56 protein-coding genes (1 of these 56 running past the window's edge) are annotated in these 56,277 nt (G+C 64.9%); 24 read left to right on the top strand and 32 right to left on the bottom strand.

Going from position 1 to position 56,277, the window contains the following annotated elements; translation table 11 throughout:
- A protein-coding gene (locus JYK05_RS13535; protein ID WP_241269811.1) for an MFS transporter crosses the window boundary here: on the top strand, window positions 1–137 show its end. 1,087 nt of this gene lie to the left of the window's left edge; only the last 137 of its 1,224 coding nucleotides appear in the window; its start codon lies off the left edge, out of view; its stop codon occupies window positions 135–137.
- 59 nt (window positions 138–196) lie between these two features.
- Here the strand turns inward: JYK05_RS13535 and JYK05_RS13530 are convergent, their stop codons facing one another.
- Complete coding sequence (locus JYK05_RS13530) at window positions 197–1,342, bottom strand: branched-chain amino acid ABC transporter substrate-binding protein (RefSeq protein ID WP_159837420.1); 1,146 nt, start codon at window positions 1,340–1,342, stop codon at window positions 197–199.
- 534 nt (window positions 1,343–1,876) lie between these two features.
- Between JYK05_RS13530 and JYK05_RS13525 the strand changes: the two genes are divergently transcribed.
- Window positions 1,877–2,581: a dienelactone hydrolase family protein gene (locus JYK05_RS13525; RefSeq protein WP_206467299.1), complete on the top strand. Its 705-nt coding sequence runs from the start codon at window positions 1,877–1,879 to the stop codon at window positions 2,579–2,581.
- 33 nt (window positions 2,582–2,614) lie between these two features.
- On the opposite strand, the gene JYK05_RS13520 is transcribed toward JYK05_RS13525, so the two are convergent.
- Window positions 2,615–2,797, bottom strand: a complete 183-nt coding sequence (locus tag JYK05_RS13520) for a hypothetical protein (protein ID WP_175938812.1) — start codon at window positions 2,795–2,797, stop codon at window positions 2,615–2,617.
- Window positions 2,798–3,005: 208 nt separating this feature from the next.
- On the bottom strand, window positions 3,006–4,271 hold the full coding sequence (locus JYK05_RS13515) for an MFS transporter (RefSeq protein WP_175938810.1): 1,266 nt from the start codon (window positions 4,269–4,271) through the stop codon (window positions 3,006–3,008).
- Between the two features lie 324 nt (window positions 4,272–4,595).
- Between JYK05_RS13515 and JYK05_RS13510 the strand changes: the two genes are divergently transcribed.
- The 3 genes from JYK05_RS13510 (at window position 4,596) to JYK05_RS13500 (ending at window position 6,801) form a co-directional block, all read left to right on the top strand.
- Entirely contained in the window at window positions 4,596–4,808 is a 213-nt protein-coding gene (locus JYK05_RS13510) for a hypothetical protein (RefSeq protein WP_175938808.1), read from the top strand.
- A 77-nt stretch (window positions 4,809–4,885) separates the two neighbouring features.
- Window positions 4,886–5,920 carry a serine/threonine protein kinase gene (locus JYK05_RS13505; RefSeq protein WP_206467298.1) on the top strand — a complete coding sequence of 345 codons (1,035 nt, stop codon included), beginning with the start codon at window positions 4,886–4,888 and terminating at the stop codon, window positions 5,918–5,920.
- Between the two features lie 158 nt (window positions 5,921–6,078).
- Entirely contained in the window at window positions 6,079–6,801 is a 723-nt protein-coding gene (locus JYK05_RS13500) for a PepSY-associated TM helix domain-containing protein (protein ID WP_206467297.1), read from the top strand.
- 31 nt (window positions 6,802–6,832) lie between these two features.
- On the opposite strand, the gene JYK05_RS13495 is transcribed toward JYK05_RS13500, so the two are convergent.
- From JYK05_RS13495 to mgrA, 12 genes are all read right to left on the bottom strand, one after another.
- A complete protein-coding gene (locus JYK05_RS13495; protein ID WP_206467296.1) occupies window positions 6,833–7,852 on the bottom strand; it encodes an XdhC family protein in 1,020 nt (339 codons plus the stop codon).
- On the bottom strand, window positions 7,825–8,376 hold the full coding sequence (locus JYK05_RS13490) for a CoxG family protein (RefSeq protein ID WP_175938799.1): 552 nt from the start codon (window positions 8,374–8,376) through the stop codon (window positions 7,825–7,827). The genes JYK05_RS13495 and JYK05_RS13490 overlap by 28 nt, the downstream gene beginning before the upstream one ends.
- Entirely contained in the window at window positions 8,367–9,590 is a 1,224-nt protein-coding gene (locus JYK05_RS13485; protein ID WP_206467295.1) for a VWA domain-containing protein, read from the bottom strand. Before JYK05_RS13485 ends, JYK05_RS13490 begins: the two co-directional genes overlap by 10 nt.
- Complete coding sequence (locus JYK05_RS13480; protein ID WP_206468297.1) at window positions 9,566–10,462, bottom strand: MoxR family ATPase; 897 nt, start codon at window positions 10,460–10,462, stop codon at window positions 9,566–9,568. Before JYK05_RS13480 ends, JYK05_RS13485 begins: the two co-directional genes overlap by 25 nt.
- Window positions 10,462–11,268 (bottom strand): xanthine dehydrogenase family protein subunit M, encoded by an 807-nt coding sequence (locus JYK05_RS13475; RefSeq protein ID WP_206467294.1) that lies wholly within the window; start codon window positions 11,266–11,268, stop codon window positions 10,462–10,464. Before JYK05_RS13475 ends, JYK05_RS13480 begins: the two co-directional genes overlap by 1 nt.
- Window positions 11,269–11,279: 11 nt before the next feature.
- Window positions 11,280–13,688, bottom strand: a complete 2,409-nt coding sequence (locus JYK05_RS13470) for a xanthine dehydrogenase family protein molybdopterin-binding subunit (protein ID WP_206467293.1) — start codon at window positions 13,686–13,688, stop codon at window positions 11,280–11,282.
- Window positions 13,689–13,740: 52 nt separating this feature from the next.
- On the bottom strand, window positions 13,741–14,217 hold the full coding sequence (locus tag JYK05_RS13465; protein ID WP_175938789.1) for a (2Fe-2S)-binding protein: 477 nt from the start codon (window positions 14,215–14,217) through the stop codon (window positions 13,741–13,743).
- Window positions 14,218–14,501: 284 nt separating this feature from the next.
- Window positions 14,502–15,944 carry an amino acid permease gene (locus tag JYK05_RS13460; RefSeq protein ID WP_305869038.1) on the bottom strand — a complete coding sequence of 481 codons (1,443 nt, stop codon included), beginning with the start codon at window positions 15,942–15,944 and terminating at the stop codon, window positions 14,502–14,504.
- Between the two features lie 137 nt (window positions 15,945–16,081).
- On the bottom strand, window positions 16,082–16,738 hold the full coding sequence (gene rqpR, locus JYK05_RS13455; RefSeq protein WP_175938785.1) for a response regulator transcription factor RqpR: 657 nt from the start codon (window positions 16,736–16,738) through the stop codon (window positions 16,082–16,084).
- A gap of 8 nt (window positions 16,739–16,746) precedes the next feature.
- Window positions 16,747–17,592: a sensor histidine kinase gene (locus JYK05_RS13450; protein ID WP_206467292.1), complete on the bottom strand. Its 846-nt coding sequence runs from the start codon at window positions 17,590–17,592 to the stop codon at window positions 16,747–16,749.
- A gap of 319 nt (window positions 17,593–17,911) precedes the next feature.
- The gene (locus JYK05_RS13445; RefSeq protein WP_175938781.1) at window positions 17,912–18,682 is read right to left on the bottom strand and encodes a ferredoxin--NADP reductase; all 771 of its coding nucleotides are present in this window, start codon (window positions 18,680–18,682) and stop codon (window positions 17,912–17,914) included.
- A 375-nt stretch (window positions 18,683–19,057) separates the two neighbouring features.
- Entirely contained in the window at window positions 19,058–20,104 is a 1,047-nt protein-coding gene (gene mgrA, locus JYK05_RS13440; protein WP_206467291.1) for an L-glyceraldehyde 3-phosphate reductase, read from the bottom strand.
- A gap of 211 nt (window positions 20,105–20,315) precedes the next feature.
- Between mgrA and JYK05_RS13435 the strand changes: the two genes are divergently transcribed.
- On the top strand, window positions 20,316–21,110 hold the full coding sequence (locus JYK05_RS13435; protein WP_206467290.1) for a mechanosensitive ion channel family protein: 795 nt from the start codon (window positions 20,316–20,318) through the stop codon (window positions 21,108–21,110).
- Between the two features lie 76 nt (window positions 21,111–21,186).
- Window positions 21,187–21,390 carry a DUF3185 family protein gene (locus JYK05_RS13430; protein WP_175938776.1) on the top strand — a complete coding sequence of 68 codons (204 nt, stop codon included), beginning with the start codon at window positions 21,187–21,189 and terminating at the stop codon, window positions 21,388–21,390.
- A gap of 11 nt (window positions 21,391–21,401) precedes the next feature.
- Here the strand turns inward: JYK05_RS13430 and JYK05_RS13425 are convergent, their stop codons facing one another.
- On the bottom strand, window positions 21,402–22,178 hold the full coding sequence (locus JYK05_RS13425) for a phytanoyl-CoA dioxygenase family protein (protein WP_206467289.1): 777 nt from the start codon (window positions 22,176–22,178) through the stop codon (window positions 21,402–21,404).
- A gap of 316 nt (window positions 22,179–22,494) precedes the next feature.
- On the opposite strand from JYK05_RS13425, the gene JYK05_RS13420 reads away from it, so the two are divergent.
- Window positions 22,495–22,842, top strand: coding sequence for a hypothetical protein (locus tag JYK05_RS13420; protein ID WP_206467288.1), 348 nt, complete (start codon window positions 22,495–22,497; stop codon window positions 22,840–22,842).
- A gap of 74 nt (window positions 22,843–22,916) precedes the next feature.
- On the opposite strand, the gene metK is transcribed toward JYK05_RS13420, so the two are convergent.
- Window positions 22,917–24,104, bottom strand: a complete 1,188-nt coding sequence (gene metK, locus JYK05_RS13415; RefSeq protein WP_206467287.1) for a methionine adenosyltransferase — start codon at window positions 24,102–24,104, stop codon at window positions 22,917–22,919.
- A gap of 293 nt (window positions 24,105–24,397) precedes the next feature.
- Between metK and JYK05_RS13410 the strand changes: the two genes are divergently transcribed.
- The 12 genes from JYK05_RS13410 (at window position 24,398) to JYK05_RS13355 (ending at window position 37,373) form a co-directional block, all read left to right on the top strand.
- Complete coding sequence (locus JYK05_RS13410) at window positions 24,398–25,282, top strand: lipid A biosynthesis lauroyl acyltransferase (RefSeq protein ID WP_175938767.1); 885 nt, start codon at window positions 24,398–24,400, stop codon at window positions 25,280–25,282.
- A gap of 58 nt (window positions 25,283–25,340) precedes the next feature.
- Complete coding sequence (gene dapF, locus JYK05_RS13405; protein WP_206467286.1) at window positions 25,341–26,213, top strand: diaminopimelate epimerase; 873 nt, start codon at window positions 25,341–25,343, stop codon at window positions 26,211–26,213.
- 34 nt (window positions 26,214–26,247) lie between these two features.
- The gene (locus JYK05_RS13400; RefSeq protein ID WP_175938763.1) at window positions 26,248–26,967 is read left to right on the top strand and encodes a DUF484 family protein; all 720 of its coding nucleotides are present in this window, start codon (window positions 26,248–26,250) and stop codon (window positions 26,965–26,967) included.
- A 10-nt stretch (window positions 26,968–26,977) separates the two neighbouring features.
- Window positions 26,978–27,901, top strand: a complete 924-nt coding sequence (xerC, locus tag JYK05_RS13395) for a tyrosine recombinase XerC (RefSeq protein WP_206467285.1) — start codon at window positions 26,978–26,980, stop codon at window positions 27,899–27,901.
- Window positions 27,902–27,937: 36 nt separating this feature from the next.
- Entirely contained in the window at window positions 27,938–29,137 is a 1,200-nt protein-coding gene (locus tag JYK05_RS13390; RefSeq protein ID WP_206467284.1) for a class I SAM-dependent rRNA methyltransferase, read from the top strand.
- A 132-nt stretch (window positions 29,138–29,269) separates the two neighbouring features.
- Window positions 29,270–30,340, top strand: coding sequence for a GTP-binding protein (locus tag JYK05_RS13385; RefSeq protein WP_206467283.1), 1,071 nt, complete (start codon window positions 29,270–29,272; stop codon window positions 30,338–30,340).
- A gap of 517 nt (window positions 30,341–30,857) precedes the next feature.
- Window positions 30,858–31,274, top strand: coding sequence for an RNA polymerase-binding protein DksA (dksA, locus tag JYK05_RS13380; protein WP_061122132.1), 417 nt, complete (start codon window positions 30,858–30,860; stop codon window positions 31,272–31,274).
- A 345-nt stretch (window positions 31,275–31,619) separates the two neighbouring features.
- On the top strand, window positions 31,620–32,156 hold the full coding sequence (gene hslV, locus JYK05_RS13375) for an ATP-dependent protease subunit HslV (protein WP_175938755.1): 537 nt from the start codon (window positions 31,620–31,622) through the stop codon (window positions 32,154–32,156).
- Window positions 32,157–32,168: 12 nt separating this feature from the next.
- On the top strand, window positions 32,169–33,506 hold the full coding sequence (hslU, locus tag JYK05_RS13370; RefSeq protein WP_175938753.1) for an ATP-dependent protease ATPase subunit HslU: 1,338 nt from the start codon (window positions 32,169–32,171) through the stop codon (window positions 33,504–33,506).
- A 326-nt stretch (window positions 33,507–33,832) separates the two neighbouring features.
- A complete protein-coding gene (ada, locus tag JYK05_RS13365; protein WP_206467282.1) occupies window positions 33,833–34,915 on the top strand; it encodes a bifunctional DNA-binding transcriptional regulator/O6-methylguanine-DNA methyltransferase Ada in 1,083 nt (360 codons plus the stop codon).
- A 196-nt stretch (window positions 34,916–35,111) separates the two neighbouring features.
- Window positions 35,112–36,731 carry a glutamate--cysteine ligase gene (gene gshA / locus JYK05_RS13360; protein WP_206467281.1) on the top strand — a complete coding sequence of 540 codons (1,620 nt, stop codon included), beginning with the start codon at window positions 35,112–35,114 and terminating at the stop codon, window positions 36,729–36,731.
- A 141-nt stretch (window positions 36,732–36,872) separates the two neighbouring features.
- Window positions 36,873–37,373 carry a hypothetical protein gene (locus tag JYK05_RS13355; protein WP_206467280.1) on the top strand — a complete coding sequence of 167 codons (501 nt, stop codon included), beginning with the start codon at window positions 36,873–36,875 and terminating at the stop codon, window positions 37,371–37,373.
- A gap of 10 nt (window positions 37,374–37,383) precedes the next feature.
- Here the strand turns inward: JYK05_RS13355 and JYK05_RS13350 are convergent, their stop codons facing one another.
- Window positions 37,384–38,943 (bottom strand): DHA2 family efflux MFS transporter permease subunit, encoded by a 1,560-nt coding sequence (locus JYK05_RS13350; RefSeq protein ID WP_305869029.1) that lies wholly within the window; start codon window positions 38,941–38,943, stop codon window positions 37,384–37,386.
- A gap of 99 nt (window positions 38,944–39,042) precedes the next feature.
- Entirely contained in the window at window positions 39,043–39,540 is a 498-nt protein-coding gene (locus JYK05_RS13345; protein ID WP_206467279.1) for a MarR family winged helix-turn-helix transcriptional regulator, read from the bottom strand.
- A gap of 183 nt (window positions 39,541–39,723) precedes the next feature.
- Between JYK05_RS13345 and JYK05_RS13340 the strand changes: the two genes are divergently transcribed.
- Window positions 39,724–40,011 (top strand): hypothetical protein, encoded by a 288-nt coding sequence (locus JYK05_RS13340; protein ID WP_175938742.1) that lies wholly within the window; start codon window positions 39,724–39,726, stop codon window positions 40,009–40,011.
- Between the two features lie 196 nt (window positions 40,012–40,207).
- Window positions 40,208–41,776 carry an efflux transporter outer membrane subunit gene (locus JYK05_RS13335; RefSeq protein ID WP_206467278.1) on the top strand — a complete coding sequence of 523 codons (1,569 nt, stop codon included), beginning with the start codon at window positions 40,208–40,210 and terminating at the stop codon, window positions 41,774–41,776.
- A gap of 9 nt (window positions 41,777–41,785) precedes the next feature.
- Here the strand turns inward: JYK05_RS13335 and JYK05_RS13330 are convergent, their stop codons facing one another.
- The 12 genes from JYK05_RS13330 to gspD form a co-directional block, all read right to left on the bottom strand.
- Window positions 41,786–42,568 carry a type II secretion system protein N gene (locus JYK05_RS13330; protein WP_206467277.1) on the bottom strand — a complete coding sequence of 261 codons (783 nt, stop codon included), beginning with the start codon at window positions 42,566–42,568 and terminating at the stop codon, window positions 41,786–41,788.
- Window positions 42,565–43,068: a type II secretion system protein GspM gene (gene gspM, locus JYK05_RS13325; protein WP_175938736.1), complete on the bottom strand. Its 504-nt coding sequence runs from the start codon at window positions 43,066–43,068 to the stop codon at window positions 42,565–42,567. The genes JYK05_RS13330 and gspM overlap by 4 nt, the downstream gene beginning before the upstream one ends.
- A complete protein-coding gene (gspL, locus tag JYK05_RS13320; protein WP_206467276.1) occupies window positions 43,065–44,420 on the bottom strand; it encodes a type II secretion system protein GspL in 1,356 nt (451 codons plus the stop codon). Before gspL ends, gspM begins: the two co-directional genes overlap by 4 nt.
- 31 nt (window positions 44,421–44,451) lie before the next feature.
- Window positions 44,452–45,564 (bottom strand): type II secretion system minor pseudopilin GspK, encoded by a 1,113-nt coding sequence (gene gspK, locus JYK05_RS13315; protein WP_175938732.1) that lies wholly within the window; start codon window positions 45,562–45,564, stop codon window positions 44,452–44,454.
- Window positions 45,561–46,244: a type II secretion system protein J gene (locus tag JYK05_RS13310; protein ID WP_206467275.1), complete on the bottom strand. Its 684-nt coding sequence runs from the start codon at window positions 46,242–46,244 to the stop codon at window positions 45,561–45,563. The genes gspK and JYK05_RS13310 overlap by 4 nt, the downstream gene beginning before the upstream one ends.
- The gene (gene gspI / locus JYK05_RS13305; RefSeq protein WP_206467274.1) at window positions 46,222–46,608 is read right to left on the bottom strand and encodes a type II secretion system minor pseudopilin GspI; all 387 of its coding nucleotides are present in this window, start codon (window positions 46,606–46,608) and stop codon (window positions 46,222–46,224) included. The genes JYK05_RS13310 and gspI overlap by 23 nt, the downstream gene beginning before the upstream one ends.
- On the bottom strand, window positions 46,608–47,090 hold the full coding sequence (locus JYK05_RS13300) for a GspH/FimT family pseudopilin (RefSeq protein ID WP_256443317.1): 483 nt from the start codon (window positions 47,088–47,090) through the stop codon (window positions 46,608–46,610). The genes gspI and JYK05_RS13300 overlap by 1 nt, the downstream gene beginning before the upstream one ends.
- Window positions 47,091–47,102: 12 nt before the next feature.
- Window positions 47,103–47,567: a type II secretion system major pseudopilin GspG gene (gene gspG / locus JYK05_RS13295; RefSeq protein ID WP_250473385.1), complete on the bottom strand. Its 465-nt coding sequence runs from the start codon at window positions 47,565–47,567 to the stop codon at window positions 47,103–47,105.
- A 119-nt stretch (window positions 47,568–47,686) separates the two neighbouring features.
- On the bottom strand, window positions 47,687–48,100 hold the full coding sequence (locus JYK05_RS13290; protein WP_206467272.1) for a general secretion pathway protein GspC: 414 nt from the start codon (window positions 48,098–48,100) through the stop codon (window positions 47,687–47,689).
- Entirely contained in the window at window positions 48,100–49,317 is a 1,218-nt protein-coding gene (gene gspF / locus JYK05_RS13285; RefSeq protein ID WP_175938722.1) for a type II secretion system inner membrane protein GspF, read from the bottom strand. The genes JYK05_RS13290 and gspF overlap by 1 nt, the downstream gene beginning before the upstream one ends.
- 4 nt (window positions 49,318–49,321) lie before the next feature.
- Window positions 49,322–50,812, bottom strand: coding sequence for a type II secretion system ATPase GspE (gene gspE, locus JYK05_RS13280; RefSeq protein ID WP_175940558.1), 1,491 nt, complete (start codon window positions 50,810–50,812; stop codon window positions 49,322–49,324).
- A gap of 5 nt (window positions 50,813–50,817) precedes the next feature.
- On the bottom strand, window positions 50,818–53,253 hold the full coding sequence (gene gspD / locus JYK05_RS13275) for a type II secretion system secretin GspD (protein WP_241269810.1): 2,436 nt from the start codon (window positions 53,251–53,253) through the stop codon (window positions 50,818–50,820).
- Window positions 53,254–53,849: 596 nt separating this feature from the next.
- Between gspD and JYK05_RS13270 the strand changes: the two genes are divergently transcribed.
- The gene (locus tag JYK05_RS13270; protein ID WP_175938720.1) at window positions 53,850–54,296 is read left to right on the top strand and encodes a lytic transglycosylase domain-containing protein; all 447 of its coding nucleotides are present in this window, start codon (window positions 53,850–53,852) and stop codon (window positions 54,294–54,296) included.
- Between the two features lie 107 nt (window positions 54,297–54,403).
- The gene (locus JYK05_RS13265; protein ID WP_206467271.1) at window positions 54,404–55,621 is read left to right on the top strand and encodes a GTP-binding protein; all 1,218 of its coding nucleotides are present in this window, start codon (window positions 54,404–54,406) and stop codon (window positions 55,619–55,621) included.
- A 211-nt stretch (window positions 55,622–55,832) separates the two neighbouring features.
- Here JYK05_RS13265 and JYK05_RS13260 read toward each other — a convergent pair whose 3' ends face one another.
- A complete protein-coding gene (locus JYK05_RS13260) occupies window positions 55,833–56,111 on the bottom strand; it encodes an HU family DNA-binding protein (protein WP_008352404.1) in 279 nt (92 codons plus the stop codon).
- Between the last annotated feature and the right edge of the window lie 166 nt (window positions 56,112–56,277).

Here is a 56,277-nt window from a genome sequence, read left to right as displayed (position 1 = left end):
GTTTGCTGCTCGGGCCGGTGCTGATTGGCGGCGTCGCGCAGGTGAGCACGTTGCCCATCGGCTTGTGCGTCGTCGCGGCGTGCTGCGCGGCGATCGCGCTGATCGGTCCGCGCATCCTCAGGCGCCTGGAGATATAAAAAAACGCGCGGACTTTCGAAGGTCCGCGCGTTCTTCCCGGGCTCACGCCCAACCGCAATTACATCTTGACGACGTCGAGCAGCGTCTTCTTGCCTGCCTTGTAGTCGTACAGCGAGATCACGCCGTGCTTCAGATCGCCCTTCGAATCGAAGGTCGTCTGGCCGATCACGCCCTTGTAGTCCGTGTTCGGCATCGCGGCGAGGATCTTGGCCGGATCGACCGAGTTCGCGCGCTTCATCGCGTCGACGATGATGTACACGGCGTCATACGTGAACGGCGCGTAGATCTGGATCGGCTGGCCGAAACGCTTCTGATACTTCGCAGCGAATGCCTGACCGCCTTCCATCTTCTCCAGCGCCATGCCTGCTTCCGAGCACACGACGTTATCGGTCGCGTCGCCGGCCAGGTCAGCCAGCTTTTCCGTGCAGACGCCGTCGCCCGCGAGCACCTTCGCGCGCAGGCCGAGCTGCTTCGCCTGCTTGGCGAACGGGCCGCCGGTCGCGTCCATGCCGCCGTACATCACGGCGTCGGGGTTCTCGCCCTTGATCTTCGTCAGAATCGCGCGGAAGTCGACGGCCTTGTCGTTGGTCGCGTCGTGCGAAACGACCTTCAGACCCAGCGACTTCGCGGTCTTCTCAAACTCGTTCGCGAGGCCCTGGCCGTACGCGGTCGAATCGTCGACCACGGCGACGCTCTTCACCTTCAGGTTCTTCGCTGCGTAGTTCGCGAGCGCCGGGCCTTGCTGCGCATCGGTCGCGACGACGCGGTACGTCGTCTTGAAGCCTTGCTGCGTGTAGGTCGGGTTCGTTGCGGACGGCGAGATCTGGACGATGCCCGCGTCGCTATAAATCTTCGATGCCGGGATGGACGTACCGGAGTTCAGGTGGCCGACCACTGCGACGACCTTGTCGTCGACGAGCTTCTGCGCGACTTGCGTGGCGGTACGCGGGTCGGCTGCGTCGTCTTGCGGGTCCAGTTGCAGGGTGATCTTCTGGCCGCCGATGGTGAGACCCTTCGCGTTGATCTCTTCGACTGCGAGCCGCGCGCCGTTTTCGTTGTCCTTGCCCAGGTGAGCGATACCGCCGGTCAGCGGAGCGACGTGACCGATCTTGACGACCTGGTCGGCTGCTGCGGACGTTGCCAACGTAGCGAACAGCACGGCTGCGGCGCTGATCGGCAACACTTTGTGAAGCTTGGTGTTCATGTAAGTCTCCAGTTTCGGTCCCAAAAACAACGTAATCGCCCTGTGCCCCGTCTTTCATCACGATCGCTCAGTCCCGTGGACGACCACGCCGGATGCATCATATTGCACTTGGCAAGTCCTTCCGGCCGGCTGTTTGTGGCAGCCGCCATCCGCACCGCGCGAGAAGTGTAGGGTTGTCAAATTAATTTAGGGAAGTTTTTTAAGATACTGGTGTGACTACCGATTAACGGCCAGTTGAGAACGCCGCCCGTTTGTGGTGGCGATTGCGCCGCGAGGCCCAACCGATGCGGGTTTCGGCCCGGCCTTTACGTCCTCTGCCACTCTGCCGATAATCGCGCGCCGCGCGTCGCCATTAGCCGGTTTCAAAAGCCGTTTAACGCTTGGCTTTAGGCATGCGCCTCTAAAAATCGCCTGCCCGGTCAATCCGCGTGCCTGCTTCCCGCCAACGACTGACCGCGCTTAGGCGGCTGAAAGGGAAAGCTGGCAAACTCACTCGCCTGCGTTCTTATAGTCAACCAAGCAAGGAGCATCGACGTGACCGTAACCGTGACTTCCCGATGGATCGACATTCCCGCCGACGGCGGCAGCTTCCAGGGCTACCTCGCGCTGCCCAAGACGGGGACGGGGCCTGCCGTGATCATCCTGCAGGAGATCTTCGGCGTGAACGCGCATATCCGCAGTGTCGCCGATCAATACGCCGCCGATGGCTATGTCGCGCTCGCGCCCGACGTTTTCTGGCGCACGCAGCCGCGCGTCGAGCTCGGGTACGAAGGCGCGGATCGCGAGAAGGCGATGGAACTGCTGCAAAAGACCGACGTGGATTCGGCCGTCGCGGATGTCGGCGCCGCTGCCAAGGCGTTGCGCGCGCTGCCGGAAGTGAGCGGCAAGGTCGCCGCGATCGGCTATTGCTTCGGCGGCCGGCTCGCGTATCTCGCGGCGGCGCAAGGCTCGGTGGATGCGGCCGTCGCGTACTACGGCGGCGGCATCCAGAATCAGTTGGATAAGGCTGATCAGGTGAAAGCGCCGATCCAGTTCCACTACGGCGAACTCGACGCGCACATTCCCGCCGACGCCGTCGATGCGGTGCGCCAGCGCTTCGCCGGCCGCGCGGACTCGGAACTGTACGTCTACCCGGCCGCCGATCACGGCTTCAACTGCGGCGATCGCGCGTCGTATAACGCGAAGGCGTCGGCGCTCGCGCACGGCCGCACGCTGACGTTCCTCGGCCAGCACCTGTAAGTAGCGAACGCGCGCGGCGCACGCCGCGCGCCGTCATATCAGCGCGGGCAAGCCCTCGACCAGCAGGAACGCGACGAGCACGCCGACGAGCGCCCCGCACGCTCGCAGCACATTGTTCTTGAAGTGCGATGCGCACGGAATGGCGCCTAAGAACAGCGCGCCGGCAAGCGCCATCGGGATGACCAGAATGAAATCGCCGATCGTGAAATACGTCATGGTGCGTCTCCCATCGTCCTGCTTTTCTTGCTCGAATCGTGCCGGCGCAAATGTGCGCATCGACGATTCGAGTATAGGCGGCGGGAGAAAGCGCGTTGCGCCGTCGTCGCGAAACAGGGTTCGCTGAAAACGCCGGAGCCTTGTGACAGAAGGCTCCGCAGCCCGCGTTATTAAGTGGACGCGGTAAAACCCTTAGTTTCGTCCGATTTCATTCTGCTTTCGACGGCGCGCGGATCAGCGCCCGTTCGCGGCCGTTCAGATACGCCGCAGCCGCGACGCCGATCACGAGCAGTCCCGCGATCAACCCGACCACGCCCGGCCAGCCGAAGCCGGTCCAGAAGTGCCCGCCATACGATCCGATCAGGCTCGATCCCAGGTAATACGCCAGCAAATACAGTGCGGCGGCCTGACCTTTCGCCTGCGTCGCGAGCCGGCCGACCCAGCCGCTCGCCACCGAATGTCCCGCGAAGAAGCCGAACGTGAGGCAAGCAATTCCGCCGATGATCACCGGCAGCGACATCGAAAGCGTCAGCGCGATGCCGGTCATCATCAGCACGATCGCGGCGATCAGCACGCGACCGCGGCCGAAGACATCGGCCATCTTGCCCGACCACGGCGACGCGACCACGCCCGTGAGATATACGGTGAAGATGGCGCCGATCTGCGTCTGATTGAGCCCGAACGGCGCGCCCAGCAGCCGATAGCCGACGTAGTTGTAGACCGTGACGAAGCTGCCCATCAGCACGAAGCCGGTCAGAAAGAGAAACGGCAGCCCGCCGTGCTGCAAATGCCCGACCAGCGAACTGCGGTGATGCGAGAACCCGACGCCGCGCCGCGGCTTGAAGCGTCGCGACGGCGGCAGCAGCGACCGGAACGCCAGCGTCGCGAGCAGTCCGAGCACGCCGATGCCGCCGATCGCCACGCGCCAGCCGAAGAAGTCCGCGAGCACGCCGCTGATCACGCGCCCGGCCATGCCGCCGATCGCCGTGCCGCCGACGTAGAGGCCCATCGCGAGGCCGAGTCCTTCGGGATGCACTTCTTCCGCGAGATAGGCCATCGCGACGGCCGGCACGCCGCCGAGCGCGAAGCCTTCGAGCGCGCGCACGAAAAGTAGCGCGTGCCAGTTCGGCAGCAGCGCCGCGATGACCGTCAGCACCGACGACGCGAGCAGCGACAGCGTCATCAACCGATGACGGCTCCAGCTTTCCGAGACGAATCCCGCGATGAAAATAGCGACGGCCAACGCCGCCGTGCTCACCGACACCGCGAGCGCACTGACCGCCGGGCTGACGCCGAAGCCCTTCGTGAATTCGGGAAGCAGCGGCTGCACGCAGTACAGCAGCGAAAAGGTCGCGTAGCCCGCGAAGAGCAACGCGAGCGAAGCGCGCCAGTAGGCCCGCGAGCCGCGCTCGAGGTAAAGATCCGCAGGCGCGGGCGGCACATCCTTGCGCTGCGGCGCGGGTGATGCGTTCACGAATGAAGTCTCCGCTTAAAACCGAAACCCTCAACGATACGCCGTCCGTCAGGGTTTTGCCGGATGCAGCGGCGCATTCCATGTGCCGCAGACAGCAAACAAGCGTCGAACGTCTGCGCTGGGCAACATATCGCGGCATTGGGCATCGCGTTTGCGCGTTGCCATAGGCTAAAGTAAGCGCACAATCGTTCATGAAAGCCGCGCAGGTCGCGCTTCCCGCAACAAAGACGCGGCGATTGTCTGGTGCACGCGCCGTCGCAAGCGCGTGCTGTTGGAACATATGACCGGCGTCTCATCGAGCCGGCATGGAAACGGGGTTTCATCATGCAAATCGGTTCGATTGTCCGCTCCGTGCATATTGCCGTGCCTCACGGCGCTCGCGGCATCGTCATGCGCATTCTCGGCGACATGGCCATGGTCGCGTGGTACGCGGGCGAGCCCGGCGTCACGAAGCTCCTGAACACGGAGCCGTTCTTTCTCGAAGACCTGATCGATACGGGCGATATCGTGCGCCCGTCGAACTCGGTCGTTCATTGAGCGGCGTTGTGCCGGCGACCCGAGCGCCGAGTTGAAGCGACTCTGATGCCTGCCGCCGGAAGGCGCACAATGCCGGAATGAACTCAAATCCTTCCGACTCCGCCGGCGTCCCCGCTTCCGACGCCGCGCCGCCCTTCGCCGGCCTCACGCCCGAGCGCGTGCTCGACGCCGTGGACAGCGTGCTCATGACCGCCGACGCGCGCACGGACGGCCGGCTGCTCGCGCTCAACAGCTACGAAAACCGCGTGTATCAAGTGGGCGTCGAAGACCGGCCACCTGTCATCGCGAAGTTTTATCGGCCGGAGCGCTGGTCGAATGAAGCGATTCTCGAAGAACACGCGTTCGTCGCGAGCCTCGCCGCGCGCGAGATTCCGGCGGTTCCGGCACGCGTCCTTCAAGGCGCGACGCTCCACGAATTCGAAGGCTTTCGCTTCGCCGTCTTCGACCGGCGCGGCGGCCGCGCGCCCGACCTCGACAACCGCGAAACGCTCGAATGGCTCGGACGCTTTATCGGGCGCATTCACGCCGTCGGCGGCATCGAGCCGTATCGCGAGCGGCCGACGCTCGATATTCAAACCTTCGGCTTTGAGCCGCGCGAGTTCCTGCTGACGCATGGCTTCGTGCCCGACGACGTGCGCGAAGCCTACGAGCGCGCAGTATCGATGGCGCTGGACGGCGTCGCGCAATGCTTCGAGCGCGCCGGTGACGTGCGGCATCTGCGCATGCACGGCGACTGCCACCCGAGCAACGTGCTGTGGACGGACGCGGGCCCGCATTTCGTCGATTTCGACGACAGCCGCATGGGACCGGCGATTCAGGACTTGTGGCTTCTGCTGCCGGGCGGCCGCGCCGAAGCGTCGCGTGCGCTCTCCGACTTGCTCGCAGGCTACGAAGATTTCTGTGACTTCGACGAGCGCGAGTTGCATCTGATCGAGGCGCTTCGCACGTTGCGGCTGATCCACTACGCCGCGTGGCTCGCGCGCCGCTGGAACGATCCCGCGTTCCCCGCCGCCTTTCCGTGGTTCAACACGCAGCGTTACTGGGAAGACCGCATCCTCGAGTTGCGCGAGCAGATCGGCGCGATGCAGGAAGGGCCGCTCTGGCCCGTCTGAAATTTTTGGTGACGAAGCGGCGTCTTTACGCCGCCAGAAAGCATTGTGTCAGGCGTTTCGGCGTGCAATGATAACGATTCTCTTTTGCTCGCCGTGACCGACCGCGCGTCGGTTAGGGCGTGGCGTTGCCGACGAACCCGCCGACTCCGGAGAGACGCTTGAACGCGCCTGACACCCTCACCCCGCCGCCGACGAGCGGCACCGATCGACACCGTCCGCAAGGACGCCCCATGAACGACGCCGAAGAAGCCGCGCGCAAGAACCGCTCGCGCCGCTCGACGTTTCTGAAATGGCTGCGCAAGGTTCACGGCTGGGTCGGCTTATGGGGCGCGCTGCTCGGGCTTTTATTCGGCGTGACCGGCTTTTTGCTCAACCACCGCGCGCCGCCGCTGCGTGTCTCGACCGGCGAGCCGCAGGTGTCGCAGATGCAACTTCCGCTGCCCGCGGGCGGTTTCAAATCGCCGCGCGACATGGGCATGTGGCTCAAGAAGGAACTGAAACTCGACGGCAACGTCGGCCGCACGCGGCGCGAGCCGGCGCATCCCGTCGGCTGGGGCGACAAGAGCACGATGCAGCCCGAACAATGGTCGACGATGATTTCATCGCCCGGCAGCAGCGTGATGGCCGAGTACTGGGTCGGCAACAACTTTGTCTCGGTGAAGCGCACCGAAAACACCTTCCTCGCGATGCTGACGAACCTTCACAAAGGCGTCGGCCTGAGCGTCGGCTGGGTGCTGCTGATCGACACGCTCGCCGGCAGCCTGATTCTTCTGTCGCTCACGGGCGTGCTGCTGTGGACCGAGCTCAACAAGCGGCGCACGGCGGGCGCGGCGATCGTGACGGTGTCGCTCGTCGCGATGATCGTGTGCGGGCTGATGTAAGCGGCAACGGCGGCGCTTTATCGTGCGGCCGTCACACGCCGCACACTTCGCCTTTTCCGGCGACTTCGCGCGCCGCCTTCGCGCCTTCCACTTGCAGCAGTTCCGGCAGCGACACGCCATTCTTCGCCGCCGTCACTTCGGCGAGAATCGATACGGCGATCTCCGGCGGCGTCCGGCTGCCGATATAGATGCCGACAGGTCCGTGTAGCCGCGCGAGTTCGGCATCGCTGAGATCGAACTCTTTCAGCCGCTCGCGCCGCGCCGCGTTATTGCGCCGCGAACCGAGCGCGCCGACATAGAACGCCGGCGTCTTCAACGCTTCCATGAGCGCGAGATCGTCGAGCTTCGGATCGTGCGTGAGCGCGATCACCGCGCAACGCTCGTCGAGCTTCATGTCCATCACGGTGTCGTCGGGCATGGTGCGGACGATGGTCGTGCCCGGCACGTCCCACTCGTCGGTGTATTCCTCGCGCGGATCGCACACGGTCACCTGGTAGTCGAGCCCGACCGCGATGCTGCACAGATAACGCGACAACTGCCCCGCGCCGATCACGAGCATCCGGTAGCGCGGACCGTGAATGGTCAGCAGCTTCGCGCCGTCGAAGAGCACGCCGTCGGTCGCCTGCGCGGGTTCGAGGCGCGCGGCGCCCGTCGCCATGTCGAGCGTGCGCGCGACGAGCCGCCCGCTTTCCACTGCCGCGCACAGTTCCGCGATGCCGCTCTCGCGCGTGAGCGGCTCCAGCACGAGCTGGATGGTGCCGCCGCACGGCAATCCGAAGCGATGCGCTTCCTCCGCGCTGATGCCGTATTTCACCGCTTCCGGCTTCGACTGCTCGATGCCCCGCTGCCGCACGCGGTCGATCAGATCGTCTTCGATGCAGCCGCCCGACACCGAGCCGACCACATGGCCGTCGTCGCGCACCGCGAGCATCGCGCCTTCGGGCCGGGGCGACGAGCCCCACGTCTTCACCACCGTGACCAGCAGCGCGCGATGCCCTTCTTCGAGCCACCGCGCGCTGTTCTTCAGGACTTCGAGATCCACGCTGTCCATGATTTCTTTCCTTTCTCTTCCTTGTCGGCGTCGGCCGGTTCGTCCGCGACGCCGTTCTGTTCTTGCTGCGCTTCGCCTGCGCCCTGCAACTTCGCGCCGAAACGCTTGAAGAACTCACCCGCGATCTTACGCGCTGCGCCGTCCACGAGCCGCGAGCCGATCTGCGCGAGCTTGCCGCCCACCTGCGCGTGCGCGCTGTAGGTGAGCTTGGTCGTGTCCGCGTCCTCGCCGGGTTCGAGGTTCACTTTGGCCGTGCCTTTGCTGAAGCCTGCCGCGCCGCCCTGTCCTTCGAAGACGATCGTATAGGTATGCGGCGCGTCGATATCCGTCAGTTCCATGCGTCCCTTGAAGCGTGCCTTGACCGGGCCGACAGCGGCAGTCATCCCGACGGCATAGGCATTTTCGCCGTCCGCTTCGATGCTGTCGCAGCCCGGGATGCAGGCTTTGAGCATGGCCGTGTCGTTGAGCGCCTCCCACGCGCGATCCTGCGGCACCGGCAAGGTATGCGTTTCGGTCAGTTCCATTGCGTGTGTCCTCCTGGCATTCGGGGCGCGCCGCGCGCGGAAAGCGCCGCCATTTCCCGCCCGACAGCGGCCAGGCTGTCGAGGTTGTGAGCCGCGAGCATCGCGTCGACGTGCGGCAGGATCGCGCGCACGCCTCGTGCGCGCGGCGTGAAGCCGGCAAATCGCAACAGCGGATTGAGCCACACGAGCCGATGCGCGAAGCGCCTGAGCCGCGCCATTTCGGCATCGAGCACGTCGATGGCCTCGTGATCCAGCCCGTCGGTGACGATGAGCACCGTCGCGCGGCCCGTCAGCACGCGACGCGCCCAGCGCCGGTTGAATTCCGCGAGCGCCGCGCCGATGCGCGTGCCGCCGGACCAGTCCGCGACCTGTTCGCCGAGCGCGGTCACCGCGACATCGGGATCGCGCTCGCGCAACGCGCGCGTCGCGTTCGTGAGCCGCGTGCCGAAGAGGAACACCTGCAAGCGCTCGCGCGATTGCAGAAGCGCGTGACAGTAGTACAGCACGGCGCGCGAATACGCGCTCATCGAACCGGAGATGTCGAGCAGCAGAACCAGCGGCGGCCTGCGTTCCACCGCCGCGCGATACTTCCACACGGACCAGTCGCCGCCCGCGCGAACCGCTTGCCGCGCGCTCGCGCGCAAGTCCGCGTGCGTGCCGCGCGACGCCGCCTTGAGCCGGCGCGTCGGCTCGGTCGCGAGCGGCAGCCGGTGCGCGCGAATCTGATGCCGCAACGCGCGCCATTCGTCGGCGGTGAGCGTGTCGAAATCGCGATGACTCAGGCGCTCTTGCGCGCTGAACGACAGCCGCGCGTGCGTCTCTTCGGCCTGCGCTTCTGGCGGCGGCGTTTCACGCGTGTCGGTGCGCGTGGCGAGGGCATCGGCGAGACGGTTGTTGCGCTTCGGCGGCGGCGCAGCGCTTTGAATCTTCGGCAGCAGAAGCGCGCGCAGCTTGCTTTCCCAATCGGGATCGCGCCAGAACAGGTCGAACGCCGAGTCGAAGATCTCGCGCTCGTCGCTCGCATGAACCAGCAGGCACGCGAGCGCCGCGCGCACGTCGTCGCGCCGGCCGAGGTCGATGAAGCGCAGCGCGTCGAGCGCATCGACCGCCTGCGCCGGCGACATGCCGAGCCCCGCGCCGCGCAGCAAGCGCACGAAGTGCACGACGTTGCGCGCGAACGGTGGCATGGTCACGCCCGCGCCGTCGAAAGGCATTGCGCGAGCGTCGCGGCGTCCATGCGCGCGAGGTCGTCCTGATACTTCAGCAGCACGCCGAGCGTGTCCTGCACCGATTGCGGATCGAGTTCGGAGACCGACAACGCCGCGAGCGCGCGGCACCAGTCGATGGTTTCCGCGACGCCCGGCGCCTTGAACAAGTCCATCGTGCGCAACTGATGGACGAACGCGACGGCCCGCGCCTGCAACGCCGCGCCGGCCTCCGGCGCACGCGCCGCGACGATATCGAGTTCGACGTCGCGCGCCGGATAGCCGATCCACTGATACAGGCAGCGGCGCTTCAAAGCGTCGTGGACTTCGCGCGTGCGGTTGGACGTCATGATCACGAGCGGCGGCCGCGCCGCGCGCACGGTGCCGTACTCGGGAATCGACACCTGAAAGTCCGACAGCAGTTCCAGCAAGAACGCTTCGAACGGCTCGTCCGCGCGGTCGATCTCGTCGATCAGAAGCACGCGCCGCGCATTCGCCTTCGCGGGATCGGGCAACAACGCCTGCAAGAGCGGCCGCTTCAGCAGAAACTCGCCGCGATACAGCGAATCGTTCGACGGCGTTTCGCCCGCGGCTTCCGCGAGCCGCAGCGCCATGATCTGACGCGGATAGTCCCATTCGTACAGCGCGCTCGCCGTGTCGAGCCCTTCGTAGCATTGCAGACGCAAAAGCGTCGTGCCGCACAAGCCCGCCGCCGCTTTCGCCAGTTCCGTTTTGCCGACGCCCGGCTCGCCTTCCAGAAAGAGCGGGCGCTGCATCTTCAATGCGAGAAAAAGCGCCGTCGCCAGTTCGCGGCTCGCGAAGTACTGCTGCTCGCGCAGGCGCGCGAGCGTCTCGTCGATGGAAGCCGGTTCGTCGATCATCACGCCGAGAACGACAGCGCGCGTTCGATCGCGCGGCCCGCGAGCACCGGAATCAGATGCGCGCGGTAGGCTGCGCTCGCGTGCATGTCGTCGTTGAGGCCGTCGGCGGAAATGGTCACGCTGCGCGCGGACGCCACCGAGAAGTCCTTCGACAACGCCGCTTCCAGTTCGGTCGGCCGGAATGCTGAAGGCGCCGCGCCGGTCACGCCGACGCGCACGCCGTCCGCGTGCTTCGCGACGAACACGCCGACGAGCGCAAAGTGCGACGCGGGATTGCGAAACTTCTCGTAGCCCGCGCGCTCGGCGAGCGGAAACTCGACGGCGGTGATCAGTTCGTCCGGTTCGAGCGCGGTCTCGTACATGCCGAGGAAGAAGTCGTCGGTGGCGATGCGGCGGCGGTCCGTCACGATGGTCGCGTTGAGCGCGAGCACCGCCGACGGATAGCACGCGGCGGGGTCGTCGTTGGCGAGCGAGCCGCCGATGGTGCCGCGCTCGCGCACTTGTCGGTCGCCGATGCGGCTCGCCAGGTCGGCCAAGCCCGGCAGCGCGCGTTTCACGTCCGCGTTCGCGCCGACTTGCGCGTGGCACATCGCGCCGCCGATGGTCAGCTTGCCGGCATCCAGCGTGACGGTTTTCATCGACGCGATGCGCGTCACATCCACGAGCGCCGACGGCTGTGCGAGCCGCAAACGCATGGTCGGCAGCAAGCTCTGGCCGCCCGCGAGATATTTGGCGTCGCCGTTCGCCGCGAGCGCGGCCACCGCCGCTTGCGCCTCGTCCGGCCGTTGATAGTCGAATGCGTACATATCCGTCTCCGTCAGGCGGTTTGGGCGGTTTGGGCGGTTTGTGTGGTCTGCGCGGCGTGCATCGCGGTCCAGACGCGGTGCGGCGTCGCGGGCATCTGCAAGTCTTTGACGCCGAGCGGCGCGAGGGCATCGACAATCGCATTGATGACGGCGGGCGGCGAGCCGATCGCGCCCGCTTCGCCGCAGCCCTTCACGCCGAGCGGGTTGTGCGTGCACGGCGTGCCCTTCGCGGTCTCGACGGTGAAGCTCGGCAAGTCGATGGCGTGCGGCATCGCGTAATCCATGAACGAGCCCGACAGCAGCTGGCCGCTTTCCTTGTCATACACGCAGCGCTCCAGCATGGCTTGGCCGATGCCCTGCCCCAGGCCGCCGTGCACCTGACCTTCCACGATCATCGGATTGATCACGTTGCCGAAGTCGTCCACGGCGGTGAACTTCTGGATGCGCGTTTCGCCGGTGTCGCGATCCACTTCGACTTCGCAGACGTACGCGCCCGACGGATACGTGAAGTTCGTCGGATCGTAGAACGCGTTTTCGTTGAGGCCCGGCTCCATGGTTTCGAGCGGGAAGTTGTGCGGCACGTACGCGGCGAGCGAGACTTCCGCGAAGCTCTTCGTGCGGTCCGTGCCTGCGACGCGGAACACGCCGTTCGAAAACTCGATGTCTTCCGCCGACGCTTCCAGCAGATGCGCCGCGATCTTCTTCGCCTTCGCTTCCACCTTGTCGAGCGCCTTCATGATGGCCGAGCCGCCGACCGAAATCGACCGCGATCCGTACGTGCCCATGCCGAACGGAATGCGACCGGTGTCGCCGTGAACGACTTCGACGTTTTCGATCGCCACGCCCAGCCGGTCCGCCACCACTTGCGCGAACGTGGTCTCGTGCCCCTGACCGTGGCTGTGCGAGCCGGTGAACACGGTGACGGAGCCGGTCGGATGCACGCGCACTTCGCCTGCTTCGAAGAGCCCCGCCCGCGCGCCGAGCGCGCCCGCAATGTTCGACGGCGCGAGCCCGCACGCCTCGATGTAGCACGAATAGCCGATGCCGCGCAGCTTGCCTTCTTTCTCCGACTGCGCGCGCCGCTCGGCGAAACCCGCGACGTCCGCCAGTTCCAGCGCGCGGTTCAGGCACGCGTCGTAGTCGCCGGTGTCGTAGGTGAGGCCAACGGGCGTCGCATACGGAAACTCGCGTATGAAGTTGCGGCGGCGCAGTTCCACCGGATCGATGTTGAGCTCGCGCGCCGCCGTCTCGACGAGCCGTTCGACCACATACGTGGCTTCCGGACGGCCCGCGCCGCGATAGGCATCCACGGGAACGGTGTTCGTGAACACGGCCTTCACTTCGGCGTAGATGGCGGGCGTGGCGTACTGGCCGGCGAGCAGCGTCGCGTAAAGCACGGTCGGCACCGACGACGCGAACGTCGACAAATACGCGCCCATGTTCGCCGTCGTGTGGACGCGCATCGCGAGGAACTTGCCGTCATTGTCGAGCGCGAGTTCCGCTTTGGTGACGTGATCGCGGCCGTGCGCGTCGGAGACGAAGGCTTCGGAACGCTCGGCGGTCCATTTGATCGGACGCCCGACTTTCTTCGATGCCCACGTCAGCGCTACATCTTCCGGATACAGGAAGATCTTCGAGCCGAAGCCGCCGCCTACGTCCGGCGCAATCACGCGCAGCTTCGATTCCGGCAGCGACAGCACGAACGCCGCCATCAACAAACGCTCGACGTGCGGATTCTGATTGGCGACATAGACCGTGTAGCTGTCGTCGTGCTTCGAATAGCTCGCGTTGACGGCGCGCGGCTCGATGGCGTTCGGCACGAGCCGCTGATTCACGATGTCGAGCGTCGTTACATGCGCGGCCTGCGCGAACGCGGCGTCGGTGCGCGCCTTGTCGCCGTGGCCCCAGTTGTAGCAGACGTTGTTCGGCACGCTGTCGTGCACGAGCGGCTGGCCCGGGTCGGCGGCGCTGCCCGTATCGACGACAGCGGGCAGTTCTTCGTAATCGACTTCGATCAGTTCGAGCGCATCTTTCGCTTCCTTCACCGATTCCGCGACGACGAGCGCCACCTGATCGCCCACGTGCAGCACTTTGTCGTGCGCGATGACGGGATGCGGCGGCTCGTGCATCGGCGAGCCGTCCGTGCTGTGGATCAGCCATCCGCACGGCAAGCCGCCGACGTTCTCGCCTGCGAGATCCTTGCCGGTGAACACGCCGATCACGCCCGGCGACGCCAGCGCCTGCTCGGTATTGATACCGCGAATGCGCGCGTGCGCATGCGGCGAGCGAAGGAACACGCCATAGCTTTGGCGCGGCAGCACGACGTCGTCGGTGTACTGGCCCGCGCCGGTCAGGAAGCGATAGTCTTCTTTGCGCTTGACGCCAGCGCCGATCAGTTTCTGTTGCTCAGGGGCATTCATCGCGGTCTCCGTGATAGGCGCGATTCGTGGTGTCGAAAAGGGAACGAGGGAATCAGGCGCCCGCTTTCATGTTCTGCGCGCCTTCGAGGACCGCCTTCACGATGTTGTGATAGCCCGTGCAGCGGCACAGATTGCCGTCGAGCTGATCGCGGACTTCTTCCTCGGTGAGATCGGGCGATTCGGCTGCGAGCGCGCTCGCGCTCATCACCATGCCCGGCGTGCAGAAGCCGCACTGCAGGCCGTGGCATTCCCTGAACGCCGCCTGCATCGGATGAAGCTGGCCGTCTTTCGACATGCCCTCGATGGTCGTCACGCTCATGCCGTCGGCCTGCGCGGCGAGAATGTTGCACGATTTGATCGCGCGGCCGTCGAGATGAACGGTGCACGCGCCGCACTGCGCGGTATCGCAGCCGATATGCGTACCGGTCAGCCCGAGGTTTTCGCGGAGAAACTGAACGAGCAGGACATGCGGTTCCACCTTCGCGGTCACGGGTTTGCCGTTGACCGTCAGGCTGATGCTGAGCGTCATTACTGTCTCCTTGTCGACCGCGGCGGGCTTTGCGCCTCGCTACGGTCCTTGCATGATTGCAAGGGGATGGACCAGCCTTAACGTCACTCGGGTCACGCACGTCGCCACGTCTCTACCTGCCCGCGCGTCGCGTCCGGCTGGAATTTCGTGTTATGTGTACGGCGAGTAAAGCACAAATCAGCGGGCGTCGCTATTAGGCGCACGCCCGTGCCGCGCCCGCGACGGACGAAAAAAAACGCCGTCCCGAGGGACGGCGCTCTTTAGCCGAACGATCAGACAAACGCTCAGTGCGTAACGGTTTCGCGCTTCGCGGCCTTCGCGCTCGCGGGCTGCGCCTGAACGCGGCCCAGCGCCGAATGACGGCGCGAGTACACGAAGTAAATCACGAGGCCGATCACGAGCCAGACGACGAACGCAATCCACGTCGTCGCCGTCAGGTTGAGCATCAGGAAGAGGCACGACGCCACCGCGAGAATCGGCACGACGGGAACGCCCGGGCAGCGGAACGCGCGCGGCAGGTCGGGATGCGTGCGGCGCAGGATCAGCACGGCGATGGAGACCATCGAGAACGCGGCGAGCGTGCCGATGTTGATCAGCTCGGCGAGCACGTTGAGCGGCACGAGCGCGCCGATCAGGCCGAAGAAGCTGCCGACGAGCCACGTCGTGAAAAACGGCGTCGCAAAGCGCGGATGCACGCTCGAGAGTTTGGCGGGGAGCAGTCCGTCACGCGACATCGCGTAGATGATGCGCGTCTGGCCGTAGCTCATCACGAGAATCACGGTGAGCATGCCGAGCACCGCGCCGAGGTCGATGAAACCCGCCACCCAGTTCTGCCCCGCCACTTGCAGCGCGTACGACACCGGATGCGAGATGTGCGCGAACTGCGCTGCCGGCACAATGCCCGTCACGACCGCCGCCACCGCCACGTACAGCACCGCGCACACCGCGAGCGACGAAATGATGCCGATGGGCAGATCGCGCTTCGGGTTCTTCACTTCCTCGGCCGCGGACGACACCGAATCGAAGCCGATGAACGCGAAGAACATAACCGCCGCCGCGCCGAACACGCCGGACCAGCCGTGCGGCATGAACGGATGCCAGTTCGCCGGCGTGACGTGGAATACGCCGACCGCGATCACCAGCAGCACGACCGTTACCTTGATCGCGACCATCACGTTGTTGATGCGCGTGGATTCCTTTACGCCGATCGACAGCAGCCACGTAATGACCATCATCACGAGGAACGCGGGCAGGTTGAAGTACGTGACGTGGTCCGGCAGCGCGCCGGGCGCGGCGGTGAGCGCCGTCGGCAGGCTGATGCCGAAGCCCGACAGCAGCGATTGCAGATAGCCCGACCACCCCACTGAAACGGCGGACGTCGCGAGCCCGTATTCGAGCATCAAGTCCCAGCCGATGATCCACGCGGCCAGTTCGCCGAGCGTCGCGTACGAATACGTGTAGATGGAACCGGCGACCGGAATGGTCGACGAAAACTCCGCGTAGGCGAGCGCGGCGAAGCAGCAAGCGATGGCCGCGACGATGAACGACACCATCAGCGCGGGTCCGGCCTGCACGGCGCCGGTGCCCGTGAGCACGAAGATGCCGGTGCCGATGATCGCGCCGATGCCGAGAAACGTCAGGTCCAGCGCGCCAAGCGTTTTCTTGAGTGACGTGCTGTGCGCGCCGGCCAGCATGTGCTCGATGTTTTTCTTGCGGAACAACGACATTGCGATAAGTCTCCATGCGGCGCTCGCGCGCCCTGCTGCGGGAAAACCCGACATTCTATCGGAGACTTCGAAAATGCCCAGAAATTGGGCAGCATGCGCAGCGCCGGTGCGTTTATCTTGTCTGAGATAAAACCCACTCAGCCTGCGATCGCAGGGTTCATATCGACGAGGCGGTTCGAGAGGACATAGAACGTGAGTTCGGCGTTGTTGGCCAGCTTCATCTTGTCGAGCAGGCGCGCGCGATACACGCTGACCGTCTTAACCGACAACGACAGCGCGTTCGCGATGTCGGTCAGCCGCTTGCCCGATGCCAGCATGCAGAGCGTCTGGAACTCGCGGTCCGACAAGTTCTCGTGCGGCATCCGTTCGCTATCCAGTGAGACGTAATTGGCGAGCGCCTCCGCCATTTCCGGGCTGACGTACTTACGGCCGGCTGCGACCTGTTGAACCGCGCGGATCATCAGCGCGGGGTCCGCCGTCTTCGATAGATAACCTGCCGCGCCCGCCTTCAGCGCGCGCACCGCGTACTGGTCTTCGCGATACATGGAGAACATGAGCACCGGCAGACGCGGCGCGTCGCGCTTCAGGCGCTTCAGGACGTCGAGGCCGGTCGTATCGGGTAGCGAGATGTCGAGGAGCGCGACGTCGAAAGAGACGCGCGCAGCGAGCGCCAGCGCCTGCGCGCCCGTTTCCGCTTCGCTGACCTCCGACGCGACGCCGCGCTCCAGCAGCAATTGCGCGACGCCACGGCGCACGATGGCGTGATCGTCGGCGAGAAGAATCTTGAGCGCCATGCGCGCGCTCAGTCGTTGACCGCGCGCAGCGCGGCGCGCGGCGCGGCCGTCCACGGGAGGCGCGCGCGCACGCAGGTCCCGCCCGTCTTCGATGCGCCCACGCGCAGCGTGCCGCCGAACGCCTCGCAGCGAGAGCGCATGCTCGCGAACCCGAGCCGCCCGGCTTTCCGGCGCGCAACGGGCGTGATGCCGATGCCGTCGTCCTCCACCACGAGCGTGAGCGCGTCGTCGTCGGCTGCGAGCGTCACGTTCGCGCGCGTCGCATGCGCGTGCCGCGCGACGTTGTTTAGTGCTTCCTGCGTGATGCGAAAGAACGCGTGGGACAGACCCTGCGGCAAACGCTTCGCGTAGATTTCAACTGAACAAGATAAATTAACGGAGAGACCGGCGCGCGCGCCGAAGGTTGCGAGCCATTCCGCGAGCGCGGCAGGCAGTCCGGCGTCGAGCGCCGGCGCGTGCAGGCCCTCCACGATCCTGTGGTTGGACGCGGCGACTTCGGCGAGACATTCGCGCGCCTGGCGCAGCGCTTCTGTGCAGGCAGCGGGCGCATCGGCGGGCAGCAGATATTCGGCGCGCGCTACTGCGAGGTTCGCAGCGGTGAGAATGGCGCCTGCTTCGTCGTGCAGGTCGGCGGCGATGCTGCGGCGAACGCGCTCATCGGCCGCGCAGACTTGCGAAGCGAGATCCCGTACGCGGGCGCGCAGGCGCTCGACCTCGCGGTCGCTTTCCAGCTTGGCGTCGAATAGAGCGGAAAACGGTAAGCCGGATGCCTCCGGCGTCGCTGACGACACACCGCGCACGGTGGCGCAGGACGTTGCACGCTGATCCAGTCCGATCAGGGCCGACGGGTTCATTTTTCCTCGCTTTGAGCGCAACTTGAGCTACGTCCTCGGCAGACCACGAGTCGGCGTAACTAAATTTACACTCTGTAACATGGAAATCGGACGATGCAGGCTTTGCGCATCGCTTCGACGTGACCGCATCATATCTCAAAAATATGATTAATCCATGTCCGACAAGGCTGCGGCGGGAGAACTTCATGTCGATTAGTAACAGCAGTGCGGCGGAAGTGCCAATAATGCCTGTCCACACATGTAACAAGTTGCCCGCTAGCAGGCGAAAAAAAACCGGAGCGATTTGCCCCGGCTTCTTTGCGAACACGCCAACCACGAATCAGCCGACGAACGCCTTCTCGACGACGTAATGCCCCGGATGGTTGTTGCTGCCTTCCTGGAAGCCCAGCGAGTCGAGCAGCTGACGCGTGTCGCGCAGCATATGCGGGCTGCCGCAGAGCATCACGCGGTCGTTTTCGATCGAGAACGGCTCCACCGACAGATCCGAGAACAGCTTCTTCGTCTCGATCAGGTCGGTGATGCGGCCGCGGTTCGCGAATTCTTCGCGCGTCACGGTCGGGTAATAGACGAGCTTCTCCGAAACGATCTCGCCGATGTGCTCGTGCGCCGGCAAATGCTCCGTGATGAAGTCCTTGTACGCGAGTTCATCGACGAAGCGGCACGTATGCGTCAGCACGATCTTCTCGTAGCGGTCGTAGACGTCCGGGTCCTTGATGATCGACATGAACGGCGCGAGGCCGGTGCCAGTGGAAAGCAGCCACAGCGTCTTGCCCGGCAGCAGGTTGTCCGCGACCAGCGTGCCCGTCGGCTTCTTGCCAATCAGCACGGAATCGCCGACCTTCAGGTGCTGCAGACGCGAAGTCAGCGGGCCGTCCGGCACCTTGATGCTTAAGAATTCGAGATGCTCTTCGTAGTTCGCGCTCGCGAGGCTGTAGGCGCGCAGAAGCGGCTTGCCGTCGACTTCGAGGCCCACCATCGTGAACTGGCCGTTCTCAAAGCGGAACGAGGCGTCGCGAGTGCAGGTGAAACTGAAAAGCGTGTCGGTCCAGTGGTGGACGCTCAGAACGGTTTGAGAGTTGAGGTTGCTCATGGCTTCTTGGACTATGCGAAAACGGTGACGCTCACGGCCGGAACGCCGGAACGCGGGTCGCTCGACGCCGCGCGAAAGGACGAGCGGCTGGCGCTTTCGTCCGAACTTTCGGCTCTGTGCGGCGTGTTTGCGGCAGGCCCGCGTCGGCAGTCGTGCAGCCGGGCGTTGCATGGGCGCAATCGGCTATTCTAACTCGATAGCCGCGGGGCGTCCTCGGGCCGGATCGCCAGCAGCGCGTGACGATCCGCCACGCGCCGCCGCCGCCGATTGTGCTCGCTGCCGGTCAGCAGCGAATGAACCGCGAGCCCGCATGATAGCAACCGCAGCCGAGCCGCTTCCGAATCACCCTTCTGACGGAAGGCGGCTGCAAGACGTTCAGATGCGCTGATCCGTCGACGGCTTCTCCCACAGATTGATGCCGCCTTCCTGCGCGTACTTGTCGATTTCCGCGAGTTCTTCCTGGCTGAACTCGAGATTCTTCAACGCGCCGACGTTTTCGGTGACTTGCTCCGCGCGGCTCGCGCCGATCAGCACCGAGGTCACGCGCCCGCCGCGCAGCGCCCACGCGAGCGCCATCTGCGCGAGGCTTTGACCGCGCCGCTGCGCCAGTTCGTTCAGCTTGCGCACGTGCTCCAGATTTTCCCGACTCAGGTGTTCCTGCTTGAGCGATCCGCCGCCCGGCTTGTTGACGCGCGCATCCTGCGGCACGCCGTTCAGATACTTGCTCGTCAGCAGCCCTTGCGCGAGCGGCGTGAACGCGATGCTGCCCGCGCCGATCTCATCGAGCGTATCCAGCAGTTCTTCTTCGATCCAGCGGTTCAGCATGTTGTACGACGGCTGATGGATCAAAAGCGGCACCTTGTGCTCGGCGAGCAGCTTGGCCATTTCGCGCGTCTTGGACGCCGAATACGACGAGATGCCGACATACAGCGCCTTGCCCGAATGCACAGCGGTCGCGAGCGCGCCGGCGGTCTCTTCGAGCGGCGTATCGGCATCGAAGCGATGCGAGTAGAAGATATCGACGTAATCCAGTCCCATGCGCTTCAGGCTCTGGTCCAGGCTCGCGAGCACGTACTTGCGCGAGCCGCCGCCCTGCCCGTACGGACCCGGCCACATGTCCCAGCCGGCCTTCGTCGAGATCAGCAATTCATCGCGATACGGCTTGAAGTCGTCCTTGAAGAGACGCCCGAAGTTGGTCTCCGCGCTGCCGTACGGCGGCCCGTAATTGTTTGCCAAATCGAAGTGCGTCACGCCGAGATCGAACGCGGTACGCAGGATGTCGCGCTGCGTCGAAATGGGCGTGGTGTCGCCGAAGTTATGCCAGAGGCCGAGCGACAGCGCCGGCAGCTTGAGACCGGATTTGCCGCACGTGCGGTATTGCATCTGCGAGGAGTAACGCTCGGATGCTGCTTCGTAAGCCATGACAGTTTTCCTTTGCGGGTGGCAGTTTTGGACTAACTTTGACAATCGTGAAGCCGGTGGATGCGCGCCGCTGCTCTATGCTCGCGAATCGACCAAAGCCGTCAATGTTAAGCCAATCGGCGACGGCCCGAGCGCCCGGCATGCGCGTCCCGATATGCGGGAGCACGCGGCGCGCCGCCTCGTCCACGACACATCGCAAAAGGAGCACTCAATGGATTCAATCGACAAATTGCGCCCGGCCTACGACTTCATGCTCACGCTCGGGCTGACGTACGGCATCAACATTCTGATGGCGATTCTGATCGTCGCCGTCGGCTGGTGGATCTCGAACATCGTCGCCAACGCGCTGCGGCGCACGCTCAACCGCACGAACGTCGATGCCACGCTGACGCCGGTGCTCGCCAGTCTCGTGATGTGGGCGATACGCGTGGTCGCCATCGTCGCGGCGCTCGGCAAGTTCGGCATTGCGGCGGCGAGCATCCTGACCGTGCTCGGCGCGGCGGGGCTTGCCATCGGACTGGCGCTGCAGGGCACGCTGCAAAACATCGCAGCCGGTTTGATGTTGCTGCTACTGCGGCCGTTTCGCGTCGGTGACTATATCGAGGGAATCGGCGTGACGGCGGGTACGGTGAACGAGATCGGTCTATTCACGACGCGGCTCACGAAGGCCGACGGCGTCGTCATGTACGTGCCGAACAGCATCATCTGGGCGAATCCGGTGACCAATTTCAGCGCGAACGAAAACCGGCGCGTGGTGCTCAATTTCCTCGTGCAGCACGGTCAAGATGTCGAGCGCGTGCTGTCGGAACTGCGCAGGCTCGTCACGGGCGATGCGCGCATCGTGCAGGACGGCGCGTCGGCGCCGTGGATCGCCGTCACGGATTACACCGATACCGGCGTGAAGTTCAACGTCGGCGTGTGGACGCGCGCAAGCGACCATCCGGCCGTGCAGGCCGACTTGCTGCGCCAGATTCAGCCGCTCACGCGCGTGCCGGTCGCGGCGTGAGCCCGGCCTGACTAGACGCTCTGCGGCGTGCCTTGTAAGCTGGCGCGCCCTATCTCAGAACCCGCGAGGACACTTCATGACCCGAGCGATTTCCTTGGCCCTGCTGGTCGGCGGCATCGTGCTTTTGTACTTCGGCGGACAGTCGTTTCACTCGTTGAGCAACGACGTGTCGCGCTTCTTCACGGGCTCGCCGACTAACAAGACGATCTGGCTGATCGCGGGCGGCATTGTCGCGTCGCTCGCGGGGCTGATCGGGCTCGCGCTGCCCTCGAAACGCTGAACGCTGAACGCTTAGACGAGCGCGACTTCCGGCTTCGACGCGGATCGCGTGCCCGGCAACGCCGCGTTGCTTGCGCCGCGATACGTGTAGACGAGCGAGAACTTCACCTGATCGGTGAGATTCTTGCCTGCGGAATGCAGCGTGTTGCAGTGAAAGAACACGACATCGCCCTTCGCCAGCTTGGGCGAAACCGCCGTGCGAATCAGCGCCGTGTTTTCCGGCAAATCGGCGCGGAAGAATTTCGCGTCGTCGAACCGGTCCGACGTGAAGGCGAGCTTGTGCGATCGCGGCACGAACCACAGCGCGCCGTTGTCCACGGTTTCATCGCCGAGCGCGACCCACGCGGAAACCAGATCGTCGCGCTCGAACGCCCAGTAACGCGCATCGCGATGCCAGCCCGTCAGGCTGCCGTACGCCGGGTGCTTCGTCATCACGCAGTTGTGATGCGCGCGCGAGAGATACGGCGTCTCGCCGAAGTACAACTCCATCCAGCCGCGCACTTCCGGCGATGTCGCGAACTCCGCGAATAGCGGATGGCGCCCGTACGCGTCCAGAAGCCGCCGCACGGTATGTCCGCCCGGCGCGTGCTTCGATTCCGGCGCGCCGGGATACTTCAGGTCGGCTTCGTATTCGAGCGGCGCGGCGGCTTCGGCCAGTTGCCGCTGCGCGACGTCGCGCAACGCATCGCAGCGCGCGTCGGACACCAGCCCCTTTACGATGACGAAGCCCATTTGGCGCAGCTCGTGCACCTGATCACTCTTCGATTGCAGCGACGTTTGTTCAGACATGTTCGTTTCAGCCTCGGCGCGGCTTCGATATCGCCTCATGCAGCCAGCGCAATACCCGAAATTGGGGCGAATACGGGCATTGTAAGTCGCGCGGGCCGCGAAGGCGCTCGCAGCCTGTCTCGCGCGCCGTCGCATGAAGCGCCCGCTTCAATGTCCGGCAGGGAAAACGCGGACTTACGACAGTCACGCACGTCCGGTACATTGGCCGCATCGTTTCGGTGCAACTTCGCGGCCGACGTTGAATCGAAGCCTTGAACGCTATTTTTGAGACGACTACTGTCGAGTTTGCCACCACGCAGACGAACCTATCGCCGACATGAACCACCGAATCGCTAAGGGCCTTCGACGCGCCGCCTCTCGTGCGGCTCGGCCCGCCCGGCGCGGCATGATCCGCGCGTTGCGACATCATTCCGCCCGCACGCAGGCGCTTGCGCCGCAAGCCACCGCGCGTCCGGTCGATGGCATCCGCTCCTGGTTTCGCGGATTCTTTCTGAATCTCCGTGCACGCGCCGCCTCGCGCGACGTGTCGCTGCGCACGCTGCTGCGCCGGCCGATGCAACTGCGCGCGCCATCGCCGAAGCCGCGAGCCGCGGCGCTGACGAGCCGCCGGCCGCGTCGCACGTCTGCGACCAGCGCCGGCTGGTTCGCGTTCGCGGTGCGCTGAACACGCGCGTCGCCCAAAAGAAAAAAACCGGCAGGCGCGATGCCTGCCGGTTTTTTATTTGTCGCGCCTGAAGCTTACGCCACGCGCACCACCGGTTCGGTGCCGGCGGCTTCGGCCAGCAACAGCGCCTTATCCGCGGCTTCCCATGAGAATTCCGGCTCTTCCCGGCCGAAGTGACCGTACGCCGCCGACTTTTCGTAGATCGGGCGCAGCAGGTCGAGCATCTGGATGATGCCCTTCGGACGCAGATCGAAATGTTCAAGCACGAGCTTGGTGATCTCGGCATCCGACACGCGGCCGGTTCCGAACGTGTTCACCATCACCGAAGTCGGACGCGCGACGCCGATGGCGTACGACACCTGAATCAGGCAGCGCGACGCCAGACCGGCCGCGACCACGTTCTTCGCGACATAACGGCCCGCGTAAGCCGCCGAGCGGTCCACCTTCGACGGGTCCTTGCCGGAGAACGCGCCGCCGCCGTGCGGAGCCGCGCCGCCGTACGTATCGACAATGATCTTGCGGCCCGTCAGACCGCAGTCGCCTTGCGGACCGCCGATCACGAATCGGCCCGTCGGGTTCACCAGGAACTTGATGTCGCCCTTGATGAGTTCCTTCGGCAGCGTCGGCTTGATGACTTCTTCGATCACGGCTTCGCGCAGTTGCGGCAGATCGATGTCCGGCGCGTGCTGCGTGGAGAGCACGACGGTGTCGATGGAGTGCGGCTTGCCGTCCACGTAGCGGACGGTGACTTGCGACTTCGCGTCCGGACGCAGCCACGGCAGACGCCCGTCGCGGCGCAGGTTCGCCTGACGCTCGACGAGACGGTGCGACAGGTGAATGGGCAGCGGCATGAGTTCGGGCGTTTCGTCGCACGCGTAACCGAACATGAGGCCCTGGTCGCCCGCGCCCTGGTCGAGATTGTCGTCGTGCGCCTTGTTCACGCCTTGCGCGATATCCGGCGATTGCTTGTCGTACGCGACGAGCACCGCGCAGCCGCGATAGTCGATGCCGTAGTCCGTGTTGTCGTAACCGATGCGCTTGATGGTGTCCCGCGCGATCTGGATGTAATCGACGTTCGCGGTGGTCGTAATTTCGCCCGCGAGGACGACGAGACCGGTATTGCAGAGGGTTTCCGCCGCGACGCGCGAGTATTTGTCCTGAGTCAGGATGGCGTCGAGAATAGCGTCGGAGATTTGGTCGGCGACCTTGTCCGGGTGGCCTTCGGAAACGGATTCGGAGGTAAACAGGTAGTCGTTCGACACGCTTCAGACTCCAATAAAGTACGGTTGAGATTCACGTAGCCGACTTCGTTTGGAGTCTGAAGCGGCGACGCTTTAGCGGATGTCCTTTCTCCGTCCTGAACCTCGATGCACCCGATGCACGCAATGCATGCATCTGGCTCAGGCCGGCTTCGCCCCGCAAGTTGTCCATTAACTCGGCGAAGCCCGTATTATACCGGTTTCCCGTGTTTTTACAGAGTCGAACGCTTGTCGTCATTCGTCCCGCGCTTATCCTCCGCCGGTAGCCGCCGCCCGTATGTTCGCGGGAGCACGTCATGTTAGGGCGTATCGGCGTGTCGCTCGCCATTGGCTTTCTGAAGTTTCTCGCGATCATTCCTTACGGCATTACCGCGCGTTTCGGCGATGGCCTCGGCTGGCTGCTTTATCAGATTCCGAGCCGGCGCAAGCGCATCGTGCATACGAACCTCAAGCTCTGCTTTCCCGAATGGTCGCCCGAGCGCCGCGAGGAAGTCGCGCAGATGCACTTCCGCCATGCCATTCGCAGCTATGTCGAGCGCAGCGTGCAGTGGTTCGGATCGGCGAAGAAGCTGGAAAGGCTGATCGAAGTGGACAGCGCCGTCGATCTCACCGATCCCGATCTGCCGCCCACGCTCTTTCTCGGGCTGCACTTTGTCGGCATCGAGGCGGGGTCGATCTTTCTGAACTACTCGCTGCACCGGCAATGCGGATCGCTGTATCAGCCGTTCTCGAATCCGCAGGTCGAAGAGATTGCCAAGCGGCAGCGCGCGCGCTTCGGCGCGGACATGGCGAGCCGCGCGGATAGCGCGCGCATCGTGCTGCGCTGGCTGCGCGACCGCAAGCCCGTCATGCTCGGCGCGGACATGGATTACGGCATGCGCAATTCCACCTTCGTGCCATTCTTCGGCATTCCGACGTGCACGCTGACCGCCGTCGGCCGGCTCGCGAAGACGGGCAAGGCGCAAGTGGTGCCGTTCATCGGCGAGGTGCTGCCGAATTACAAGGGTTATCGGCTGAAAATCTTCGCGCCGTGGGAAAACTACCCGACCGGCGACGACGATGCCGACGCCCGCCGCATGAACGCGTTTCTCGAAGAGCAGATTCCGCGCATTCCCGAGCAGTATTACTGGGTTCACAAGCGCTTCAAGACGCGGCCGCCGGGCGAGGCAAGTTTTTATTGAGCCGCGCGGCGCCAAGCGGCACGAAACGCCGCACCGAGGCTCACATACAATAGCGGCCATGAAACTCAAGTTCACCAAGATGCAGGGCGCGGGCAACGACTTTGTCGTGCTCGACGGCTACTCGCAGGCGCTCGATCTGAACGCCGCGCAGGTTCGCGCGCTCGCCGACCGTCACTTCGGCGTCGGCGCGGATCAGCTGCTGCTGGTCGAAAAGCCGACCGTCGATGGCGTCGACTTCAAGTACCGCATCTTCAATTGCGATGGCGGCGAAGTCGAGCATTGCGGCAACGGCGCGCGCTGCTTCGTGAAGTTCGTGCGCGATCGCGGGCTGACCGCTGCGTCGACGGTGCGCGTGCAGGTGCAGAAGGGCGTCATCACGCTGACGATGCAGGACAACGGCGAAGTGACCGTCGACATGGGCGCGCCCGTCTTCGATCCGCCGCGCGTGCCGTTCGACGCGAGCGGTCTCGACGGCCGCAGCGAGGGCAACGATACGCTCTGGCCGCTCGATATCGGCGCAAAGACGCGCTGGGTGTCCGTCGTGTCGATGGGCAATCCGCACGCGGTGCACGTCGTCGACGACGTAAAAGCGTATCCCGTGCTCGCCGAAGGGCCGCTCGTCGAGCGCCACGCGCGCTTTCCGGAGCGCGTCAACGCGGGCTTCATGCAGATCGTCGACCGTCATTCGGTCAAACTGCGCGTCTTCGAGCGCGGCGCGGGCGAAACGCTCGCCTGCGGCACGGGCGCTTGCGCGGCGGTGGCCGCGGGCATCCGGCGCGGTTTGCTGGATTCGCCGGTGCGCGTCGAGACGCACGGCGGCACGCTCACGATCAGCTGGGACGGCGCGCGCGACGAATCCGCCGCGCTTTTCATGGCCGGACCCGCCGCGACCGTCTTCGAAGGCGAGATCGAGCTTTCGGACATCGGCTGACTTGAGCCCACGCATTCAAACGTATCAGGCAAACATGAATCCACGCGAAGTCGCCGACTATCTGCTCGACAACCCCGATTTTTTCGTCGAGCACGCCGAACTGCTCGGCACCATCCGGCTTTCGAATCCGCACGGCAAGTCGGCTGTGTCGCTGCAGGAACGGCAGATGGAAATGCTGCGCGACAAGAACAAGCAACTCGAACGGCGGCTTGCCGAACTGCTGCGCTACGGCCATGAAAACGACAGCATCGCCACGAAGTTCAACCGCTGGACCGTGCGCGTGACCGGCCAGCGCGACCCGTACGCGCTGCCGTCCACCATCAGCAAAGGACTGTGCGAAGTGTTCGACGTGCCGCACGCCGCGCTGCGCATGTGGGATGTCGATGAAGCGTACCGCCAGGCGGATTTCGCGCGCCACGTCGGCGAGGAAGTGCGTATTTTCGCGGGCAGCCTCGACGCGCCGTATTGCGGCGCGAACAGCGGCTTCGCGGCGGCGCAGTGGCTCGGCGTGGCGAACTCGGCATCGGCGTCCAGCGGCGGCTCGCTGGAAGACGCGTCCGCCGAACGCGGCATTCAGTCGATTGCGCTGGTCGCGCTGCGCGATCCGCAAGCCGGCCCGGATGCGCCCGCGTTCGGCCTGCTCGTGATGGGCTCGCCCGACGCGCGGCGCTTCCACGACGGCATGGCGACGGATTTTCTCGCGCAGATCGGCGTGCTGGCGAGCGCGGCGCTCTCCCGCCTGCTGCCGAACTGAGCGACGCGACATGCAGCCCGCCGATCACATCGCCGCTTATCTCGCGATGCTCGAACACGAGCGGCGTTTGTCGGAGCACACGCTGCGTGGCTACACGTACGAACTCGGCGAACTGCGCGCGCTCGCCAAGGGCCGCGCGCTCGAAACGCTGACGGCCGCCGACATGCGCGGCGCGGTCGTGCGCGCGCACGCGGCGGGGCTGTCGCCGCGCTCCATCGCGCATCGGCTGTCGGCGTGGCGCGCGTTTTACCGCTGGCTCGCCGAACGCGTCGAGATGCCCGCGAACCCTGTCGCGACGGTGCGCGCGCCGAAGCGCGAAAAGACGCTTCCGAAGGCGCTTTCCGTCGACGACGCAATGGCCCTGATGGACGCGCCGCGCGCCGACAGCACCGAAGCGTTGCGCGATCACGCCATGCTCGAACTGTTCTATTCGTCGGGGCTGCGGCTCTCGGAACTCGTCGGGCTCGATGTCCGCCACGTCGATACGAAGGACCATCAGTCCGCCGGCTGGCTCGATCTGGCCGCCGCCGAAGTCACCGTGCTCGGCAAGGGCAAGCGCATGCGCAAGGTGCCGGTCGGCCGCAAGGCGATCGATGCGCTGCGCGCGTGGATCGACGTCCGCGGCGAATTCGTCAAGCTGGAACCGCACGCGCTCTTTCTTTCCGTGCGCGGCAATCGCATGTCGCCGGGCGTGGTGCGCGAGCGCGTCAAGCGCATGGCGCTCTTGGCCGGCATTCCGGCGAATGTGCATCCGCACGTGCTCCGGCATTCGTTCGCCACGCACGTCTTGCAGTCGAGCGGCGACCTGCGCGCGGTGCAGGAACTGCTGGGTCATGCGAGCATCACCGCGACGCAGATCTATACATCGCTGGACTTTCAGCACCTTGCTCGTGTCTACGACTCGGCGCATCCGCGCGCGAAGAAGCGCGACTAACACCGCGGCGCCATGCGCGCTGCTCCGATCATCGCAATGAACACCATCACGCTCAAACCGGCGAAGGACAAGTCGCTCGTTCGCCGCCATCCGTGGATTTACGCGAACGCCATCGCGCGCATCGACGGCAATCCCGCGCCCGGCGCGACCGTCACCGTGCGCGCCGCCGATGGCCGTTTTCTCGCTCGCGCGTCGTACAGCCCGCATTCGCAGATTCGCGCGCGCGTCTGGACGTTCGACGAAGCGGAGCCCGTCGATCACGCCTTCTTCAAGCGCCGCGTGCAGCGCGCGGTCGCGCATCGGCAGACGATGGTCCGCGATACCGGCGCGACGCGCCTCGTCTTCGGCGAAGCGGACGGCTTGCCGGGCCTCATCGTCGATTACTACGTCGCCGATCAGGGCTCGCACGCGCAGCTCGTCTGTCAGTTCATGGCGACGGGCGTCGAGGCGTGGAAGCCGGCGATCGTCGATGCGCTGATCGCCGCGACCGGCTGCCCGAACGTCTACGAACGCTCGGATGTGTCGATCCGCCAGAAGGAAGGGCTGGAGCAGACGACCGGCGTGCTCGCGGGCGATCCGCCGCCGGACACGCTCGTCACGAACGAGTGCGGCGTGCGTTATCACGTCGACGTGAAGCACGGCCATAAGACCGGCTTCTACGTGGACCAGCGCGACAACCGCGTGCTCGTGCAGCAGAACGCGCAAGGCCGCGACGTGCTCAACTGCTTCTGCTATACCGGCGGCTTTTCGCTCGCGGCGTTGAAGGGCGGCGCCGCGCGCGTCGTGTCGGTGGATTCGTCCGGCGAGGCGCTCGCGCTCGCGCGCGAGAACGTGAAGGCCAACGGCTTTGACGCGGAAAAAGCCGAATGGCTCGACGCCGACGCCTTCAAGACGCTGCGCCGTCTGTACGACGAAGGCCAGCGTTTCGACCTGATCGTGCTCGATCCGCCGAAGTTCGCGCCGTCGCGCGAAACCGTGGACCGCGCCGCGCGTGCGTACAAGGACATCAATCTGAGCGGCTTCAAGCTGCTGCGTCCGGGCGGGCTGCTGTTCACGTATTCGTGCTCGGGTGCGATCGATGCGGACTTGTTTCAGAAGATCGTCGCGGGCGCGGCGGCCGATGCCCGCGTCGATGCGCGCATCCTGAAGCGCCTCGGCGCGGGCGTCGATCACCCGCTGCTTACGGCGTTTCCGGAAGGCGAGTACCTGAAGGGCCTGCTGTTGCAAATCGCGTGAGCGGCCTTATCTGGCTGCGGCAAGGTCACGCGGCGCAAAGCGCCCGCTGGGCGAATATGTTTCAATAACCGATTCAGTGCGCCACCGACCGGCCGCGCGATTCCGAACACTGACAAGGAAACAGGCGACACCATGATTCCCGTAACCATCCTGACCGGCTTTCTGGGCAGCGGCAAAACCACGCTGCTCAAGCGCATCCTGAACGAAAAGCACGGCATGAAGATCGCCGTGATCGAGAACGAGTTCGGCGAAGAGAACATCGACAACGAAATTCTCGTGCAGGAAACGAACGAGCAGATCATCCAGATGAGCAACGGCTGCATCTGCTGCACGATTCGCGGCGATCTGGCGCGCGCGCTGGAAGACCTCGCGAACCGCAAGAAGGCGGGCACGCTCGACTTTGACCGCGTGGTGATCGAAACCACGGGTCTCGCGAATCCGGGTCCGGTCGCGCAGACGTTCTTCATGGATAACACGGTCGCCGACGAATTCCTGCTCGACGCGATCATCACTTTGGTCGATGCCAAGCATGCCAACGCGCAGCTCGACCAGCACGAAGTGGTGCAGCGGCAGGTCGGTTTCGCGGATCGGCTGTTCATCACGAAGTCCGATCTGGTGGATGCAGACGCGCTCGAAGCACTGAAGCATCGGCTGGTGCACATGAACCCGCGTGCGGCGATCAAGGTCGTCAATTTCGGCGATGCAGACATCAAGGAAATCTTCGATCTGCGCGGCTTCAACCTGAATTCGAAGCTGGAAATCGATCCGGATTTCCTCGCGGAAGACGAGCACGATCATGACCACGATCACGCGCACGACGACGATCACGACCATTCGACGTGCGGGCACGATCACAGCCACGATCACGAGCATCACCACCACCATCATCATGCGCACCACGACGACAAGATCAAGTCGTTCGTGTATCGCAGCGACAAGCCGTTCGATCCGAACCGCCTCGAAGATTTTCTCGGCGGCATTTTGCAGATTTACGGCGAGCGGCTGCTGCGCTACAAGGGCGTGCTCTATATGAAGGGCGTCGATCGCAAGGTCGTCTTTCAGGGCGTGCATCAGATGATGGGCAGCGACCTCGCCGCCAAGTGGATGCCGATCGAGAAAAAGAACAGCAAGATGGTGTTCATCGGTATCGAGCTGCCGAAAGATCTGATCACCGACGGCCTCGACGCCTGCCTGGTGAAATAACGACCCGGCACGCATTTCGCTGATCTGCGCCAAGCGCGCGAAAGGCGGGACGCAACGTCGATGCGAAGATGCGCCGCCCGCGAGCCTCGCCGGCGGCGTTTTTCTTGGGCGTTTATTGTCGCGGTTATGTAGTCGCGCCCACCAAGCGACATCGCTTTTTGCGTGTTCAGGCGTTATATTTTTGAAATTCCGGCGGCTTTCGACAGGGTTTTCCTCGGTTATCGTCGGAAATTGCGGTTCAGTTACAATACAGCCCCACTGGAGAAGGGCGAATCCGTTCGGCGCATACGAATACGGGCGTTGGCCGTCGGATGTCAGAAAAGGATGCCCCGGCGGACGATCTGCTGATAGGCCGCGAGGGCCGCAAGGCGAGCGTTGAAACGGAGCAGCCAATATCGGTTTCCAGAGGAGTTCGGCCCCGCATCGAGTGTCGCGTGACGCCAAAACGCTGCATGCATGCGGGCAACGCAAGTGCGGGCGTTGCCAAGACATCGCCTTACATTGAAGAAGCAAGCAGATGACAACGAAACTCTTGACCGAAGCCGAAATCCTGAAGATGAGCGAGAAGGACTACATGAACGAGGAACAACTCGCCTTCTTCAAGAACCGGCTCGAGCAGTTGCAAGCGGACATTCTCAAGAATGCCGGCCAGACGACGGAAAACCTGCGGGAAACGGTGATCGTGCCGGACCCGGCGGACCGCGCGACCATCGAAGAAGAGCATGCACTGGAACTGCGCACGCGCGACCGCGAACGCAAGCTCCTGAAGAAGGTGCAGCAATCGCTCGCGCGCATCGAATCCGGCGACTACGGCTGGTGCGAAGAGACCGGCGAGCCGATCGGCATTCCGCGGCTGCTCGCGCGCCCCACGGCCACGCTCTCGCTCGAAGCGCAAGAGCGCCGCGAACTGCGCCAGAAACTCTTCGGCGACTAAAGCGGCAACCGCGCGGCGAACGGTGCGGGCCCGCCCGCAACGGGGAACGCGCCGCCGCGAAATCCGCGAAGTCGGGCGCTGGCACGAACAAAAGGCACACGTGAATCGTGTGCCTTTTTGCTTTTCGCGCGTCCGACAAACCCGCACCTTGATAAATGCCGCCGCGCCCTAAACTGAACTCGACGCGCCCGCTCATCGCGAGGGCGCGCGCGCGGCGCCGTACGCTTCGAGCCTTCCGGCCGGGCGGAACCCCGCGCCGTGCACTCCCTCGAATTCTCGACTGCGTGGCGGCTCGTCACTGATCGCAAGCCGCCCGCGTTCTTCTGGTTTTCTTAAGGAACGCACATGGAACAATTTCACGGCACGACCATCGTCTCCGTGCGACGCGGCGGCAAAGTCGCGTTGGGCGGCGATGGTCAGGTGACGCTCGGCAACATCGTCATGAAGGGCGGCGCCAAGAAAGTGCGCCGCATCTATGGCGGCAAGGTGCTGGTCGGCTTCGCCGGCGGCACGGCCGACGCGTTCTCGCTGCTGGATCGCTTCGAAGCGAAGCTCGAAAAACATCAGGGCAATCTGACGCGCGCCGCCGTCGAACTGGCGAAAGACTGGCGCACCGACCGCATGCTGCGCCGTCTCGAAGCCATGCTGATCGCCGCCGACGCGCAGGCCACGCTCGTCATCACCGGCAACGGCGACGTGCTCGATCCCGAAAACGGCATCTGCGCGATCGGCTCGGGTGGCGCGTACGCGCAAGCCGCCGCGCAGGCGCTTGCGGAGAACACCGAGCTTTCGCCGCGCGATATCGTCGAGAAGGCGCTGACCATCGCCGGCGACATGTGCATCTACACCAATCACAATCGCGTCATCGAGACGATCGAATAAAGGAACCCAGCGATGACCACCATGACTCCCTCCGAAATCGTCTCGGAACTCGACAAACACATCATCGGCCAGGGGCGCGCGAAGAAGGCGGTTGCCGTCGCGCTGCGCAACCGCTGGCGTCGCCAGCAGGTCGCCGAGCCGCTGCGCCAGGAAATCACGCCGAAGAACATTCTGATGATCGGCCCGACGGGCGTCGGCAAGACCGAAATCGCGCGGCGTCTCGCGAAACTCGCGGACGCGCCGTTCATCAAGATCGAAGCGACGAAGTTCACCGAAGTCGGCTACGTGGGCCGCGATGTCGACAGCATCGTGCGCGATCTGATCGAAATTTCCGTCAAGCAGACGCGCGAGGCGGAAATGAAGAAGGTGCGCACGAAGGCGGAAGATCGCGCGGAAGATCGCATTCTCGATATCCTGCTGCCGAGCGCGCGCCCGGTCGGTTTCGGCGCGGCCGAAGCGACCAGCGAAGGCGATAACACCACGCGCCAGACGTTCCGCAAGCGCCTGCGCGAAGGCGCGCTCGACGACAAGGAAATCGAACTGGACGTCGAGTTGCCGCAAGTCGGCATGGACATCATGGGGCCGCCGGGCATGGAAGACATGACCGAGCAGATCCGCTCGATGTTCGCGAACATCGGCGGCGGCAAGAAGACGCGCCGCAAGGTGAAGGTGAAGGAGGCGCTGAAGCTCCTGACCGACGAAGAAGCGGGCAAGCTGCTCAACGACGAAGAGGTCAAGACGAAGGCGGTGCAGAACGTCGAGCAGAACGGCATCGTGTTTCTGGACGAGATCGACAAGATCGCGTCGCGCAGCGAAGTCGGCGGGGCGGAAGTGTCGCGCGCGGGCGTGCAGCGCGACCTGCTGCCGCTCGTGGAAGGCACGACCATCAACACGAAGTACGGGATGATCAAGACGGATCACATTCTGTTCATCGCGAGCGGCGCGTTCCATCTCGCCAAGCCGAGCGATCTGATTCCCGAACTGCAAGGGCGTTTCCCGATTCGCGTGGAGCTGGATTCGCTGTCCGTGGGCGATTTCGAGTCGATCCTGAATTCGACCGATGCGAGTCTCGTCAAGCAGTACAAGGCACTGCTCGCCACCGAAGACGTGGAACTCGATTTCGCCGACGACGGCATTCGGCGTCTCGCGGAGATCGCGTTTTCGGTGAACGAGAAGACCGAGAACATCGGCGCGCGGCGGCTTTATACGGTGATCGAAAAGCTGCTGGAGGAAGTATCGTTCGCGGCGGGCAATCACGCGGGCCAGCCGGTGAAGATCGACGCGGCGTACGTGGACCGCGCTCTGGGCGATGTCGCGGAAGACGAGGATTTGTCGCGCTACGTGCTGTAATCGGGCGACTACGAGAGAACCGGGCCTTCGCGCCCGGTTTTTTTTTCGCCTGCTGCGCGAGAAGACGAAAAAAAAGCCCGCCTAGTTGGCGGGCTGAATCCATATCAGGAGGAGACATGGAGGAGACAGTTCCAATCATACACAGCGGGTTGATGCGACGCAATAGAAATTTTAGTAAAAACCCCTATGGCGTCGATGTGTGGTATCTGCGCGTCACTTTTTGTTGCAAGGCTGGACGAGCCGAAAATGACAGAGCAAGGAACGGCGCGTAACCTCTCCGGCACGGTTTTACATTGGACGCGTACCCTAAAGCCGCCGAGGTCATCATGAACGCCGCTGAATTCCCCCGCTATCAAACCGACGAAAGCCGCTGGCAAGCCGTCGCCGAGCGCGACGCCCAAGCCGACGGCGCATTCTTCTTCGCCGTGCGCACGACGGGCGTGTTCTGCCGGCCGTCGTGCGCGTCGCGGGCGCCGCGTCGCGAGAACGTCTCGTTCTTCACGACGACCGACGAAGCCGAAGCAGCAGGCTATCGCCCGTGCAAGCGTTGCCAGCCCACGAGCCTGCCGCGCGAACTCGCCATTGTCGAGCGCGCGTGCAAGGTGCTCGACGCCGATCCGCAGGAGCGCATGACGCTCGCGCAACTGAGCGACGCCGTGCACGTCAGCCCATTTCATTTGCAACGCCTGTTCACGCGGATCGTCGGCATTTCGCCGCGGCAGTATCAGGCCGCGAGGCGGGCAGGCGTGCTGCGCGACGCGTTGCAGCGCGGCCGCGACGTCACGCGCGCGGCGCAGGACGCGGGCTTCGGTTCCTCGTCGCGCATGTACGAGGCCGCGCCCGCCGAACTGGGCATGACGCCTTCCGCGTATCGGCGCAAGGGCGCGGGGCTGACCGTGCGTTATGCCACCGCCGCCACGCCGCTCGGCGCCGTGCTCGTCGCCGCGACGGATAAAGGCGTCTGCAAGATCGCATTCGGCGATCATCCCGCCACGCTCGTCGAGCAACTCGCGGCCGACTTCCCGCTGGCGGAGCGCATGCAGGACGACGCGCGCATAGAGCCGTTCATCGCGCAGATAGGCGCGTATCTCCACGGCACGCGCGAGCGTTTCGACTTGCCGCTCGACATCGGCACGACCGCGTTTCAACAGCGCGTGTGGGATGCGCTGCGTCAGATACCGTACGGCGAGACGCGCAGCTACACGGACATCGCGGCGTCCGTCGGTTCGCCGGGCGCGGTGCGGGCCGTCGCGAGCGCGTGTGCGTCGAATCCGGTGGCGCTCGCGATTCCGTGTCATCGCGTGATCGGCAAGGACGGCGCGATCGCGGGCTATCGCTGGGGACTGTCGCGCAAAGAAGCGTTGCTGGACACCGAGCGCGCGCATAGCGAAGCAGGAAAGGTCGCGTAAGAGCCGTATGTCGGCCGAAGCGCCCGGCGTCGAACGACGCGCGGGCGCTTTTTCATTGCAACGGCGTTTCGCGTCGATCGCGCTGCGAACCGCGCCAATCGGCGCCCCAAGCACGGGCAACACCGAGATGTTAAAGTGCCCGCTACCCGAAAATTTGACCGAGCGCGTTCCCATGCGCTCTTCGCAGAACGCTTCAATGGCAAACACGAATCCCGCTCACTCCGCAGCCGGCGCGTATCGGCGCAGGCTCGCCGCGCTCGCGTCGGGCTCGCATGCCGACGCCCTGCGCCAAGGCTTGCGCGGCATCGAAAAAGAAAGCCTGCGCGTGACGCCCGAAGGCAAGCTCGCGATGACGCCGCATCCGCGGTCGTTCGGCTCGGCGCTCACGCATCCGCTCATCACGACGGACTACTCGGAAGCGCTCGTCGAACTCATCACGCCCGCCGAGCCGGACGCCGCGCGCGCGCTCGCGCGCCTCGACGCGATCCATCGCTTTGCGTACGCGCATCTCGGCGACGAGTTGCTGTGGAACCACTCGATGCCGAACGCGTTGCCGCCCGAGAACGAGATCCCGCTCGGTTATTACGGCACGTCGAACATCGGCAAGCTGAAGCACGTCTATCGCCGCGGACTCGCGCTGCGTTACAGCCGCACGATGCAATGCATCGCCGGCATTCACTACAACTATTCGCTCGACGAGAACGTGTGGCGCGCGTGGCAGGCGCTCGATCCGGCGAGCACGGTGCCGTTGCAGGACTTCCGCTCGGAGCGTTACTTCGCGCTGATCCGCAATTTCCGCCGCACGAGCTGGCTCTTGATGTATCTGTTCGGCGCGTCGCCCGCGCTGGATAAGCGCTTTGTCGAAGGCAAGCCGCATCAACTCGAAGCCTTCGACAGCGACACCTTCTATCTGCCGCATGCGACCAGCCTGCGGATGAGCGATCTCGGCTACACGAACAATCCGGCGCAGGCCGATCTGCTGCCGAGCTACGACCGGCTGGACGCTTACCTCGACGTGCTCGCGAAAGCCGTGAGCCAGCCGTACGCGCCGTACGAAGCCATCGGCACGCAGCGCAACGGCGAGTGGGTGCAGATCAACACGAACGTGCTGCAGATCGAGAACGAGTTCTACTCGACCATTCGCCCGAAGCGCGTCACGCACTCCGGCGAGCGTCCGCTGCACGCACTGGCCGAGCGCGGCGTGCAGTACATCGAAGTGCGCTGTCTGGATATCGATCCGTTCGCGCCGACGGGCATCGCACTAGAGACGGCGCGTTTTCTCGACGCGTATCTTCTCTACTGCGCACTCGAAGACAGCCCGCTGTTGCCGCGCGAGGCGAGCATCGAAGCGAACGACAACTTCAGCGCCATCACGAAGGAAGGACGCAAGCCGGGCCTCACGCTGCGTCGCGACGGCGCGGAAGTGTCCATGCAGCATTGGGCGAACGAATTGTTCGATGCGATCGAGCCGGTCGCCGGCACGCTCGACGCGCTTTCCGGCAGCGACGACCACATGCGCGCGCTCACGGCGCTGCGCCCGCGCATCGCGGATGCTTCGTTGACGCCGTCGGCGCGCGTGCTCCAGACGATGCGCGACAAGCAGCAGTCCTTCGACGAGTTCGCTTTCGATATCAGCCGCGAGCACGCGGAATACTTCCGCCGTCGCCCGCTGCCGCCTGACGAAGAGCGCAAGATGGAAGCGCTCGCGGCGCAGTCGCTGGCCGAGCAAGCCGCCATCGAACGCGAGCAGACCGAGCCGTTCGACGCGTTCATCGCCGCGTACGGGAATTACAAGCCCGACAGCGTCGGTGTCTGAGCGCACATAACGAGCACTTTTTTCTTGCCGCGCCGTGGCGCATGCGGCAAAAACGACGCGTTTTGCAACAGAGGGAAACGCGCCGAACACCGTACGCGCGTGCGGGCCAAAATCGGCTTTTTATCGACTATCGGGAATGCGATGAACTACCGACTCATCAGCGCAGCCGCGTCGCTGGCCTTGATGGCCGGATGCGCGGCCGAAACGCAGGTTAGCAGCCAGACGATCGAACAGGCCACCCAGCCGCTCACCTGCATGAGCAAGCTCGAATGCGACGCCTGGTGGGCGCGCGCGCAGGTCTGGGTGACGAATCACTCCGAGTACAAGTTGCAGGCCATCACCGATTCGGTGATTCAGACGGCCGGTCCGTCGAGCGGCAAGCGCGCGCTCGCGTATCAGGTCACGAAGACGCCGAGCAACGAAGGCACCGCGACCATCGGCTTCGCGGCGCACTGCGACAGCCCGCTCGGATGCGATCCGAATCCGTGGCAGGCGGGCGCGGACTTCAAGCAGTTCGTGCGCAACGGCACGTCGCGGCCCGTGAACGCGACGCCGCAAGCCGTTCAACAGCCGCAGCAGATGCAGTCGGTGCCGCTGAACCTCGACAGCCAGCCGGCGCAATCCGTCACGCCGATTCAGTGACGCCCGCGCGTCAATGCCCCATCGACGCCGACGCGCCCTTGCGCGGACGCGTCAGCCAGACCATCGCGGCGAGCACCAGAAACGCATAGAACGAGATGCGGAAGAAGTCGTTGGTCGACATCATGTACGCCTGCGCGGCCACGACGCGATCCAGTTGCGCGGTGAGCGCCTGCCCCGACAGGCCGACGCCCGACAGCAAATCGGAATAGGCGGTGGTCGTCTGCGCGTACGGCGTGACCGATTCGGTGAGCACGGCGTGATGCCGGATCATGTCGTTCTCCCAGAACGTAGTGCTCACCGCCGTGCCGATCGCGCCCGACAGCGTGCGCAGGAAATTCGATAGCCCCGCCGCGCCCGCCAGCCTTTCGTCCGAGACGCTGGAGAGCGTAATCGTCGTCATCGGCACGAAGAAGCACGCCACGCCGATGCCCTGAATCAGCCGCGGATACACGATGTCGTGGAACGGCGTGTCGAGCGTGAACGTCGAGTTCCAGTACGACACGAACGCGAACACGATAAACGCGAAGCTCGCCACGACGCGCAGGTTCATGCGATGCATGTTCTGGCCGATCATCGGTGAAAGCACGAGCGCGAGGATGCCGACCGGCGCGGTCGCGAGTCCCGCGAGCCACGGCGTGTAGCCGAGCACGGTTTGCAGCCACAGCGGCAGCACGACGACCGATCCGAAGAACGCCAGAAAGCCGAGCGACGTGATGAGCACGCCCATCGCGAAATTGCGGTCGCGAAAGAGCGACAAGTCGATGACCGGCTCCTTCTCCGTGATCTCCCACACGAACATGAACGCGAGCGAGATGGCCGCGATAATCGCAAGCGCCACGATGAAGTTCGAGTTGAACCAGTCGCGGTCCTTGCCGAGGTCGAGCATCATTTGCAGACTCGCGACGCCGATCACGAGCAGCGCAAGCCCGACGCCGTCGATGCGCTGATTCGTCGTCTTCGTCTCATGGCCGCGCAGCAGGAAGTACGCGATGGCCGCCGAGAACACGCCGATCGGCACGTTGATATAGAAAATCCACGGCCACGTGTAGTTATCCGTGATGTAGCCGCCCATCACCGGGCCGAAGATCGGCGCGACGATCACCGTCATCGCCCAGAGACCGAGCGCGAGCCCGCGCTTTTCCGGCGGATAACTGCGCATGAGGATGGTTTGCGAGAGCGGGACCATCGGGCCGGAGACGAGACCTTGCAGCAGCCGGAACGCGATCAGCGACTCGAAGTTCTGCGCAAAGCCGCACAGCGCCGAGGCGATCGAGAACAGCAGCACGGAAATGGTGAAAAGCTTCACCTCGCCGACGCGCCGCGCGAGCCATCCGGTCAGCGGCACCGCGATCGCCGACGCAACCGAATACGACGAAATGACCCAGGTGCCTTCGCTCGTCGCGACGCCGAGACTGCCGGAAATGGTCGGCACGGCGACGTTGGCGATCGACGTATCGAGCACTTCCATGAACGTGCCGAGCGCGAGGCCCATCGTCAGTAACGCGAGGATGCCGCCGGTCAATGGAGCCGGGGCGGCGGAATCGGGCGCGGTCGTGGCGGTCGTTGACATTGTTCTTGTGCTCCAGCGCGTGGATTATGCGTGTCGCGGCATTCTCTGCCCAGACAGTGATTAGGGCAACTCGTGCCGGCTAAAAGTCGATGAATTGCTCTAGTCGGCGTCGGGGTCGTCGAGCCCGCAGCCGGCGCTTTCGTCCGTCGGCGAATTGCCGATGATGCGCGCCAGCATCGCGATTAGCAGGTCCAGTTCCGCGCGGCTGAAACCGTGCAATTGCTGGTTGAGCACCGCCGCGCCGATGGCCGGCAGCCGCGCGGCAGCGTCTTGGCCGCGCTCCGTCAACGTGAGTTCGACGATGCGCCGGTCCGCGTCGCTGCGCGTGCGACTGACGAAGCCTTTCTTCTCGAGCCTGTCGAGCATGCGCGTCATCGACCCGCTGTCATAGGACATCTCCCGCGACAGTTCGAGCGGCGTGCGCGCCCGCCCCGACGCCAGCGAAAGAATGACGCCGATCTGCTGCGACGTGAGATCGAGCGCCTTCAGCGCCTCATCCGTGCGCGCGACCAACACATTGCGCGCCTTCGCGAGGTGATAGCCGAGGCTCGTTTCGAGTCGGATCGTGGCGGGATCGTAGAGCGGTTCGCTATCCATGCGGGTTGACGTCGGCGCGGCGTGCCGCGAAACAACAGTTCGAGAAAAGCAATCGCCAGTATCTTGAAAAGTAGTTGCATAGTCAATATTATTCTATGCAACGAGTTATGCGCTTCATGCGCCGCCCGAGACTATGTTTTGATCCCAGCTGCGTCGTTCGAACGACGCCTGAAGAGACCGCAAATGACCCGCTTCGCAGAGACCGCCCGCACCGCCCGCCGACGCATCGGCCAAGTCAGCAGCACGATCGCCAGTGCTTCCCGTCACTTCGTCCCGCCGAAGTTGAATTCGTGGAAGCTCGCGCTTTATCTGATCGTGTTCCTGCTGCCGGGCGGCTCGCTGGCGGTGCTTGGAATGGGCTGGTTCGAGAATCGGCATCGGCGCAAGGGCGCAGCTTCCGAGAAAGCGGGCGGTGCGTCGTCGCGCACGCTGATCGGCGGGCCGTGCGCGGGCGGCTCGACCGGCCGTTGAATCGCGTTCATCGTCACGAGTAACGCGCCGTAACCTATATCTTCCCGCACGTAACACCCGCCTTACGGCTAAGCCGTTACCCTAACGTCTGCCCGACGCCCGCTGCGAACCACGCTGCGGGCGTTCCGTTACTATCTCGGCTGACCGCGTTCGCCGCACCGGACGAACCGCCGCCAACCGAATTTTCGACAAGCAGATGCCGTATCGCCCCGCCGTTTCCGCTTCCATCGCGTCCCGCCATTCCGCCGCTCGCCGCACCGTGCGCAAACTGAGCGCCATCTCGATTGCCGCCGCCTGCGCGATGTCCATCGCAGGTTGCGCCGTCGGCCCGGATTATCAGCGTCCTACCACGCCGATGCCCGCCGCCTTCAAGGAAGCGCCCGAAGGCTGGAAAGTCGCGCAGCCCGCCGACCGCGCAGACCGCGGCGACTGGTGGAGCGTCTACGACGACGCGCAGCTGAACGATCTCGAAACGCGTCTGAACCAGTCGAACCAGACGATCGCGCAGTACGCGGCGGCGTATCGGCAGGCACGCGCGCTGGTCGGCGAAGCGCGCGCGGCGTATTTCCCGACCATCGGGGCGTCCGCGTCGGCGTCGCGTTCGGGCAGCCGCCTGACGACCGGGACAGCCACAAGCCGCAGCACGGTCGGCAACGACTTTAGCCTCGCGCTCGATGCCTCGTGGGAGCCGGACTTGTGGGGCAGCATCGGCCGGACGGTGACGGCGCAGAAGGCGGGGCAGCAGGGCGCGGCGGCGGACCTCGCCAACGCGCGCCTCTCCGCTCAGGCGACGCTCGCGCAGACGTACTTTCAGTTGCGCGCGCTCGACGCGCAGCAAAAGCTGCTCGACGAGACCGTCGCCGCGTATCAGCAGTCGCTCAGGCTCACGCAGAACCAGTACGCGCAAGGCATCGTCGCGCGCTCGGACGTGATTCAGGCGCAGACGCAGTTGCAGTCCGCGCAGGCCGCCGCCATCGACAACGGCGTAGCGCGCGCGCAATACGAGCATGCCATCGCGGTGCTCGTCGGAGAGCCGGCGTCGACGTTTTCGCTCCCCGCGATGCCGCTCGACGCCACGCCGCCGACCATTCCCACGGCGATGCCGTCTGCGCTGCTGGAGCGGCGTCCGGATATCGCGTCCGCCGAGCGGAAGGCGGCCGCGGCGAACGAACAAATCGGCATCGAGATGGCGGCGTATTTCCCGACGCTCACGCTCTCAGCGCAGGGCGGGTTCGAAAGCACGGTGTTGTCGCAATTGCTGCGCGCGCCGTCGCGTTTCTGGACGCTCGGGCCGGATATCGCCGCGACGATTTTCGATGGCGGCTTGCGCGCGGCGCGCACGGAAGCGGCCCGCGCCGCCTACGATCAGAATGTCGCGACGTATCGGCAAACGGTGCTGACCGCGTTCCAGGACGTCGAAGACAATCTCGCGTCTCTGCGAATCCTCGAGAAGGAAATCGTCGTGCAGCAGCAGGCGGTTCAGTCCGCGCAGCAGGCGCTCGCCATCATCAACAATCAGTACAAGGCGGGAACGGTCGCGTTCATCAGCGTGCTGACCGCGCAGACCACGGCGTTCACGGCCGAGCAGAAGCTCGCGAGCATCGCGGGCCAACGCATGGTGGCGTCGGTGGGGCTGGTGAAGGCCCTGGGCGGCGGCTGGGACGTCGCGCAGATGAACCGCGAGACGGGCGGCGTGGAAGCGCCGGCGCCGGCTTCCGCGCCCGAGGCGATGTCCGCGACGCAGAAGGACTCAGCCGGCGGCTGATTTCGCGCTCTAATAATGGTTGAACGTCAGCGCGACGGTATCCGGATCGGTGTGTCGGCCGAGCAGATTCAGGAGTCCCGCGAGATTTTCGCGCTGCGCCGGTTCAGCCTTCGCGGTGCCTTCGAAGGTCGTCGCGTCTTGCGAGATCACGCCGCTGCCGGTCAACAGCAAAGGGCCCCGGGTTGTCGAAAGATCGATGCTCGCCGTCGCCCCTTGCGCCTGCAACGCGACCCGATACGACCCGAGCGGCTTGACCCGCGACACGCGCGAAGCCATGTCGTCGAGCGTCACCACGAACTGTCCGTAAGCATTCCTGCCGAGCAGCCGGAATTCGGTCCACGAGAGTCGCACTGTCCCCTCGAAATTCAGCGTATTGAACGGCGCGCCAAGACCGGCGAGCAGCGTCGCCGGAACCGCGATTCCGCCCGCCGAAAGCGTCGCGCCACGCGTCGTGGCATCGACGAACACGGGGTCCGGCATCGCCTCGGTCTGGCGCATGGTCATATGCACGCGGCCGGTGAAAAGCGGCCAGAACGCCGTCGTCCATTCGATGCGCCCCGGCAGCAGCGTCGCGCCGGAGCCGTCGCTGCTCGCCGCGAGCATCAGCGTCGCCGAGCCGCGCCAGAGCGAACCCGAAGGATCGGCGAGATTGACGTGGCCGCCCGTCGCCTTCGCGAACTGCGGCGTGATCCACGCGGCGGGCATCATCACGAGCAGCGTTCCCGCCACCGAGAGCACCATCACGATGAGTCCCGGCAGCGCGAGCCTGAGTCGGCGAGTCCAGTAGCTCATTTGACGCTGGCCGGTTGCAGCGATGCCGTCAGGTCCACCTGGCCGTCCGGCTTCAGCGCCTGAATATGCGCTTCCGACACCTGCACCTTGAACTGCTTGCGCGCGTCGTCGAGCCACATCGTCCAGTTCGGAAACGACGCGTTTTTCAACTGAATCTGCACCGCCGCGCCGATGACCTGCACCTGCGTCGGCTGCATGTTGTTGTCCGCGAGCGACTTTGCGAGCGCATCGCGCAGCGCGCCGCCCGTCGGCGTCACGCCCTCGGCGCTGCCCGCGAGCGAGCGCGCTTCGTTAGCCTGCGCGGTCATCGTGGCGAGCTGGCGCTGCATCGTCGGCAAGGTGTCGCGCAGGCGGGCGCGGCCTTCGTACGCGGGCGCCCACAGCACGAGATAAACCAGCGCGATGCCGAGCAGCAGGCCGCCCCACATCAACAGCGTCTTTTCGCGCGGCGTGCGCGCCTCCCAGAACTCGGAGAGCGTTCGTCCGATTTCCGCTTTCATTGGCCGCTCCTGATGGTCCATTTGCCGGTGTTCGTGTCGATGGCGCCGTTCAGCCCGTTGGCCGCGAGGCGCTTGCCGAGGTCAGGATCGACCTTGGTGTCCGGCTTGAACGTCACTTCCAGATGACGGTCCCGATAATCCAGCCCGGCGATGCCGTTCACCGGCACCGGACCGAGCGAGCGCGCGAGGCCGTCGGCGAGCGACAGAAAGTCTGACGGCGACAGCTCGCCCGACGCGACGCGCAGCCGGTCGAGATTGCGCGCCATCTGATCGGGCGCGTCGAGCACGGTCGTGGTCTTCGGGAACGCGTTAAGCAGCAGCTCGGTCATCTGCGCGTTGATGGCGTCGCGCTGGCGCGAGAGCTGAATCCACTGCACGTTGATGCCGACGATCGACACGATGACGGACGCCGCCACGAGCGCGATCGGTACGCGCAGGCGGCGCATGGTCGCGCGGTCGAGCCGCCACGGCTGCGCGGCGAATTCGAACTGGCACAGGTCGAAGCGGCTCGCGAGCGCGTTGCGGGCAAGCGCCTCGAACGCGAGCGGCTGCGCGCCCGCGACGGCCGCGTGTTTGCCCGACGCCGCGAGACGCGGCTCGTCGCCGGGAATATCGGCGAGCGAATACAGCGTAAACGGATGCCCGCCCGCGAGCGCGTCGAGCGTCGGCGCAATCGAATCGATGGGCAGCGCGAGCCCTTCGCCGAGCGCCGCGCGTTCGCCGCGCGCGATGGCGATTTCCACGCGCGGCGCGCCGCCGGTCGCGGGCGCCGCCGCTTGCACGTCGCCGATCAGCGCGGGCGCGGTCGAAATCACGTTGCCGAGCAATCCCGCGATGAAGGGCGTCGGCGGCGCTTCCGCTTCGGCGGCGTCCTCTGCGTCTTCCGGCGTCTCGATGACAGGCGCAGCGGCCGGAACGGGCAGGCAGCGCATGGCCGGAACCGCCTTCAGATTGCGATGCCCGGTGCTCATGAACGCATCGCAGACAAAGCGGAACCAGCCGCGATCGATCACCGCGACCACGCGCCGTCCGTCCGCGAGCGCGACCGGATCGACGGCGATGTGGCACGTCTGCGGGTCCTGGATCAACTGGTCTTCGACAACGTTCGGCAGCGCCTGACGCAGCCTCGGACCTTTGAGCGGCGGAACGGTAGCGGCGAGCAGCAGCGTGTCGCGCGCCGCGACGATCAGCACGGTCGCGTTGGCGCGCGGCAGAACGCCGACAGCGGCACGGCCGGCGCGTTGTGTCTCGCCGCGCTTGTCCAGCAGCAGAAACGGCAGGTCGGGCAGTTGCCACTCCTGCGAGCGCACGGCGGGATCGCGCGGCGGTAATAGAACGATCAGTGTGCTCAAAGGCCACTTCCTCTTGTCAGTAACAGCGTCATCAGAGCGCGTCGCGCGTATAGACGATGCGCGTGGTGTGCGTGGTCGCATCGCGGTACACGAGCGTCGTGCGCTCCAGTTGCGCGCGCTCATGTTCGACGCGGCCGTGAATCACAAAATAGCGCGTGGTCACGTCGAGCTGGTTCGGGTCGATCGACGTGGAACGGACGCCCGCGCCGGTCAGCGCGAGCTGCACGTTGCCGATATCGTGGAAAAACACCGTCTCGCGCCGAGCGACGAACGCCTGCGCCTGCGAAAGGCTCATGCCCGGCACCACGGCGGCGACCACCGTGGCCGGCGCGGTATTCATGTTCACGGGGGTCGTCGTCGGCAGGACAGTCACGAACGGCCGCAGCTTCGCGACCGCTTCGGCCGAAAAGCCCGGCACGTCGAGCAGCGAATCCACGCTGATCATCTGCAGCGGCGCGACCGGCGCGTCGCTGTCGGCATCCTTGAGGCCGGGATCGTCGGTGAAATTGCCGCCGCCCGTGCCGCCGCCTTGCGCCATCGCCGCCATGGCCTCCGCGGGCGAGCTCGCCGCTGTCGCGCCGTTGCCCGTCTGCGTCTGGAAGCGCGTCGCGGAGCGCGAGAGTCCCGCGCGCATCTGCAAGGCGACCGTCTTCGCAAGCGATCCGTTGATGCCGAGCATCGTCAGAAGCCGCTGAAACGCCTGAATCTGCTCGACGTTGATGGTCAGCACGCCGGGCGCCGGCGTCGCGACGAGGTTGCGCAAGTTGAACTTCGCCTGCGCGTCCTCGATGGAGCCGGACAGAAACGTCTGCGCGCCTTCCTGCGAGCGCACTTCGCCGATCTGCCCGAGAAAGTCGGAGAGCTTCGTCTTCGCGATCGGCACGCCCCACACGCCGCCGAGATACGTGACGGTCGGCGATGTATCGGCTTCGGAACGCAGAATGAGCCGCGTCCAGTCGAGCGCGCTGCGAGAAATCCACTGCGCCTGCGCAAGCAACCGCTGATTTTCGATGCGCCGCACCTGCACCTGCTGCCGCCACAACATGCCCGACACGAGAATCGACGAGAGCGCGACCACCAGCAACGCGCTGATGATTGCGACGCCGCGCTGTCTTTTGCTCAGGCCCGAGGCACGCATCGTCATTCTCCGACCAGGAACACGCGCGTGATCGGCACGCGCAGATTCGTCGCGCCGACCGCCACCTGAATGCCCGACACGGCACGCGCGAGCGGCGCGTTACCGAGTTGCGGCACCTTCAGATTGTTGTCGTTCTCGTTGATCTGCGAAAGCACGTCGGCCATGCGCGTCGTCCAGCCCTTCTGCGGAATGTAGACGCGCGTCGCGAGCGACCGGACGCCGCCGAGCAACGGAACCGCGCTCCAGCCATCGGCGGTATCGCTCGACGACAACGCGCGCCGCACTTCGCCCACGTTTTCGAGCGGCGGCGACGCGAATCGCACGATGCGCCCGTCCGTCAGCCGATAGCGCACCACCTGCAGGCGCGGCGCGGTGGCGGGCGCGAACACGCCGCGCACGATCTGCAGCGTGCCGTTGCCGAGCGAGACCGCGGGCTGGCCGGCTTCGTCGTCGGTCGCGGCCTGGCGCGCGTCGATGCGCATCTGGTCGAACAACTGGGCGACCACGCGCTCGTCTTCCATCGCGTTCGTGATGGTCGCGCGGCCGCGAATGATCTGGTCCAGCCCGCGCCACGACAACACCGCGATGACCGCGAGAATGGCGATGGCGATGAGCATTTCGAGCAGCGTGAACCCGCGCTGCCGGCGCGCCGCGCGCCGGGGGTCAGAGCGAACGGTTCGTTTCATTCGCCACCACCGTGACCATCTGCGCGAGATAACCGGCGCGCCCGGGCGTCGCGACGAACATTTCGACGCGACGGAAAATAGGATTCGGCGTCGCCGAGACGCGCTGCGTGCAGACGAGCTTCAGATTGCCCTGCGAGCAGTCGAAGGTGCGCGAGCCGATGTCCGGAAACACATGCGCGAGCCGCAGTTGCGCGAGTTCGTTGTCCGCGCTCCAGCCTGCGAGCAGACGCCGATGCAGGTCCGCTTCGCTCGTCGCCATCGATCCGACCGCGCGCAGCGACGCCGCGAGCGCCACCGCGAGGATCGCCAGCGCGACGAGCACTTCGATCATCGTGAAGCCGCGTTGTACAGATGGTGACCGCATCACCGCACCTGGAAGCGGCCGTTGCCGCTGCCGATGATCGTGGCGCGGCCCACCGCCGAAACGAGCGTGATTTCCATGGGCGTGTCGATGGCTTCAGTGCCGAAGACGAGCCGGCTCACGGACTTGTCGGAGTCGAGAAACTGGATGCTCACGCTCGTCACGCCGCCTTCCCAGCGGCGCGCGCGCAAGAGGTCGTCGCGCAGCGGGCGCCAGCCGTCTTCGGTGCGGATGTCGAAGCGGAATCCGCCTTCCACCGGCTGAAACGCGATAGGCCGGGCGCGCACTTGCGCTTCGTCGCCCGCCGATTCGAACAGCAGCGCGAGCCGTTGCGCCTCTTCATTCAAGTCGGTGCGCGGATTGCGCGTGAGCTGCAACGACGCGAGCGACACAAGCAAGCCCGCGATGACCAGCACGACGAGCATTTCCAGCAGCGTGAAACCCGCATTCCGATGCGCCGCCCTGTGCCTGCCGTGCCTGTTCACTTCACGTTCCTTTTACTGCCACGAGCCGACGTCGGCATCGTTGCCCTCGCCGCCCGCCTTGTTGTCCGCGCCGTAGCTGAACACGTCGATTTCGCCGTGCACGCCCGGATTCAGATATTGATACTGGCCGCCCCACGGATCAGCCGGCAGGCGTTCCAGATAGCCGCCGTCCTTCCAGTTGTTCGGCACGGGTTCCGTCGTCGGCTTTTCGACGAGCGCGCGCAGGCCCTGCTCCTGCGTCGGATAACGGCCGTTGTCCAGCCGGTACAGCTTCATGGCCTGCATGATGGTGCCGATGTCCTGCTTCGCGGCCACGCGACGCGCTTCGTCGGGGCGGCTCATGATCTTCGGCACGATCAGCGCGGCGAGAATGCCGAGAATCGCGATCACGACCATGATCTCGATGAGCGTAAAACCCCGTTGACGGCGCGCCTTGGCCTGGGTGATTTCCATGCGGCGTTGCGTCCACATTTGCATGACTGCTACCTCGTGTTGATTCAGGGCTTGCGCCCGCTTGATTTAAGAAACATGCGGCTCCGTTCGACCGAAGCCGCCGAGCATTCTATCGACCGGCCTTCATCGCGCCGTGACCGTGCTCAACGGACGTAGATCGTCGGTCCGGGCGGCACGGGCGGCAGGAAGATTTCCGACTTCACGCCGTTGCGCTCGACGATGATCGAACGCGCCTTCACCTGCGAGAGCTTCACGCCCTGCGCGAGCGGCCCGCCGAGCGACACCGCGCGCGGCGGCTCGCCGCCGTAGCTCACGATGGCCGCCGCGCCGCCTTGCAGCGCGAGAATGCCGAACAGATGCACGTCCGAATTCGCTTGCCGCTCCAGTTGCCCGCCGAAAATCGTCGCGGCCTGTTCGACCGACGGCGTGCGCGTCGCGGCGGCGGCGGGCAGCGGCGCGGTCTGGCGAGAAGTCAGCGTGACGACCCAATAGGTCACCGTCACGCAAAAGAGCGCGAGCGCGGCGAGCGTGAGCAGGCGGGTTTGCAGGGCGTTCATTACTGCACCAGATTATTCAGTTCGATGATCGGCAGCATCACCGCGAGCACGATCACCAGCACGACGCCGCCCATCGCGAGAATCAGCAGCGGTTCGAGCAGGCTCGTGAGGAACATCGTGCGGCGTTCGAGTTCGCGCGCTTCGCCTTCGGACGCGCGGTCGAGCATCGTGGTAACGTCGCCGGTGGCTTCGCCCGAGCGGATCAAGTGCACGAGCACGGGCGGGAACGTTTTCGTATTGGCGAGCGCGCGCGAGAGCGCCGAGCCTTCGCGCACGCGCACGATGGCGTCGTCGACGTTCTGGCGCATCGCGGTATTGCTCAACGTTTCGCCCGCCGCTTGCAGCGCGCGCAGGATCGGCACGCCGGCCGCCGTGAGGATCGCGAGCGTGCTGGCAAAGCGCACGGTGTTATAGCCGCGCACCAGCTTGCCGACGAGTGGCGCCGTCAAGAGCCAGCGGTCGAACGCCAGGCGCGGTCCGGGCCGCGACAGAATGCGCCGCACGAGCCACGCGACCAGCACCACGCCGATCAGCACCGCCCACCAGTAACTGCGCACGAACGCGGACAGCGCCATCATCATGACGGTGAGGAACGGCAGCGCCTGCTTCGTGCTGGCGAACACGTTCACGACCTGCGGCACCACGTAACTCAACAGGAAGGTGACGATGCCGAACGCGATGATCGTCACGATGCCCGGATACGTGAACGCGAGCACGATCTTCTGCTTCAACGCGTTGCGCTGCTCGATGTAGTCCGCGAGACGCGAGAGCACGAGCCCGAGCTTGCCGGTATGCTCGCCCGCCGCGACGAGCGCGCGATAAATCTCGGGGAAATCCTTCGGATGCTGCGCGAGCGCGTTCGCGAACGAATGGCCGCCGAGCACTTCGGCGCGGATCGCGGCCATCAGTTCGCGAATGTAATCGCGCTCGGACTGCTCGGTCAGCACGGACAACGTTTCGCCGAGCGGCAGGCCGGCGATCAACAGACTTGCGAGCTGGCGCGTGAGAATGGCCTGTTCGCGCTGCGACAGCCGTCGCCCGAGCGAGAGCCGCTGCTGCCGTTCGCCGCGCGTGCGCGTGCCCGCCGCCTCGACGACGAGCGGCGTTAGTCCTTGCGTGCGCAGATGGCTGCGCGCGGCGCGGGCGCTGTCGGCGTCGAGCACGCCGGTCTGCGTCTTGCCCGCCTGGTCGATGGCTTCGAAACGGAACGCCGGCATACGCTTATTCTCCGCCTGTCACGCGCAGCACTTCTTCGAGCGATGTCACGCCCGCGTTCAGCCAGCGGTTCGCGTCCTCGCGCAACGTGCGCATGCCGTTCGCGCGGCCCGCCGCGAGAATCTCGGCATCGGCGGCGTTGCGATGGATCAGCGGGCGAATGGCGTCGTCGATCAGCAGCAGTTCGTACACGCCGCGCCGGCCCACGTAGCCCGACTGGCCGCATCGGTCGCAACCGACGGGATGCCAGTGCTTCACGCCGTCTTCTTCTTCGCGCGCTTCCTTGCATACCGGACACAACTGGCGCACGAGACGCTGCGCGAGCACGCCGAGCAGCGACGACGCGAGCAGATACGGCTCCACGCCCATGTCCGTGAGACGCGTGACGGCCGAGGCGGCGTCGTTCGTGTGCAGCGTCGCGAGCACGAGGTGACCGGTCAGCGACGCCTGGACCGCGATCTGCGCCGTTTCCAGGTCGCGGATTTCGCCGATCATGATGATGTCCGGGTCCTGACGCAGAATCGAGCGCAGCGCCCGCGCGAACGTCATGCCGATGCGCTCGTTCACCTGCGTCTGGCCGATGCCCGACAGATCGTATTCGATCGGGTCTTCCACCGTCATGATGTTGGTGGTCGTGGTTTCGAGCCGCGACATCGACGCGTAGAGCGTGGTCGTCTTACCGGAGCCGGTCGGCCCGGTCACGAGCACGATGCCGTGCGGCCGGCCGATCAGCTTGTCGAACTGGACGAGCGTGTCGCGCGCCATGCCGAGCGTTTCGAGATTCAGCCGTTGCGCGTCCTTTTCGAGCAGACGCAGCACGGCGCGCTCGCCGTGGCCGGTCGGCAGCGTGGACACGCGCACGTCCACCGGGCGGCCGCCGACGCGCAGCGTGATGCGGCCATCCTGCGGCAAACGTTTCTCAGCGATATCGAGCTGCGCCATGATCTTGATGCGCGAGATCAGCGCGCCGTGCAGCGCCTTCTTCGGGCGCACGACGTCGCGCAGCGTGCCGTCGACGCGAAAGCGCACCACCGACGCGTTTTCGAACGGCTCGATGTGAATATCCGACGCCTGCTCGCGCGCCGCCTGCGTCAGAAGCGCGTTGATCATGCGGATGATCGGCGCGTCGTCTTCGGATTCCAGCAGGTCTTCCACTTCGGGAATGTCCTGCATCAGGCGCGACAGATCGACTTCGCCTTCCACTTCACCGACCACTTGCGCCGCGCTGCCGTCGTTGCGGGCGTACGCCGAGTTGATCGCGGCGGCGAGTTCGTCGCCAGACTTGCGGACAATCGTGAGCGCGCCGAAATTGCGCGCGACTTCCGCGAGCGCCGCGTCGTTCGTGCGCTCGCTGATCCACACTTCGATGCCGTCGGCGTGCTGCTGGGCAACCAGAATCTGGCCGGTACGCGCGAAGCCGTAGGGCACGAGCCGCGCTGCGAGCGGCGACGCGGCCGTTGCTTCCGTGGCGGTCGTGGTTTCGGCTTCGGCGTTCAGCGTGTTCACGGCTGTCCTCCCGTCTGATTGCCGCCGAGCGGCGCGGCGCTCGGCGCGTTGTTCGGCACCGCGTAGCCCGTCGCGGCGTTGCCGGGCATGGCGTTCGTCGCCGCGTTGCCGGGCATCGCGTTGGTCGCGCCGTTCGCGGGCGCCGGGTAAGTGCTCTGCGGCGCGCTCTGATACGGCTGCGGCGCGGGACCCGCGTTCGGATCCTGCGGCAGCGTCGAGCTGGGCACGCCGCGCGTCAGGTTGTTCCAGTCGAGCAGATTCTGGGCCGGAGCGCCACCGCCTTCGCTCGGACCGAGCGGCTTCGGCGGCATCATCGGCACGTTCTGGTCCTTGATCAGGCGGTTGTCCGTCGTCGAACCGTACTGCTGATTGCGCAGATATTCATAGCGCGTATTGGCGATCTGCGAGGCCGTCGCCTGATCCCGAACGATCACCGGGCGCAGGAACACCATGAGGTTCGTCTTCGTGCGCGTCTTGCTTTCGCTGCGGAACAGGCTGCCGATGAACGGGATGTCGCCAAGCAGCGGAATCTTGCTGTTGTTGTTGTTGTACTGATCCTGCATCAAACCGCCCAGCACGACGATCTCGCCGTCGTCGGCGAGAATGGTCGATTGCACCGAGCGCGTGTTGATGGTCACGCCGCCCGGATCGGTCTTGGTCGTCGCGTCGACGCTCGAATCTTCCTGATAGATCTGGAGCTTGAGCACGCCGCCGTCGGTGATCTGCGGCTTGACGTGCAGCGTCACGCCCACGTCGCGGCGGTCGAACGTGTTGAACGCGGTCACGGACGTGGCGGCGTTCGCGGTCGGCGTGGCGTACGAGCCCGTCACCACCGGCACGTTCTGACCGACGACGATCTTCGCTTCCTCGTTGTCGAGCGTGATCAGGTTCGGCGTGGACAGAATGTTCGCATCCGCCGAGGTGGAAAGCGCCTGAAGCAGGCCGCCGAGCCCGAACAGATTGCCGAAGCGGTGCAACAGACCGATGTTCAGGCCGTTGGCGAGCAGGCCCGTGGTCGACGTGACCGCCGACGGATTCTGCGCGATCGCATTGCCCTGCAGGGTCAGGTCGAAGATGTTCGTGTTGCCCGAGCCGAAGCTCGAGCTGCCGTAGAGCGCGTTGTTGCCGCCGTTCGAGAGCAGCAAGCCCTGCCACTGTATGCCGAGATTCGCGCCGGTCGTGGCCGAGAGTTCGACGATCAACGCTTCGATATAAACCTGCGAGCGGCGCGCGTCGAGCTGATCGATCACCGCGCGCAAGTTGCGATAGACCGGATCGGCTGCCGTGATGATGAGCGAATTCGTCGCCGAATCCGCCTGGATCATGCCGCCGCCGCCTGTGTCGTTGCCGGTGTCGTTGTCCTTGTTCGACGAAAAGCCCGCGTCGCGCGTGCCGCCGGTGCCGGAAATCGGGTTGTTGCCCGTGCCGGAACCGCTGCTGCCGAGGCCGCCGGGCAGTGGCGGAACGCCAGACGTGCCCGTCGAGGTCGACGAGTTGCCGAGCCCGCTCTGCCCGAAGGAATTCGACGAGTTGGAGCCGGAGTTGTTGGACGAGTTGTCCGAGTTGCCGCTGCCCTTGCCCAGCATGGCGCGCAGCGTCTTCGCGAGCCGCGTCGCGTCGGCGTTGCGCAGCGGCACGACGTGCATGTTGCCCGGTTGCGAGGTGGGCGCATCCAGCTTCCTCGCCAGTTCCTTGGCCGCCGCGAGCCGCGCGCTGCTGGAGGCGCGGAACATCAGGGAATTGGTGCGCGCGTCGGGCGTGACGGTGACTTTCAGCGTCGCGTCCGTGCTGCCGATGGTGCCGGGATCGAGCAGCTTGTTCATCTGGTCCGCGACATCGATTGCGTTCGCGTTCTTCAGCTGCACGATGTCGACTTCACGGCCCGCCGCTGTGTCGATGCCCGCGATGATGCCCGCGATGCGCCGCACGTTGTCCGCGTAGTCCGTGACGACGAGCGTGTTGTTCGCCGGATAAGCGGCGATGGTGTTGTTCGGCGAGATGAGCGGCCGCAGCACCGGCAGAATGTTGTTCGCCGACTCGTTGTGCAGCACGAACACCTGCGTGACGACCTGATCGCCGCGCGCCGGCGGCGCATTGCCGACGTAGGTCGGCACGCCTTGCAGCTTGGCGTCGGCTTCGGGCACGACCTTCAGAACGCCGTGATCCTGCACGAGCGAGAAGCCCTGCATGCGCAGCGACGCCTGCAGCGTCTTCAGCGCCTGCTCCTCCGGCACCGGATTTTCGGAGACGAGGTTGAGCTGTCCCTTGACGCGGGGATCGACGATGATGGTTTTGCCGGTGGCCGCGCCGATCGCCTTCGCGACCTGGTCGATATCGGCATTGACGAAATTCAACGTCACTTGCGCGTGCGCGGCTTGCGCGACGATAAGTCCCGCCGCCAGCAGTGCCGTCGCGATGCGACGCAGTGCCATAGGTTGTCTTCTCATGGATGTGATGTCTGAGCCGGGATACAAAGAACCGGCTAAGGCAGCACCGTTCGTCAATCCGAGGGCGCTGCCAACCGTGGTGCGAACGTGTCCGCCCGACCTCGATTATTTATAAAAATGTGACGATAGCAGCTTTGTGTAACGAAAAAGTGCAACTTCGTTCGCCGCCGTTTCGCCCGGCGGCTGCATGCCAAGTGTTCCAGCGTGCTCAAGCTTCCAGAGCGCCTGCCGATAACCCATCGGAGGGCTTTTGTCTGACAAGCGGCGCACGCGGGACACGAATTGTAACCCGATTAGATTACTTTATTATTCATACGTTTAAGAAACCGCCGATAGGCAGCCGATGATTCCCGTTGGTCCAATCCGCCCTCGGTTGGGCCTATGTCGGCTAGCCAACTTATGGTCGCAGACGTCAGCCGGTATCATACGGGCGGTTCCGTTCCCCAGGCGGCGACGCGTAGCTCGGGTTTTCCCGATGCCGCCGCGCCGCAGACGAGAGCGGACAACGAATCTTGGCGCACGCGCGAGGCGCGGCGCCGGCAGCATGACGGTTCCGCACAGGCGGATGGAGTAGAACGAAGATGAAGCGATTCCTGCGAATACTTGCGATGGGATGCGGCGCCATGCTGGCGGCCGCGTCCGCTCACGCCGACTGTTTCGACGAAGCAGCGAAGTATCAGAAGGTCAATCCGCTCATTCTGCGCGCCATCGCCTGGCAGGAATCCCACAACAAGCCCGACGCCATCAACAAGAACGCCAATGGCTCGACCGACTACGGGCTGATGCAGATCAATTCGATCCACCTCAACACGCTTTCCCAATACGGCATTTCCAGCGGCACGCTGATGGAGCCGTGCAAGAGCGTCTACGTCGCCGCATGGCATTTGCGCCAGAAGATGAACAAGTACGGCAATTCGTGGCAGGCCGTCGGTGCCTACCATTCCGAAACGCCCGCGCTGCGCGACAAGTACTCGGCGCAGATCATCGAGATTTTGCGGCGCTGGAAGTTGCTGCAAGCGTCGAAGTAATTCCCGGTTCTCCAGTGCGCGAGCCGCCGCGCCGCTCGGTGGCTAGCCTCCGCTCACCCCGCGTTTGATGCAGAATCGTGACTTCGATTCTCGTCCACACGCCCGCAATGAACCAAACGCCACTGCCAGTCACCGTGCTCTCGGGTTTCGTCGGCGCGGGCAAGTCCACGCTCCTCGATGCATTGCTTAACAACAGCGAGGGCGTGTGCATCGGTTCCTTCGCTTGCGGCGCGGGCGATGACGCGATGCAGTCCATCGCCGATGCCATCACGCGACTCGCCGAGCAGCAGCCTCGTTTCGATGCGATCGTGATCGAAGCGCCGCCCGGCGTGAATCCGATGGATATCGCCGAGCACTTCGCTTTCGGCGACGACGAAGACGCGCCTTTTGCAGGCCGCGCGCATCTCGATACGTTCGTCACCGTCGTCGACGCATCGACTTTCATGCGCGACTACGCGTCGGCGGAGTCGCTTGCGGAACGCGGCATCTTGCTCGGTGGCGAAGCGTCCGACGAAGACAAAACGGTCGTGGAGGCGCTCGTGGAGCAGATCGAATTCTGCGACGTGATCGTCATCAACAAGACGGACTTGGTCGGCCAGGACGAGCTGGACCGGTTGGCGCACATCCTCCGCGCGCTGAATCCGCGCGCTGTCCTGCTGCGGACGGAACACGGCAAAGCGCCGCTCGGCGAACTAGTGAACACCGGCCGTTTCGATCTGGATGCGACCGGCAGCGCCGCAGGCTGGCTCGCGATTCTGAATGATGAACACGAAGCCAGCAGCGACGCGGATGCGTCGGGCGTCCGGCATTTCGTCTATCGGGCGCGTAGGCCGTTTCATCCGGAACGGCTGTGGAATTTGCTGCATGAGGAATGGCGCGACGTGCTGCGCGCGAAGGGCTTCTTCTGGCTCGCGACGCGCAGTGTCGTCGGCGGGTCGTTGTCGCAGGCGGGCGGCACGTTGCGGCACGGTCCGGCTGGCGTGTGGTGGGCCGCGCAGGACAGAAGCGAATGGCCAACGGATGATCCGGAGCTGGAAGCGGAGATCGTCGCGGAATGGTTCGGCGATCCGGACGACAACAGCATCGGCGATCGACGGCAGGAACTGGTGCTGATGGGCGTCGATCTCGACATCGAGGCATGGCAGCGCAAGTTCGACGCGTGCCTGTTGACCGACGACGAATGGACGCGCGGCAGCGATGCGTGGCAGCAATTCGACGACCCGTTTCCCGCGTGGGATGTCGAGGATCACGACCACGAGCACGACCATGAGCACGATCACGACCACGGACCCGACTGCGATTGCGAAGACCATCATCGGCATTAGAAGATGAAAAAAAACCCGCCGATGGCGGGTTTCATGGTCCTCTTGGTCTCCGGCTTTTTTCCGCTCATGCGGACGAACCTGAGTAGCTTGCGCAAGACGGGCGCTATCAAGATACGAACACGGTACAACTAAACACGAGCGATGGCGCTGATAAACGCTGAAAGAGCTGCCAGGCGCTGCGCAGCGAGGCGGGCCGCGACGGGCCAGACGCTCAGCGCTTGTTGACTGCGTCCTTGAATGCCTTGCCAGCCGTGAACTTGACGGTCTTGGCGGCCGGAATCTTGATGGATTCGCCGGTCTTCGGGTTACGGCCCGTGCGTGCTGCGCGCTTTCCCGAACCGAAGCTGCCGAAACCGATCAACTGAACTGCGTCACCCTTCGAGACAGCCTTCTTGATGACTTCGAGCAACGTGTCCAGCGTCTCGCCGGTTTGAGCTTTGCTGGCGCCGGTCTGAGCGGCTACGGCGTCGATCAATTCCTGTTTGTTCATTAAGGTTCCTTTATCAGTTTAGGTTGACACGAACAGCGCGAACGCGCCGATTATACGTGCGCAAGCCGTGCAGTCGAGTAGGGACGGGCCTCTGGCGCGTCCGTCCGACGATTCGGCGCAGTTTCGCGCCATGTCACCGGCGTTGCATCCCATCAAATCCCTCGCG

The sequence above is a fragment of the Caballeronia sp. M1242 genome, from assembly GCF_017220215.1.
Classification (GTDB): Bacteria; Pseudomonadota; Gammaproteobacteria; order Burkholderiales; family Burkholderiaceae; genus Caballeronia.
Note: the sequence above shows the minus strand (reverse complement) of the source record. Positions and strands in the feature narration are given on the sequence as shown.

Bases quoted from the DNA above. Each gene is read 5' to 3' on its own strand.
- JYK05_RS13530 (WP_159837420.1), bottom strand. From the start codon at position 1,342: ATGAACACCAAGCTTCACAAAGTGTTGCCGATCAGCGCCGCAGCCGTG.
- JYK05_RS13520 (WP_175938812.1), bottom strand. From the start codon at position 2,797: ATGACGTATTTCACGATCGGCGATTTCATTCTGGTCATCCCGATGGCG.
- JYK05_RS13510 (WP_175938808.1), top strand. From the start codon at position 4,596: ATGCAAATCGGTTCGATTGTCCGCTCCGTGCATATTGCCGTGCCTCAC.
- JYK05_RS13505 (WP_206467298.1), top strand. From the start codon at position 4,886: ATGAACTCAAATCCTTCCGACTCCGCCGGCGTCCCCGCTTCCGACGCC.
- JYK05_RS13495 (WP_206467296.1), bottom strand. From the start codon at position 7,852: ATGGACAGCGTGGATCTCGAAGTCCTGAAGAACAGCGCGCGGTGGCTC.
- JYK05_RS13490 (WP_175938799.1), bottom strand. From the start codon at position 8,376: ATGGAACTGACCGAAACGCATACCTTGCCGGTGCCGCAGGATCGCGCG.
- JYK05_RS13485 (WP_206467295.1), bottom strand. From the start codon at position 9,590: ATGCCTTTCGACGGCGCGGGCGTGACCATGCCACCGTTCGCGCGCAAC.
- JYK05_RS13480 (WP_206468297.1), bottom strand. From the start codon at position 10,462: ATGATCGACGAACCGGCTTCCATCGACGAGACGCTCGCGCGCCTGCGC.
- JYK05_RS13475 (WP_206467294.1), bottom strand. From the start codon at position 11,268: ATGTACGCATTCGACTATCAACGGCCGGACGAGGCGCAAGCGGCGGTG.
- JYK05_RS13470 (WP_206467293.1), bottom strand. From the start codon at position 13,688: ATGAATGCCCCTGAGCAACAGAAACTGATCGGCGCTGGCGTCAAGCGC.
- JYK05_RS13465 (WP_175938789.1), bottom strand. From the start codon at position 14,217: ATGACGCTCAGCATCAGCCTGACGGTCAACGGCAAACCCGTGACCGCG.
- JYK05_RS13460 (WP_305869038.1), bottom strand. From the start codon at position 15,944: ATGTCGTTGTTCCGCAAGAAAAACATCGAGCACATGCTGGCCGGCGCG.
- rqpR (WP_175938785.1), bottom strand. From the start codon at position 16,738: ATGGCGCTCAAGATTCTTCTCGCCGACGATCACGCCATCGTGCGCCGT.
- JYK05_RS13450 (WP_206467292.1), bottom strand. From the start codon at position 17,592: ATGAACCCGTCGGCCCTGATCGGACTGGATCAGCGTGCAACGTCCTGC.
- JYK05_RS13445 (WP_175938781.1), bottom strand. From the start codon at position 18,682: ATGAGCAACCTCAACTCTCAAACCGTTCTGAGCGTCCACCACTGGACC.
- mgrA (WP_206467291.1), bottom strand. From the start codon at position 20,104: ATGGCTTACGAAGCAGCATCCGAGCGTTACTCCTCGCAGATGCAATAC.
- JYK05_RS13435 (WP_206467290.1), top strand. From the start codon at position 20,316: ATGGATTCAATCGACAAATTGCGCCCGGCCTACGACTTCATGCTCACG.
- JYK05_RS13430 (WP_175938776.1), top strand. From the start codon at position 21,187: ATGACCCGAGCGATTTCCTTGGCCCTGCTGGTCGGCGGCATCGTGCTT.
- JYK05_RS13425 (WP_206467289.1), bottom strand. From the start codon at position 22,178: ATGTCTGAACAAACGTCGCTGCAATCGAAGAGTGATCAGGTGCACGAG.
- JYK05_RS13420 (WP_206467288.1), top strand. From the start codon at position 22,495: ATGAACCACCGAATCGCTAAGGGCCTTCGACGCGCCGCCTCTCGTGCG.
- JYK05_RS13410 (WP_175938767.1), top strand. From the start codon at position 24,398: ATGTTAGGGCGTATCGGCGTGTCGCTCGCCATTGGCTTTCTGAAGTTT.
- dapF (WP_206467286.1), top strand. From the start codon at position 25,341: ATGAAACTCAAGTTCACCAAGATGCAGGGCGCGGGCAACGACTTTGTC.
- JYK05_RS13400 (WP_175938763.1), top strand. From the start codon at position 26,248: ATGAATCCACGCGAAGTCGCCGACTATCTGCTCGACAACCCCGATTTT.
- xerC (WP_206467285.1), top strand. From the start codon at position 26,978: ATGCAGCCCGCCGATCACATCGCCGCTTATCTCGCGATGCTCGAACAC.
- JYK05_RS13390 (WP_206467284.1), top strand. From the start codon at position 27,938: ATGAACACCATCACGCTCAAACCGGCGAAGGACAAGTCGCTCGTTCGC.
- JYK05_RS13385 (WP_206467283.1), top strand. From the start codon at position 29,270: ATGATTCCCGTAACCATCCTGACCGGCTTTCTGGGCAGCGGCAAAACC.
- dksA (WP_061122132.1), top strand. From the start codon at position 30,858: ATGACAACGAAACTCTTGACCGAAGCCGAAATCCTGAAGATGAGCGAG.
- hslV (WP_175938755.1), top strand. From the start codon at position 31,620: ATGGAACAATTTCACGGCACGACCATCGTCTCCGTGCGACGCGGCGGC.
- hslU (WP_175938753.1), top strand. From the start codon at position 32,169: ATGACCACCATGACTCCCTCCGAAATCGTCTCGGAACTCGACAAACAC.
- ada (WP_206467282.1), top strand. From the start codon at position 33,833: ATGAACGCCGCTGAATTCCCCCGCTATCAAACCGACGAAAGCCGCTGG.
- gshA (WP_206467281.1), top strand. From the start codon at position 35,112: ATGGCAAACACGAATCCCGCTCACTCCGCAGCCGGCGCGTATCGGCGC.
- JYK05_RS13355 (WP_206467280.1), top strand. From the start codon at position 36,873: ATGAACTACCGACTCATCAGCGCAGCCGCGTCGCTGGCCTTGATGGCC.
- JYK05_RS13350 (WP_305869029.1), bottom strand. From the start codon at position 38,943: ATGTCAACGACCGCCACGACCGCGCCCGATTCCGCCGCCCCGGCTCCA.
- JYK05_RS13345 (WP_206467279.1), bottom strand. From the start codon at position 39,540: ATGGATAGCGAACCGCTCTACGATCCCGCCACGATCCGACTCGAAACG.
- JYK05_RS13340 (WP_175938742.1), top strand. From the start codon at position 39,724: ATGACCCGCTTCGCAGAGACCGCCCGCACCGCCCGCCGACGCATCGGC.
- JYK05_RS13335 (WP_206467278.1), top strand. From the start codon at position 40,208: ATGCCGTATCGCCCCGCCGTTTCCGCTTCCATCGCGTCCCGCCATTCC.
- JYK05_RS13330 (WP_206467277.1), bottom strand. From the start codon at position 42,568: ATGAGCTACTGGACTCGCCGACTCAGGCTCGCGCTGCCGGGACTCATC.
- gspM (WP_175938736.1), bottom strand. From the start codon at position 43,068: ATGAAAGCGGAAATCGGACGAACGCTCTCCGAGTTCTGGGAGGCGCGC.
- gspK (WP_175938732.1), bottom strand. From the start codon at position 45,564: ATGACGATGCGTGCCTCGGGCCTGAGCAAAAGACAGCGCGGCGTCGCA.
- JYK05_RS13310 (WP_206467275.1), bottom strand. From the start codon at position 46,244: ATGAAACGAACCGTTCGCTCTGACCCCCGGCGCGCGGCGCGCCGGCAG.
- gspI (WP_206467274.1), bottom strand. From the start codon at position 46,608: ATGCGGTCACCATCTGTACAACGCGGCTTCACGATGATCGAAGTGCTC.
- gspG (WP_250473385.1), bottom strand. From the start codon at position 47,567: ATGCAAATGTGGACGCAACGCCGCATGGAAATCACCCAGGCCAAGGCG.
- JYK05_RS13290 (WP_206467272.1), bottom strand. From the start codon at position 48,100: ATGAACGCCCTGCAAACCCGCCTGCTCACGCTCGCCGCGCTCGCGCTC.
- gspF (WP_175938722.1), bottom strand. From the start codon at position 49,317: ATGCCGGCGTTCCGTTTCGAAGCCATCGACCAGGCGGGCAAGACGCAG.
- gspD (WP_241269810.1), bottom strand. From the start codon at position 53,253: ATGGCACTGCGTCGCATCGCGACGGCACTGCTGGCGGCGGGACTTATC.
- JYK05_RS13270 (WP_175938720.1), top strand. From the start codon at position 53,850: ATGAAGCGATTCCTGCGAATACTTGCGATGGGATGCGGCGCCATGCTG.
- JYK05_RS13265 (WP_206467271.1), top strand. From the start codon at position 54,404: ATGAACCAAACGCCACTGCCAGTCACCGTGCTCTCGGGTTTCGTCGGC.
- JYK05_RS13260 (WP_008352404.1), bottom strand. From the start codon at position 56,111: ATGAACAAACAGGAATTGATCGACGCCGTAGCCGCTCAGACCGGCGCC.